Genomic DNA, 57671 nt, shown 5'->3' with positions numbered 1-57671 from the left:
GAGGTGGACCTGTACATTGCCATGCACCAATGCCGGGAGTGGCTGGACGCGGGCATACCCGCTGTTGAGGTGTGGCCGGAAGTGCCGGGGCCTTCGGACAATGCCTGGTTGACCAGTCGGCGCGACCGGCTCTTGCTGGAATTGGGCCGGCAGGCGGAGCGCCAGGGGGAGCGGGAACTGGCGTTAGAGGCTTTCGCCAGCAGCGGCCATCGGGAAGCGCGGCTGAAACAGCTCCGGTTGCTGGAACGGATGAAGCGTCACCAGGAAGCCTGGGTCATTGCCTCCGATTGGCAGAACCAGGAACTGAGCGATGCCGAGGCCCAGGGCCTGGCACGAATTCTGAAAAGGCTTGCGGGCCGGCTTGGCCAGATACCGCCACCGCCTCCGGCGCAGCCGCCCATCCGGGAGATGACCCTGACCCTGCCGAAACCAGCGGTCGGGTCGGTCGAATACGCGGTTCGGGACCACCTGCACCGGGAAGAGGCGCCCGTGCTTTATGTGGAGAACACCCTTATCAACGGCCTGTTCGGCCTGCTCTGCTGGCAAACCATTTTTGCGCCGGTGCCGGGGGCCTTTTTCCATCCGTTCCATGTGGGCCCGGCGGATCTTACCCGGGAAGACTTCGTCAGCCGTCGGAAGGCATCGTTCGAGCAATGCTTTGCGCGGCTGGCGGATGGCAGCTACCGGCAGCGGATCCTGGAGAATTACCGGGCCAAACAGGGCACCACCAATCCGTTTGTGATCTGGCCGGTACTCGACGAAGAGCTGCTGAGCCTGGCGCTGGATTGTCTGCCATCGGAGAATCTGGAACGGCTGTTCCGTCGCCTGCTTTTGAATATTCGTGAGCATCGCAGCGGCTTCCCGGACCTGATCCGGTTTTTTCCCGATGCTGCTGACCCTGATAATCGCTATGAAATGATCGAAGTGAAGGGCCCGGGCGATCGCCTGCAGGACCACCAGATTCGTTGGCTCGAGTTTTTTGCGGTTGAAGGCATCCCCGCCAGTGTCTGTTACGTGCGCTGGCAGGACAGCGAGGCGATGGAATGACGGTGAAGGTTGCCGTCCGTACCCTGTGCGAATTTGCCGCCCGTAAGGGCGATCTGGACTTCCGCTATACCCCGGCACCCAGTGCCGAGGAAGGCATTGCTGGCCATCAGGCGATACAATCCCGGCGCGGTTATGGTTATAAAAGCGAGTATTTACTAACCGGTGAATGCCTGGGACTGTTGCTTTCCGGGCGCGCTGATATCTATAACCCGCACCGAGGCAGGCTGGAGGAAATCAAGACCCATCGGGGTGACCTGGCCCGAATCCGCGAGCATCAGCGGGCGCTTCACCGTGCCCAGCTGCGAGCCTACGGCGCGCTTTTGTGCCGGCAGGAAAATCGAAAAACCCTGGAGCTGGCGCTGATCTATTACGACACCGGCAAGGACAAGGAAACGCCGGTGGTGGAGACCGCCCGTGCCGAGGAGCTCTGGCTGGAGCTGGAAATCCTTTGTGATCAATACAAGGCCTGGGCCGAACAGGAAGAGCACCACCGAGAGCAGCGAAATGCCCTGCTCGCTGGCCTCAAGTTTCCTTTCCCCGAATTTCGACCCAGGCAGCGCCAGCTGGCGGAGACGGTGTACAAGAACACGATTAAGTCCGGCACCCTGCTGCTGGAAGCTCCCACTGGCCTGGGCAAGACCCTCGGCACTCTGTTTCCGGCGTTGATGGCGATGCCATCGGCCGGGCAGGACCGGCTGTTCTACCTCACCTGTCGCAATACTGCCCGTCAGCTGGCCATGGACGCGGTGGCCCGCCTGCGTTCGGCTCAAGCCGCGCCGCATTGGCCACTGCGAACCCTGGAGCTGGTGTCAAAAGACGACGCCTGCGAGCACCCGGACAAGGCCTGTCATGGCGATTCCTGCCCGCTGGCCAAAGGGTTTTTTGACCGGCTGCCGGATGCGCGGGCGGAAGCGGCCCAGACCCAAGGGACGCTGGATCAGCACAACCTGGCGAAGATCGCTGCCGGTCATAATATTTGCCCGTATTTTCTCGCCCAGGAAATGGCCCGCTGGAGCGATGTGGTGATCGGTGATGTGAATCGGCTGTTCGATCAATCCGCCCTGCTCCACGGTTTGATTCGCCAGAATAACTGGAAGGCCGGTTTACTGGTGGACGAAGCCCATAACCTGGTGGACCGTGGCCGGGGTATGTATTCGGTTCGGCTGGATCAGCAGCGGTTGCTGAGGATCAAAAAAACCGCGCCGAAGCCGCTGAAATCCGCCATCGACCGGACAGCCCGCGCCTGGCAGAGCCTGATCCGGGATCACCAGACTGATACAGAGAGCCCGGAGTTTCTGGAAACACTGCCGACGCAATTGCTTGGGGCCTTGCAGGCGATGGTTTCCAACCTGACGGATTACCTGGCCGACAATCCGCCGGATCTGGCCCTGCAGGAACTGCTGTTTGAAAGCGTTTCCTTCATGAAGCTGGCGGACTCCTTTGGTGATCATTCCCTGTGCGAATTTCAGCGCGCCGGTCGGGGGCGGGCCAGTCTGACCATCCAGAACCTGATCCCGGCGGATTTCCTGCGCGAGCGGTTTGAAGCCGCGCACTCGGTCCTGCTGTTCTCCGCTACCCTGAGTCCCGGTGTTTACTACCGGGACCTGCTGGGATTGCCCGAGGATTCCCGTTTTACCTCGTTGCCCAGCCCGTTCAGCGCGGACCAGCTGCAGGTGCACTTCACTCCTGACATCAGCACCCGCCAGGCCCACAGGGAGGCGTCGCTCGCGCCGATTGCCGAGCTGATTGCCCGGCAGTTCCGGGAAAGGCCCGGGCACTACCTGGCGTTTTTCAGCAGCTTCAAATATGCGAGGCAGGCCAGCAACGCGCTGGCGAAGCAGGCGCCGGATATACCCCAGCGCATCCAACAGCCGAGCATGTCGCCTCAGGAGCGAGCAGACTTTCTGGCAGGTTTCCGGAAACCGGAAGGCAGTGTGGCGTTTGCGGTGTTGGGTGGGGTGTTCAGTGAAGGCATTGATCTGCCGGGTGATCAGTTAATCGGCGCCTTTGTGGCCACCCTGGGCCTGCCGCCGTTTGATGCCTGGCATGAAATCCTGAAGGCTCGCCTGGAGCAACGATTTGGCGCCGGCTATGACTACACGTATTTGATTCCCGGTTTGCAGAAAGTGGCCCAGGCGGCCGGGCGGGTTATTCGTACTCCGGAAGACCGGGGCGTAATCTGGTTGATTGACGATCGATTTATGCGGCCGGCGATCAATCAGCTATTGCCGCGATGGTGGTTTGAGTAGAACAGGGTATGTAGTCGACAGTGGCGTAGGTTCGACGCTGCTTCAGGTTTCGGGGTGTTGGCGCAGGGACGATTCCAGGTTTTTGGTCTCGGTGATATCCACCAGCGTGATGACCACCCCGTCAATCATATTGTCCAGCCTGCGGTAGGGTATGATTCGGACCGAGAACCAGCGGTCATCCTCAGTGGTAATCTGTTTTTCGCAAACCGCCAGGGTATTGAGGGTTTCCCGGGCGTCCTGCTGTAGCTCGGAATAACGGAGGCTGCTGGTCAGGTCGCTGAGCGGCCGTCCGATGTCGTTTTCGCGCAAACTGATAATGGTTGCTGCCCGTTCAGTATAACGCCGCACATTCAGGTCCTGATCGAGGAAAAGAACCGCAATTTCAATACTGTTGAGCACATTTTGCATGTCACTCTGTGCAAGAGCCAGGTCATCCAGCTTGGTTTGCAACTCCGTATTGATAGTTTGCAATTCCTCGTTCATCGACTGCATTTCTTCTTTTGATGTTGTCAGCTCCTCATTGGCAGACTGCAACTCTTCGTTGGTGGACTGAAGTTCTTCGTTGGATGCCTGCAGTTCTTCCCGTGTCATTTTTGCCTGCTGGCGCAGGCTTTCGATTTCCTGTTGATACTGTTGGATTTCTTCAGAGTGCTCCGCCTTCTTGTCTGAAGCGGTTGTGTGCCGCTTTGGGGGTGATGGCGCATCGCGGAAAACTACGAGGGTCATACCTTTCAGGGCATCGGGTGTATGCAGGGCCTGAACCGTCAGATTCACGGGCTGTGTGCCAGAGCCTGTTTGCACCAAGACTCCCGTCAGCTCAACCGGCTCATCCTGAGCTGATGCTTGTTTCAAGGCGCTATAGAGGGGTTCGCGTAGACCGTCCCTGGCCATGGCGTGGATGTTCCAGTCGGCTTTGCCTGCAGCGGGTTCAAGATACTTACCCGTCCGTCCACTGATGTATACGATGTCAGCATCGCCGTTGAGCACCACAGCAGCCGGCGCATAGACTTGCAGCAAAATATTGTCTGCGGCCGACTGCAGAGAGTGGGTCGTCTCCTGCGTGGAAACCTTGGTGGGCGACACGGACTGCTCCTTGGGCAATGTGGACATTGGTGGAAACGATTTTAGCAGGAACTCGGAGTGCCGGGTGGATTCGAAAGGTTTGCGTCGGTAAAGGCGCATTTTAGGCTTAATCGGTGCAAACAGATGATTCAGGCGACCGATCGTTTCCGAACTTCCGAGCATCAATAAACCGTTGGGGCGAAGGCTGTAATGCAACAGGGGCAATATCCGCCTTTGTAGCGTCAGGTCAAAGTAAATGAGCAGGTTGCGGCAGGCAATCATGTCGAGTTTAGTGAAGGGCGGATCCAGAATGATGTCGTGCTGGGCAAACAGGACTTTGTCCCGTATTGATGGGCTTATCTGGTAATAGCCATCGTGTTTGGTAAAAAAGCGTGCCAGCCTTGCTTGGGAGACGGTGTTTTCAATAGTGAGGGAATACTGGCCTCTCCTGGCAACAGTGATGGCTTCTGGATTTATGTCAGAGGCGAAAATCTTAAGGTCCAGGTCTCGTTTAGGCTCCATTTTTTCCATGGCTTCGCTGAATGCAATCGCCAGCGAATAGACTTCTTCTCCCGTTGAACAACCGACCACCCAGGCCCGCAGGGTATGTTCCGCTGGTAGATTTGCGATCAGCTCCGGCAGGCCCGTTTCGACCAGGTAATCCCAGCTTTCAGGATCACGGAAAAACTTGGTAACCCCGATCAGAAGTTCCCGGAATAAAAGCTGAGCTTCCTGATCGTTCTCGGCGACAAAACGGGTGTACTGGGCAAGATCCGAGATCCCGTGGATAACCATACGCCGCTCTATGCGGCGGTTTAGCGTGGTGGGCTTATAAAGGGAAAAGTCGTGTCGGGTGTGTTGCTGGAGCAAGTTCAGAAGTGGAGCCAGCTGGCTACCCGGCATGACTTCGCGCCTGGTGGGGTGACGGTGTTCACCCGACTCTGGGACGCGCCGGATATACTCCAGAATACGAGCTGGCAATTCGTCTGCTGGTGCCACAATATCGGCACACCCTTTTTCGATTGCGCTTTTTGGCATGGCATCGAACTGGGCTGACTCTGGACTCTCTGCCAGAGTCAGCCCACCGGTGGCCTTGACAGTCTGCAGGCCCAGAGTGCCGTCGGACCCCATGCCGGAGAGTACAACGGCAATGGCCCGCTCGTTTTGCGCACTGGCCAGCGATGAAAACAGCACATTGATCGGGAGACGCAGCCCCCGGGCTTCTGCTGGTTCCTTCAATTTCAAGGTTCCATTGGTAACCCGCAGCTCCCGGTTTGGCGGGATAACGTAAATTGAATCGGCACGGACTGGCATGTCCTGCTTTGCCTCGAAAACGGGCATTTCAGAGTAGCGTTGGAGAAGTTCCGGCAACAGGGCCTTCTGAGTCGGGTCGAGGTGCTGTACCACGAGGAATGCCATGCCGGTATCGCAAGGGGTATTGCGGAAAAAGTTTTCTAACGATGCCAGACCACCAGCCGAGGCTCCGATACCAACAATGTGCATCAGAGCTTTGCGGAAAGCGTCGTTGCTTCGGTCAATATCATGAGAATGCTGTTCCCTGCAGCTGTGGACTTTGCGCTGATTTTTACCCGTTTACGGTCCGCCAGTTCAAACGATGCATGCGTATTTTTCTCTATCTGGCAATTCCTGAGTAGTGTGTCGACCGCGACGTTTTCACCCGGCGATAGAAATGCGCCCAGAGGCCTGCCAGAAAGTTCCGGGGCATTTTGGCCCAGAAGCACGCCTGCAGCATGGTTGCCTTCAATGATCTCACCGTCGTTGGCAACAATCAGATAGGCGACCGGCGCATACTCATAAAGCGCTTTGTAGTGAGCCAGTTCCTCGTTGATTTCGTGTTCGTTGGCCCGAAGCTGCTCATAAAGAAGATCAAGTTCGACCTGATAGGTCTGAAGCTCATGGAGCAGTTTGAGGGCGTCGGCTGCAGATTCCGGTGTGCTGGCGCGCTCATAAAGCAGCTTCAGAGCATCGACGCCAAGATTGCCGCCCCGGCTGGACGGTGCAACTCCGTGGTCGATCAGATCTTTGGCACTGCGCCGCAGCTTGTCATAGCTCTCGGCATCCGGGTATCCGTCCTGGTTTTTCATAGGCCCTCCGATATGCGCCTCCCGAGATCTGACTCTGAGCTACCTCGTTTGAGTTTACTCCGATGTCGGGGATCAGGACAGCGCGGAGGGCTGCTTCGGTACCGGAGAGCCTTCTATGTGCGTTAGCGAACGGAAGCTTCCGAAGGGCCGGTTTAGGGTGAATTATAGGTAATGTTGAAAGAGCACCTGCGCGCGATATCGCGGCGGCACTTCAACCGGTCGCCAGCAGAATCGCCGGATTGAGGTTGCGATCGAAACCGGAGATGGACAGCATGCTGAGATATCGAGATTTTTTCCCCCTGGCGGCGGACCATCGTTCAAGCACGGGCCCGGGCAAAGGTATTCCGTTCAGTGATGCCTTGCCATTGGGCATATTGATTACGGATCGAAATGGCAAATGCCTGTACAGCAATACCGCGTATCAAAAACTCTGTGGCTGGAGCGCCGAGGAGCTGATCGGATCGCATTGGAGCTCTGTTATTCACCCACAGGATCATGAAAAGACACTTCAGCACTGGGAAAAGGCGGTTCTCGGCCATCGACCTTTCCTCTGTGAAGCCCGATTGAAGTGCGCTAACGGCCACGTTATCTGGACCCGTCGCAACGCTGCCCTGCTGACAGATGGCGTGCCGGGGCACGGATACGTGCATACGGTCGAGGATATCAGTACCTATAAAGCCCATGAGAAAGCCCGGAAGAAAGCCGAGGAGCAGCTGTTCGATGAGAAAGAGCGGGCGCAGGTGACTCTCGACTCGATTGGTGACGCTGTATTGAGTACGGATATCGACGGTCGTGTGTCTTACATGAATATGGTGGCGGAAACGCTGACCGGTTTCAGTCGACAGGAAGCCATTGGTCGCCCCCTGCGTGAGATTTTTCACGTAGTGGACGCAAAGACGCACAAAACCACGCCCGATCCTGCAAGGCGGGCAATCCTGTCGGACAGTATTGTTGCTCTGGAGGCAAACGCTCTGCTGGTAGCCAGGAATGGTGTGGAGTTGGCGATTGAAGACTCGGCAGCGCCCATCCACAACCGCCATGGAGAGGTGGTTGGCGCCGTGATTGTATTTCATGACGCCCGCTTTTCCCGGGCAACCACTGCCCGAATGGAGCACCTTGCACAACATGATGAACTGACGGGGCTGCACAATCGCAGGGCGTTTTATGAGCGCTTTGATCAATCGCTGTCACTGGCCCTGCGACACGGTGCCCAGATGGCGGTCTTGTTCATTGATCTGGATAATTTCAAGAGTATCAATGACGCTCTAGGTCACGACAGTGGTGACATAATTCTGACGGCCATGGCTGAAAAACTGAAAAGTTGCGTGAGGGCAGCGGATACCGTGTGTCGGTATGGCGGGGATGAGTTTGTGGTGCTGTTGGCCGAAATCGCCCAGCCGGATCATGCTGCTGCCGTTGCCGATAAAATACGTGAAGCCGCAGGCGTTCCAGTCGTAATCGGCGGTCATGAAGTGTCACTTCAGCTCAGTATCGGTGTGAGTGTTTATCCTGATAACGGAGAGACCGCTGATTCTCTTCTGAAAACCGCCGACAGTGCCATGTACCGGGTGAAGACGCTCAATCGGCGCCCGATGGATGGAAGCCCGAAGATCGTGCCGCTCCTGCTCTAGACTGGCGGACCGCTGGCGGCAAGGCGGTCTGTCTCCCGCTTGACCACTCTGTAACATTCACAGGAGTGTGCTTCGAGTTGTGGTCTGTCCAGGACGGTAATGTGTCCTCGTTGGTACTCGATAATACCCAGTTTCTGAAGTTTGCCAGCGGCTTCGGTAACTCCCTCACGACGGACTCCCAGCATGTTGGCAATGAGTTCCTGGGTCATGTTCAGCCGACTGCAGGGCAACCGGTCAAGTGACAACAGAAGCCAGCGGCAGAGTTGTTGGTCAATCGTATGGTGGCGATTACACACCGCCGTTTGGGACATCTGGGTGATCAGCGCCTGAGTATAGCGCAGGGTCAACACCCTGACTTCGGAGCTGTTGTTGAACTCAGTCTTGAGTTCAGCGGCGGGCATTCGGTAGGCGAAGCCCTCGCTTTGAACAATCGTTCGGTTGGGGGTGCTTTCGCCACCCATGAACACGGCGATACCGGCCATACCCTCATTTCCCACCACCGAGATTTCGGCGGAAGAGCCGTCGATCATGACATTCAACAAGGAAATGATGCAGTTGGTCGGAAAATAGACGAACTCAATGGGCTGACCCGATTCGTAAATCACGTCTCCCAGCTTCAGCTCAACCAGTTTGAGTCGCGGGAATATCCTGGTTTTTGCAGGTTCAGACAGGGCTGCCAGAAGTTGGTTTTGTTCCGGTTTGGTTGATGCCTCAGACATAATCACCTCCTCTGTGACGCCAGGGTCGGAGACGCTATCACTCTAGCCCAGCGGACCAGTGCAGCCCCAGAGCTTGTAAAACGGCCCCTTTCAAGGGCCGTTTGCGATTAACCGAAAACAAAAAACGCCAGCTTGTTGCCGTCCGGGTCCTTCACGTAAGCACCGTAGAACTGGTCCGGAATTCGCTGACCGGGCTCGCCGTCGCAGGTGGCACCGAGATCAATGGCCTTCTTGTACATGGCATTCACGCTCTCTTTCGAACCGGCAGGCAGAGCGACCATGTTACCGTTGCCGGGATGGTTGGGCTCTTCATTGAAGGGAACGCAAACTGCCAGCATAGGGGCGCCCATGCTCTTGCCAATGAATGCGATGCGGCCCATATCCAGAAGTACCTTGGCCCCCTGGTCGCTCAACAAGTCCGCATAGAATGTTTTTGCTCTTTCCATATCACTGACGCCAAGGGTGACGTATCCGATCATGTTTATTCTCCGTTGCTGATTGTCGTGGGCGTAATGAATACGTTGAATGTTGCCCCGGGATCATTCTCCGTTGCCATCGGCCACGACCCGGTTCCGCCCCGCTCTCTTGGCGGTATACATTGACTGGTCGCAGGCCGAGAGTAAATCCCGCACAGATGTGGTCTGGGACTCTGAGCCGGATCCGGACCAGTTAACCACACCCGCACTGAAGGTAATGCCAAACGTTTCGCCTTCGTCACTGACAAAGCTTTCTGTCTGCAGGGCAATGCGCAGGGATTCCGCCACCTGCCCGGCTTCGGACAGCCCGGTGTTGGGCATGAAGATAATGAACTCTTCGCCCCCTGTACGCGCCACGATATCGGATTTTCGGGTCCTGGATTCGATAATATCGGCGAACCGTTGCAGCACCGCGTCGCCAGTGGGGTGCCCGTAGGAGTCATTGATGGTTTTGAAGAAATCGATGTCCAGAGAGATTAGCGAGAAGGTATCCCCGTACCGCTCACCCTGCGCCACGGATTCGTCCAATTTCCGTAACATATAACGCCGGTTGTACAATCCGGTCAGCTCATCGGTAATCGAGAGTTGCTCCAGCTCGAGCTCCAGGTTCTTCTCGGTGTCGATATTAATGGTCATTCCATGCCAGCTGATTCTGCCATCCGGGTCTTTCTCGGGCTGCGACACACCTTTAAGCCAGTATGTGCCGCGACTGGTCTGAACGCGGTATTCGCAGACCCACTCGTCCAGGGTCTCGGCAGAAACGGCGATGCTCTCATGCACCCTCGGGAGATCATGCGGATGGATCAGGTTAAAGATTTTGTCGGGGTCATCCAGACATTCTTCGTTGGTCAGCCCATAAAAATCCCAGGTCTTTTCGCTCAGATAGGAAAAGTAGTAGCGACCGCCTGGTTCAAGTACAAAGGTATAGATGATGCCTGGCAGGGATTTGGCGAGCTGCTCCATCTGGTGCTGGCTTAGTTTCTCCCGAGTGACATCCAGATGGGTTCCCATTAACCAGCGGGTATCCAGTCCCCGTTTATCACTAAGCAGCATGCCGCGGGTGTGGATGTAGCGCCAGCCACCATCTTTGTGAAGCATCCTCACCACGCACTCAAACTGGGGGGCTTCACCGCTCAGGTAAGCGTTCAGCGCGTCGTTTGCCGACTCTATATCGGTTGGGTGACTGAGTTTTTCCCAGGTTTCGAACGACAACGGCGCAAGTTCTTCCAGGGTGTAACCCAGCATGGTGGCCCAGCGTTCATTAAAAATGATTTCGCCGGTGTCCAGGTTGTATTCCCAGGTGCCTGCCCCGGTGCCGTCAAGAATGGCATTGAGCCTGGTTTCTGCAGTCAGGTGCATGTGATCCCTCACACAAAGGCCGCTTGTTCGCGGCTAGTTGTGGCCCGAATGGTAACGAGCCCAATTGAAATTATTGGCCCAGTCGAGCGCTTCTGCCAGTGGCAGAGGTGGACTGTACCGGTAGCCCTGACCGACATCACAGCCAAGTTCGAGGAGACGTTGTTCTTGCTCGGCCGTCTCCACCCCTTCCGCCACAGCGCGCCTCTGAAAACTCTGGGACAGGCGTAAAATAGCTTCTACGATCATCGAGTTATCCTGGTTCCCTATCAGATCACCCACAAAGGTTCGATCAATCTTCACTTCCTGGGCCGGCAATGTCCGGAAGTAATTCAGTGACGAATAACCGGTTCCGAAATCATCCAGGGAGATGCAAAGACCGGTATTGCGACAGACACTGAGATTCTTCATGACGGTAGTGGTATCGTCCAATGCGGTCGTTTCCAGGATTTCAATGATCAGCCGGTCACGCACCTCGTGAGGGCACTCGTTCAGCATGCCCGTTATATCGTCGGGGAAGTGTTCACTCAGGAAGTGGGAGGGGCTGAGATTGATACTGACCGTATACGGCAGCCCCAGGCTCATGAACTCACAGATCACGCCAACGGCGCTTTCCATCACGAACAGTCCAACTTCTCTGGCGTAGTCGGTAAACTCCAGGTGCTCCAGGAAGCGGGCCGGGGAAAGAAGCCCTTCTTCGGGATGGTTCCAGCGGATGAGGGCTTCAAAGCCCTCTACCGACCCAGTCCGGAAGTTGATTTTCGGTTGGTAATAAAGCTCGAACTGTTTTTTTGCCAGCGCCTCGTCAACCTGCTCAAGAACACGCACGCGTTCCTTTCGAGTGAAGTGAGAGGCCAGATCAAACAGGCTATAGTTGTCCTTTCCCGCGTCTTTCGCCGCATACATTGCCTGATCGGCATGCCGAAGCAGAGTATCCGGGTCTTCGGCGTCATCGGGATAAACGGTTACCCCCATACTGGCCGAAAGTTTCATGACGGCATTCTGGTAGCTGATGGGGCGGCGGATAGCTTCCAGAATCCGGCTGTAGACCGTTGAGTCTTCGACATCCCTGAGAACGGCGACGAATTCATCGCCCCCCAGCCTGCCGATGGCATCGTGTTGCCGGATAGTGGCTTTCAGACGTTCGGAAATGATCTTCAGAACAGCGTCGCCCAAAGCATGGCCATGGTGATCGTTGATGGCTTTGAAGCCGTCCAGATCAATGAAACAGAGCGCGACTGTGCCATGGCGAAGGTTGGCTTCATGGAGCTCCTGGGTGAAGATTTCCGTGAGCCTCCGACGGTTGGGCAACCCCGTTAGGGCATCGTAATTAGCGGCCTTTTCAAGGCGTTCCTGATGCTGTTGTTTTTCGTGATGCAGGCGCTTCCGTTCAATCAGGTTCCCGAGGGTTTGTAGCAGTGGCTCCAACTCTTCGGCTAGCCTGACCTTATATCCCCCGAGGCGATTGGCCAGCCCTACGAGCCCCACCTGTTGATCGCCCGAGAAGACCGGAATCCCGATATAGGCGTCGATGTTTGGGTGCCCTTCCGGCAAACCTCCGCGGCGGGGGTCGGTTGTCACATCTTGGGAGATCACCACCTCTCCCGTGGTCATCGGAAGGGCAATCAGGGTATCAAGGCGGTCGAAAACCAGCCCCCGCCTTTCCACCTGCTGGTAAAGCGCCTGTGTTTTCGGGTTCCAGGCAATGTTGGTGATCGCGCCGATTTTCAGATAGCGGTCGCCGTTAGCCCGGAACAGCGTTTCGCCGATGAAACCGAACTGGCTGCCGGTGAGAGAGAGTATATCGTTCAGCATCTGCTCGAAGGCGGCGTGCTGGTTGTCACTGGTCAGAAAGACGTTCAGGGCACGCTGGATCGACCGGTTCAGGTGGGACACTTCCACAAATTCATGGTTTTCGATCGAGAGATAGGTTCGCTCGAGTTCGTCCTCAATCATCGTGGCCAGGTTGCGAAGGATATCGAGATCCAATTCCCCAAAATCCCTGGGCTTATCGTCGATGATGCAGATCGTGCCTATTTTGAATCCGGTTGGCTCCCGCACCGGCATGCCGGCATAGAATCGAATATGGGGGAAGCCGGTTACGAGGGGATTTTGCGAAAAGCGTGGATCCTTCGTGGCATCCGACACGATAAACGCTTTGTCCTGCTGGATTGCGTAATCGCAAAAAGCAACGGAGCGGGGGGTTTCGCTGGTTTCAAGGCCCTGGCGAGATTTAAACCACTGGCGCTCATGATCAATAATCGAAAATAGCGCGGTTTTCACGCGATAGTACTGGCGGGCAATCCGGGTGAGTCTTTCGAACCGATCTTCCGGTGGCGTATCCAGGATGCCCAGGCGCTCAAGTGCGGTGAGCCGACGTTTCTCCAGGGTACTGCTGTCCATGGTTCTGACTCACTTTGTTTGGCCAGACGGCTGCTGGGAAAAGAGTTCAATGGCTTCTTCAACAGGTAGTGGCTTCGACAGTAGATAGCCCTGGCACAGATGACAACCCATTTCACGTAACAGTTCGAACTGCTGAACAGTTTCCACGCCCTCTGCGATAACCTGAATATCGTGAGCGACGGCGATATCAATAATGGATTTGACGATCACTGCTCCTTTTTCCGTCAGTACCTCATCAACAAAGGTTTTGTCGATTTTCAGGTCATCAATACCAAGGTATCGCAAATAGTTCAGTGAAGAGTAACCAGTGCCGAAATCATCAATAGCGGTACGAACACCCTGGGTGCGAAGCGCATCAAGGTTCTGATGGGCTTCTTCCGACCTTTCCATGACTGCACCCTCGGTAATTTCGAGTTCGATGCTTTCAATCGGAATTTGCGCCTCTGCGATGCCTGCCAATACCCACTTGTGGAAATCCGTTTGTGAAAAGTGTGCCGGTGTTATGTTGATGGCGACCGGTGGAAAGCCTGGAGTCGTGTCTCGAGCGGTTGAGACGATTGCAAAAACCTGACCCAGAACATAGCGATCCAGCTCCAGACCGAGCGATGACTTTTCCGCTATCGGAACGAACTCGCCCGGAGAGATAAAGCCTTCAATTGGGTGATGCCAGCGAACCAGGGCTTCATAGCCGGCGATAGTCCGATCAGAGCAGTAGTATTTTGGTTGGAGATAGACCGACAGTAATTGGTTCTCAATAGCATCCTTGAGCCCCTGCTCAATCTCTATTTGCCGGTGGAGAACCTTGTGATGTTCGGAATCAAAGACGCCGATACGCTGGTTGCGTCGCCGTGCAGACCCTTTGGCGGACTCCGCCAATTCCGGTAGTATCTCAACAACCCCGGAATCCGCAGGGTACATCGCAATCCCGATGGTTGCCCTCACATTCAACTGGTTTTCCCGAAGTTTAAAAGGCTTCGAAACGTAGTCGACAATGCGTTCAGCAATGGCCTCTGCGTCTGCACGGCTGCTGACATGCAGTGCGACAATGAACGTATCCGCTCCTGCGCGCGCGCAATGATTGGCTCGCTGAATAGCGCGACCGATACGATTGGCAAGCTTGATAAGAACTGCATCGCCAATCTCGTAACCATAACTCTGATTGATAAGGCTGAAATGCTCAATATCGATGAAGAGCAGCGCCCCGGGACTGGCGCTTTTGAACCAGACCTTACAATCTTCAACGAGTGTTTGTTTGTTAAGCAAGCCAGTTAAAGGATCGTGGGTTCTGAGATAGTGTGCCTGCTGGAGCGCCCGCTCCTGTTCAGATACGTCGATGCCAAAGCCCTGCAGCTCGGCATCGTCGCTTCCGGGCGCCGACGTCCTTCTAAAGTTCCATTCGACCAACGTTTGCGCGCCGTCTTTTCCAATCATGGTTACTTTGACGGCAATCTCGTCAGACGCATCCTTATCATTGAACAGTGAAGCCAGTCTTTGACGGAGTCGGTGGCCTGGTTCGTTAAAGAAGACCGTGATGGGGGCACCGATAATATCGGTGTTCTCTGTTCCGAGTGCCCTGGTAAATGAGGCATTAGCAAAGGTAATGCGGAAATCGCTGTCGAGGCGAAGGATAAACTGTTTCTGCGCCTGGACGATTTCCCGATAACGCTCCTCGGCTGCGGCAAGTTTGTCGAGTGCATTTTTATAACTGCTGAGGTCATGGCAGATGCCGACAAACAGATGTTGGTCAGCAAGTCTGGTCTCGCCTACCGATAGGTGCATTGGGAAGGTTTGACCGTTCTTCCGCTGGCCCCTGACATCACGACCGATGCCAATAATCTTCCCAACGCCGCTGCTTTTGTAGTTTTCGATGTATTGGTCATGATGCCGGGCGTCGGGCTCAGGCATGAGCATGGACACGTTCTTACCCAATACTTCCTCAGGAGCATAGCCGAAAAGCACTGTCGCAGACTCGGAGAACTGCTGAATGATTCCTTTGTCATCAATAACGATAATGGCATCAACCGCCGCATCCATCAGCGCCGACGCCAGACCTTGTTTAATCATTGTCGTCGTGCCACCTGGAATAATCCGTCACTTGAACCTTACGACGAGTTCGTGCAAATCATTCGCAATCTGTTCAATGTTTTTCACGCATTGGGTGGACTCCTCACCTTTGGCCAGGTTGTTGGACGCCAGATCGGAGATTTTCTCCACTTGTTCGTTGATCTGGTCCGATACCTGAGCCTGTTCCTCTACGGCTGCCGCCATTTGCAGCGCCATTTCAGCAATGTTGGTGACGGACTCGGCGATATCATTCAGAGTGCTCTCGGCCGAGAGCATTTTTTCCATGCCTTCGTCTGCTGAAAGTTTGCCTTCGTCGGCCTTTTGATTGGCCTCCTCAGAGCGAGAAATCAATTCGTTTACGATGCCATGGATTTCACTCGTCGAGTTGCGGGTGCGGGAGGCCAGACCTCGCACCTCCTCGGCTACCACAGCGAAACCGCGACCATGTTCCCCGGCCCTGGCTGCTTCTATGGCGGCATTCAGTGCCAGCAGGTTGGTCTGTTCGGCGATTTCCTCGATAATCTTTGCAGCGGAGGCTATTTGTTGAGTCTGTTGCGCCAATTCCCCGACGGAATCGCTGATGCCATGGACGGAACCCTTAAGGGTCTCAATCGCCTCCCGAGTGCCGCGAACAACAGAGCGACCCTCATTGGCAAATTCCTTGGCACTGTCTGCTCGCTCTGCGGTTGATTGAACATTTGATGAGACTTCAGCAATCGTTTGAGACATCTCGTGCACGGCCGCTGCGACCTGTTCGGTCTCGGACTGCTGCTGCTTCAGGGCCTCCTGTGCTTCGAAACTGACCTCCCGACCTTTAACAGAGTGCAGCCTCATCTCATCGGCAGAATCTTCAAGTCTGGTAAGTACCGCATCCAGGTGTGCTTGTTGGGCTTTCACTGCAACTTTGATGCGCCCAAGTGGCAGGTCGTCATCGGTGTAGCTCTTTGCAGCGAGATCATCCGTAAAGCTGTGTTCAAGTAGCTTCGTGACCGACCCCATTAGTTGCTTACGGGCCAGATGCATCCAGCCGGCATAAGCAATGACGCCACCGGCCAGAACCAGTTCCGAGAAGGTTTGCTGACCGGCCAGAAACAGGGCGCCTGCGACGATGAATACGAGGGCAAGAAAGATGGTGGGAGGTTGCACCCTGTGCCACAGAGGGATGCCGGACTTTCCTGCACGGATGGAGGCATACAGTTTTTCCGCCCGCTTCACGTCTTCTCTGTCCGGGCAGGATCTGACGGACTCGTACCCGACCACGTTACCGTTCTGGGTTACGGGCGTAACGTAGGCACTGACCCAATAGTAGTCACCGTTCTTACACCGATTTTTTACCAGACCCATCCAGGGCTGACCGGCTTTAAGATGGGACCACATGTTTTCGTAGGCGGCCGACGGCATATCCGGATGCCGGACGATGTTGTGAGGCTGGCCGACCAGCTCATCACGACTGAAACCACTGACCTCGACAAACGCGGAGTTACAGTGGCGAATCTTCCCCTTCAGATCAGTGGAAGAAATCAGTTTCTGGTTGGGCGAGAAGGTTTTCTCGTTATCCGTGACCGGTAGATTCTTTCGCATTACAAAGCCTGGTTTGAATGGGAACAAGAATATTCACCATTTCAAACTAGGACAAATATTGCAAAAAACTATAGGGGATACGACTTAAGGAGCTAGGGGAATTCCTGATTGCAAACGCGAATTTGCCAAGAATTCAGCGCTAAAACTCCTTGTTCCAGAGTTGTTTTCATGTGTCACAGAACGTTTGGGTGCGTTTCACCCTTGCCGGTTCGGAAACTTATCTTTTGGCCGGTTTCGCGAGCCATTCATGCCCCTTCAACATACCATGCCAGTACAGGGCGGGCAGTTGCTTTGCCTTCAGCCACCAGGCGGCCCGGGTGGCCTTGGTGCCATCGTTGATCCATTTCGGGAAACTGGGTTGGAGAACCCCACCATAGCCGAACTCGGCCAGTACGATCTTGCCGTTTTCTACAGTAAGGGGGCATGAGCCATAGCCGAGGTAGGCGGCCTCGAGCTGATGGTTTTTCAGTGTAGCGACCAGATTTTCGGCGACTACCGGTGCCTGTTTGCGCACCGCAGCAGCGGTTTTGGCGTTGCCGGTTCCGCTTACGTCGCCAAGGCCGAAGATGTTGGCGTAGGTCTTGTGGCGGAGGGTGTCGTCTTCAAGATCCAGCCAACCGCCCTCATTGGCCAGTGCGGATTCCCGGATAAGCTTCGGTGCCCGCTGTGGCGGCACAGCGTGGAGCATTTCGAAGCCTATCTCGCGGTCCTGACTCTTGCCCTCGCCATCGGTCGAGCGGAAAACTGCTGTTTGCGCCGGCCCATTCACTGCAACCAGTGTGCTTTGGAACTTCAGGTCGATCCCGTATTTTTCAATGTACGCTTCCAGGGCCGGGACGTAATCGGCCACGCCGAACAGCACGGCGCCGGCGTTATGGAACTGAATATCCACATTGTTCAGGACGCCGTGCTTGAGCCAGTAGTCGGCAGACAGGTACATGGCTTTCTGGGGCGCACCGGCACACTTGATCGGCATTGGCGGCTGGCTGAACAGGGCCCGGCCTTTCTTGAGGCTCTGCACCATGTCCCAGGTGTAGCTGGCCATACCTTCCCGGTAATTGGACGTGACCCCATTGGAGCCCAGAGCTTCCTCAAGGCCTTCAATGCCGGCCCAGTTCAGCTCCAGGCCTGGAGCGAGTACCAGGGCCTTGTATTCCAGGGAAGAGCCGTCACCCAGAGAAACCTGGTTGTTGTCCTGGTCGATGGCGGTTACCGGTTGCTGGTACCAGGATACGAATTTTGGCATCACTTCTGACATGGGCTTGGAGGTGACTTCTGGCCGGAAAACCCCACCACCCACCATGGTCCAGCCCGGCTGGTAGTGGTGCCGGGTAGCTGGCTCAATAATGGCGATGTCGATATTGCCATCCCGTTTGTGGATGCTTGATGCCACCGATATACCGGCCGCTCCGCCGCCCACGATTACGACGGTATGGGTTTTGACGCTGCCCGTGGTGGTTGTGTTGCTGATCATGCCTCGAACCTCTTGTCTTTGTTTGCTGTGCGCGAGTGGTGCTTGAGATATATCAAAGCGTACCAAACTTAAGGTTCTATCGTTAGACTAAATAGAAATATGCAAGGTTGGTCAGCTTTGCCACAGGCATAGCGTTGAAAGTGACTTTGTCACTGAAGGCTCGATCTTGGCCAGATACATTGGTTTCGAAGTCTTTCGATCAACCAAAAAGGAGCTTTTCCCATGATCAAGTCAATCAAAGCCATCGCCGCGGCTGCGCTGATTGCAGCCGTACCTATCGGCGTTCATGCCGACAGTCATAAAGGTGGTGTTGAAGAAGTGCTGGTGATCCTGTCCAGCGATTCGCTGCAGACACAGGGCATGGCGATGGTGCTTTCGAACACGATGGCCCAGCAGGGAGCCAAGGTAAACGTGCTGCTGTGCGACAAAGCCGGTGACCTGGCAATTAAGTCCTACAAAGCCCCCGCGCTCAAACCCAAAGATGTGACTCCGGGGCAGATGCTGCGCGGTCTGTTGAAAAACGGTGGTGAGGCGAAGGTCTGTGCGTTGTATCTTCCGAACAGCGACTACGCCAAGGACGATCTGATTGACGGCGTTGGCGTTGCCATGCCTCCGGAAATGGCCGGCCAAATGCTCAACCCGAAGATGCGTACGTTCACCTTCTGAGTTTGAAAGCCCGGTGTCCATTGACCCCGGGCGTTTACATCCGACTCAAGGACGATAGATCTTCTCGGCGTCTAGCGTCATGGACCACGGCAGGCCTTCATTCTGCCAGCCATTTACAATTCTCATGCCTTTCTTCTTGCCTTCTTTGGCGCCACTTCCCTGAAAGCCGTGGTCAATGTACTTCACATTGGTGAAACCCCGTTCCAACAGGTATTCCGCGCTTGGCTTGCCACGGCTGGACCCGGAGCGGCACATGGTTATGACCAGGTCATCCTTGGTGAGACCTTTCTCCTGAAGCGCCTTTTCCACCTCCGCTGCGAACTCCGGATTGTTATTCATGGCAAACCGGCCTTTGTCCTCCAGGAAATTCGAGCGATCGGCGAGTTTGAACGGGATATTCTTGTCGACCACATCGGTGAAGCCGATAAACATGATTTCAACCGGATCCCGGACATCCACAAACAGCAGTTGATCCCCCTGCTCCTGAACCATGTCATAGGTTTCCTGCGGGGTCAGGGAAAGTGCTTTTTCCGCCTGGGCGCTGAAGGCAATGGTGATAGTGACGAGCAGGGCTGTCAGTATCTGCTTCATGGTGGTTTCCTCCTGCATTGGGGAGGCCCGCCGAATGGCGGGCCCCTTATTTATCCGCGAACCGGATTAAAGCTTGGTGGTGCGGAGGTAAGGACGGATTTCATTCCAGCCCTGCGGGAACAGACCCTTGGCTTCCTCGTTGGAAATGGAGGGCGGAATGATCACGTCGTCTCCTTTACGCCAATCTGCCGGCAGGGCAACTTTGTTGGCATCACCGGTTTGCAGGGCATCGATGACCCGGAGGATCTCGTCGAAGTTACGGCCTACCGCCATCGGGTAAGTCATGGTCAGACGAATCTTTTTGTTCGGGTCGATGATGAAGACGCTGCGCACGGCTGCAGTTTCGCTCTCGCCGGCGTGGATCATTTCATACAGCTCGGCCACTTTGTGGTCAGCGTCGGCAACGATCGGGAACTGGAGGTCACAGTTCTGGGTGTCGTTGACGTCTTCAATCCACTTTACGTGCTCTTCCACGGTATCGGTGGACAGACCCAGGGGCTTCACGTTGCGGGCTTCGAATTCTTTCGCGAGCTGCGCGGTGCGGCCCATTTCGGTGGTGCAAACCGGAGTAAAATCAGCGGGGTGGCTGAAGAAGAATACCCAGGAATCACCTGCCCAGTCGTGGAAGTTGATCTGGCCGGCGGTGCTGTCGATGGTGAAGTTCGGGGCGGTAGAGCCAAGCAATAAACTCATGATGAATCTCCTGTCGGGTTTTGCTGATGGAGGCGGGTTGCCTCTTGATGTCGAAATAACAATAACCCGTCAGGAGGCTCTTAGCCAATACAGTTATATCTATAGAACAAATAGGCTTAAAGAATTAAGGACGGGCCTTTTTCAATAGATCGCTCTTCCGTGAGGGTTACTTCTCTGTCCTGATAAAGCGTTTACTCTGTGGCATGCTTTAGATTGTGCCCATAGCCGTAGGCCCCCTTTGAAAATGACCGAAAGCCGAACTTTCGCCCCTCTTGCACTCCTACTGCTCACAGGTCTTCTGGCGGGTTGTGCATTGCCCTCCCTGAAAGACCGGTCACAGTCTGTCGCATTCGTTCAGGAGCAGACGGCAGATACGCGCCTTGGCCACGCAGTTGGCAGAGAGATTGAAACCCACCCTGATCTCAGTGGTATTACAACGCTGGAGCATCCACTCGACGCTTTTGTTGCCCGCGCTTTGCTCGCTGAGGCCAGCGAGAGATCCCTGGATGTTCAGTACTACATCTGGCGGGACGATATTACCGGCAAGCTGCTTCTGTACTCGCTTTATCGCGCGGCCGAACGCGGCGTTCGGGTTCGGCTGCTTCTGGACGACAACGGCATCGCGGGCATGGACGATTTCCTGGCGGCGTTAAATCATCACGACAACGTCGAGGTTCGGCTGTTCAATCCGTTTGTGATCCGTAGTTCCCGGACTTTGGGCTTTCTGACTGACTTTGGTCGCCTGAACCACCGGATGCACAACAAGTCATTCACGGCCGACAACCAGGCCTCCATCGTTGGCGGCCGCAACATTGCCGATGAGTATTTCGGTGTGGGTGACGGTGCCCTTTTCGCGGATCTGGATGTTCTGGCGATCGGGCCCGTCGTGGAGCGTGTGTCCAGGGATTTTGATCGCTACTGGGCGAGTCAGTCCGCGTACCCGGCGGATCGATTGCTGGCAGGCGCCGATGATGAGGATCTGGAGGCCATGGCAGCAAGTCTTGCTTCCGTTGAACAGGATACTGAGGCCCGGCGCTTCGTGGCTGCTTTGCAGAACTCGGATTTTCTCAGGGAATTGCTGGACCGGGAGGTCTCTTTTGTCTGGGCGCCGGTAGAGATGGTAAGCGACGATCCTGCCAAGGCCCAGGGGCTCGAAAAAGAGCAGGGTCGATTGAGCCAACAGTTGGCCCTGGCGTTGGGTGAACCAGAAAAAACAGTGACCCTGGTTTCGCCCTACTTCGTTCCCGGTAATCGTGGCGTCGAGCTGTTTCGCGAGCTGGAAAGCGCCGGTGTGCAGGTACGGATCCTCACCAACTCCCTGGAAGCCAACGACGTCGCCCTGGTGCATTCAGGCTATGCGAAATACCGGGAGGCTTTATTAAAGGCGGGTGTTGAGTTGTTCGAGCTGCGTAGATTCAGGTCGGAGGATGAAGACAGAAAGCCGAGTCCTGGCGGCATTGCCGGCAGCTCGGCCGCCAGCCTCCACGCCAAAACCTTTGCCGTAGATGGTCGCACGCTTTTTGTGGGTTCCTTCAATTTCGACCCCCGTTCAGCGAACCTGAACACCGAGCTGGGTTTTCTGATCAAGAGCCCGGAGCTGGCGACCGCACTGGAATCCGCCTTTCCCGAGAAAGTCAGGCTGGCGGCTTATGAGGTTAGGCTGGATGAAGACGGTGATCTCCGATGGCTGGAATTCACAGGAACAAATACGATTGAGCACCGCCATGAGCCCAATACCGGCCCTTTCAAACGGGCATTGGTGTATCTATTCTCTTTGTTGCCCTTGGAGCCGTTGCTGTAATCCGGCATGCCCGATTACTCTCATGAATCTATCAGCGAATCCTTGAGTCCTCGTTGCTCACGTACTCTCGTGACGACGCGGTGCTCTGCGTATTGAGTAACAAGTCGTTGCAGCTTCTCCATTCGCAGCGGCTTGGTGCAGTAGTCATCCATGCCGGCCTCGAGACACTGGAGTCGATAGCTTTCACTCGCGTTGGCGGTAACCGCGATAATGGGTGTGTCCAGATTGGCTGCGGCTTTCAATCTGATCTCACGGGTGGCCTCAATGCCGTCCATGACTGGCATCTGGCAATCCATAATAACCATATCCCAAGGTTCGTTCATGGCGGCTTTTACGGCTTCCAGGCCGTTTTGTACCCCCTCTGAAATTACCCCCATTTTCTCCAGCTGTTTACGAAGGATCATCCGGTTGCCGGCATCGTCTTCTACCACAAGAACGCGCGGTACCTGAGTGGGGGCTCCGGGGTTTAACAGGTCCGAATCATGGGGCTCTGGCTGGTGAACGTCGCCATAGGGCACTGTGACTTCCAGCGTGGTGCCATGATCCGATGTCTCAAGAACTCTCATCTGGCCGCCAAGGGCATTTGCCAGAGAACTGGCAAGGGGTAATCCCAGGCCCACACCACCGTAACGCCGTGTGAGGCCAGCTTCTCCCTGCCTGAAGGCCTGGAATACTTTCTCCCTCTGTGCATCCGGGATGCCAGGCCCCGTGTCTGATACCAGAATCCGCAAAACGGAATCGTCTGTCAGTCTGCTCCCCCGAACCAGCACCTCGCCCCCTGCAGGTGTGAACTTCACGGCATTGTCGATGAGCTGGTACAGGACCTTTTCAAGCATCAAACCATCCATGAAGACCTTGCCAGGTACTGAGTCTTCCATGCCGAAGGCAAGGGAAAACGGTTTCGCTCTTGCGGCTTCCCGGAACTCGTATTCGAGGAGGTCAAACAGGGATTGAGGCTCGAACACCTGGGGTGAGCTGAGCAGGTTTTCTTCCTGGGCATCAACGAAGTCCAGAATGCCACCGACTTGCCGGGTCATTCGCAGATTGGCGTACTCGATCAGACGGAATGCGTCGTTCTGCTCCCGGTTAAGCGGTGCCTCCCGAAGCAGATCCAGCTGGCCCTGGATGGTATGCAGGGGCGTGCGCAGTTCATGGCTGACCGCGTTCAGGAAGTCATCCTTGATACGGTTGCTGCGTTCGAGGGCCTTTCGGGCTTTTTCGCTGACCTGGATCTGCTGGGCCTGCAGGGTGTCCCGTTCGTCGCGGAGGATTTTTATGCGGGATGCTAGGGCAAGTGAGAACAGGGCCATTTCCCACGCTAATGCAACGGGTACGAAGTAAGACACCCAATTGGTCGGTTCTATAAGAGAGGCGTATTCGACGCCTGTCAGGATGACTGCAACAAGATAGGGAACCCAACCGACGATAAAGTATCGTGCGGGATGATATCCGCTTTTTGCTAGCTGGGACGCAATAAAAAGTGCCCCAAAATAAACCGGATAGCCAAGTACCATCCAACCTAATACAAGGACATCATAAGTAAGGAGAGGCGATAGAATGAGCCATATAAAGCCAGTTGCAGCAATACCACTCGCAAGCTTGTGGATGCGAGGATATTTATTCTCGGTATCCAGCAGCCGTTGAAAGAGGAGCACATGAAAGATGAAAGTTACTAACCCAGCCAGGAATCCTTGTTTGGGATTCAGGCTCGAAGCATCCACAAAATAAACTGCGATATTTGTGAGCAAACAAGAATAAGCCAAGGCGGAAAGAGATGCCGCTACGTAGATAAGGTATACGGAATCTCGGACACTGAAATAAAGAAGGAGATTATAAATCGCCATGATTGCGATCATGGCCAGCAATGCAAATGCCAGAGCCGTGTGAAAGGTCAGTTCCTTCACCAGCTCAAGGTCATTCAGCAGATAGAAGAATGTATTGATGTGAAAAAGCGGCTCGACCCTGATGTGGATCGTGTGGTTCTGCGCTGATGGATTCAGATCCACGGTGTTTAGGGGGATTGCGATGAAGTGGTGCGGTAGTGGTCGGTCGTCAGGATTGCTCCAGAAATGCACCGGTTCAGCGGTTGTAGCTTTTCCGTCAACAAATGCTGTTACTTTCTGAATATAGGGATGGAGTAAAAGCCAGGGCTTTGTCGTGAGCTCAGTTTTGCTTATCTCCGCGCGTAACCAGACAAATTCTCTTCTATCATCGGCCCTGAAAGACGTTTCACTAAGAGGTGTCCACCCCTTTGCCGATGAATCGGGACGATCGGCTTTATCCCAATCGCCCTGAAACACTTCGATTCGGGGTTCCAGATCAAGAAAGCCCCCTGGCTTGTTTTCGTCAGCCAGCAAAACGAAAGAAGCAAAAAAACAGAAAAAAAGAGTGATAATTTGAGTTTTGCAGGCATCCCTTCCGATTCGATACATCCAGCTTTCCCGCCTTGGCCAAACACCTGAGTTATTCAATTTACAACTTTTGACACAGTCACGTGGAGCGATGTGCCGTTGAAATCTATACTTCGGAGCCTACTCAAAAGGATGCTGTATGTATAGTTCAAGGTCAGGTTTTGTAAAGGAATTTCGTTCAGTTCTCCTCGTAACTGTATTTACTCCATTGGTCGCTTCTGCGGGCGGTCTGTCCAATAGTGATCAAAGTGCCAGTACTTCCGCAGTCAGCAACGCAGGCAGTGTCGCCAACCCGGAAAATGCTTCTACGATCTTTTTCAACCCCGCCGGAATGAGCGGACTTTCCGGGACCAACCTGTCTTTCGGAGCAATCCTGTTCGAGATCGACGCCGTCGGTCGGGATTCGCAAACATCAGCCACCCGTGCTAACGGTGACCTGGTGGTCGGTGATGGTGGTGGTGATCACGTTGAAACGTTTGCAGTACCCAATGCATACCTTACCCATGAAGTGAACGACTGGCTGGATGTCGGGCTGGGGCTCTACGTTCCCTATGGCCTTGGCTTCGATTACGGCGATGCTTTTGCAGGGCGGTATATTGGTGATGAAATTGAACTGGTGTCCTACGGCGTGAACCCTTCCTTTTCGGTGAACAGTGGTGAGGGATTCTCACTGGGTGGCAGCATCAATGTACTCTGTGCCGATGCCGAGCAGCGTAATCCAGTTGATTTCAGTGGAATCGAATCACGTTTTTCACTTCCTCGCGGCACCCTGAACGATGGCTACGCGACATTGGAGGGCGACGATGTTGCATTGGAGTTCACCGTCGGCGTGCTCTGGCAGGCGACTCCCGAAACGTCACTTGGACTCGCGGCCCGTACGGGCACCGAATTCAATCTGAAGGGTACCGGCACGATCAACCAGTTTCCCACTTTGTCAGCCAATGGGCTGACTCAAACCACTGTCTCTGAGCAGATAGAAGTCCCGATCACGATTCCTCAAAGCCTGAGTGTCGGTCTTGCTCACCAGTGGAGTGACACACTTAAACTGCTTGCAGGCGCAACCTGGGCGAAATGGAGTGATGCCTCTGCCCTGTCCGTAGTGTCCCGAGAGACGTTGCCAGTTGCTTTTCCCGGCGAGCAGCCATCCGAGGAGCAGGTTCAGAGTTGGAAAGACACCTGGCAGTGGCGGGTTGGCGCAGTCTGGCAGGTGGCACCGACATGGTCACTAAAGGCCGGCTACTTGTTTGATGAATCGCCCGTTACCATCAAGACGCGTTCACCGCTGACTCCATTTGATGATTACCACCAGGTTTCTCTGGGTGCACAGATTCGTGATCTGGCAGGCGACTGGACGGTAGACATGTTTGTCGCAAGAGTCTTTTATGAGGGCGATATTTCCATCGATTATAAGACGACAGATCCTCTGCAGGGGCAGACTTCATTTAAAAGCGAGTATGACGTGGTGCCGTGGACAGCTGGCTTGCAGTTAAGCAGGGAGTTTTAACACAGGAAGGAGTCAAAGCGGGAAAATGGTCGGCGTGGCAGGATTCGAACCTGCGACCCCTTCGTCCCGAACGAAGTGCGCTACCAAGCTGCGCCACACGCCGATCAACGGCCGGTATTATACGGATTCGCTTTGGTTTTACCAGCCCTCGGCGGATAAAAGGGCATCCGTAAATTTGCTGAGATTATCGTAGATACTGACATCGGCGCCGGGTATGGGTCTGGCGTCCAGATGGCGTTCGGTGTCCAGTCCATTACCGGTTCGCACAAGCACCGGACGACACCCTTCGGCGTGGCCGGCTTCCAGGTCCTTGCGGCTGTCTCCCACCATGATGACCCCTTCAAGGCTGGCGAGATGAAAATGCTCGCGGATCTGCTCCAGCAGGCCGGTGAGTGGCTTGCGGCAGCAGCACTGGTCGTCGGGGTGGTGAGGGCAGTAGGCAATGAAGTCGATGCAGCCACCCTGGGCTTCCACCAGCTGCTCGAGCTTCTCGTGCATGGCATCCAGCTCATCGGTGTCGTAGTAGCCGCGGCCGATGCCTGACTGGTTAGTGGCGATGGCAATGCGATGGCCGGCAAGACAGAGCCGGGCCACCGCCTCAACGCTGCCGGGAATGGGGTGCCATTCATCCGCCGAGCAGATGTAGTTGCCATCGTACTCGTTGATGACCCCGTCCCGGTCGAGAATGATCAACATCGTTGTGCGCCTGCCCCTTGGTCCGGTCTCAGCCTGCTGTGGGCAGCAGGGAGATATCCGCAACGCGCAGGAACAGGTTGCGCAGGCGGTTCAGCAGCGCCAGCCGATTGTTCCTTACTGCCTCGTCGTCGGCCATGACCATCACTTCATCAAAGAAGTTGTCCACCGGTGCCCGCAGGCTTGCCAGTGAGCTCAGGGCACTGGCGTAGTCGCCGTTCTCGAACAGCGGCAGAACCTTGGCGGCCTGTTGGTCGACCTGCTCGGCGAGGGCCTTTTCGGCGCTGTCCTGCAGCAGGCTGGCTTCGACCGTTTCACCGATGCTGTCGCCACCCTGTTTGGTCAGGATGTTCGAAACCCGCTTGTTGGCGCCGGCCAGGGCCTGCGCTTCAGGCAACTGCCGGAAGGCTTCCACCGCTTTTACCCGGCGGTCGAAATCCAGCGGGCGGGTCGGACGGCGGGCGTGAACGGCCAGATAGACCTCGGCGCCAATGCCCTGCTCGTCGTAGTGGGCGCGGAAGCGCTCCAGCATGTAGTCCACCACGGTGCTGGCGGTGTTCTGCTCGGTCAGCACGGTGAAGTTCTCTTCGGCCCACTCGCAGCAGGTTTGCAGGTCCAGCGGCAGTTCGCGCTCGATGATAATGCGCAGCACCCCCAGGGAGGCCCGGCGCAGGGCGAACGGGTCCCGTGTGCCGGATGGCGGCTGGTTGATGCCGAACAGGCCCACCAGGGAGTCCAGGCGGTCCGCGATGGCAATGGCACAGCCGGTCAGGGTTGTTGGCAAATCGTCGCCGGCGAAACGGGGCATGTACTGCTCGTTCAGCGCCTTGGCCACGTCTTCCGGTTCGCCGTCATTAGCGGCGTAGTATTGGCCCATGATGCCCTGCAGGTCGGTGAACTCCAGGACCATTTCGGTGACCAGGTCAGTCTTCGCCAGCATGGCGGCGCGCTCGGCCAGTGCCGGATCGCTGCCGATGGCGTCGGCGATTTTCTTGGCCAGCGCTGCAACGCGCACAGACTTGTCGTAGATGCTGCCCAGTTTTTCCTGGAACACGATGGGCTTGAGGGCGTCGATGCGATCCTCGAGCTTGGTCTTCCGGTCGGTTTCATAGAAGAACGCGGCATCGGAGAGCCGGGGCCGGATCACTTTCTCGTTACCGGAAACAACCTGTGACGGGTCCTTGCTTTCGATGTTCGCCACGGTGATAAACAGCGGCAGCATTTCCCCGTCGGCGGCCACCACGTGGAAGTACTTCTGGTGTTCCTTCATGGAGGAAATCAGGGCCTCCGCCGGAACCTCGAGGAACCGTTCCTCGAAGCGACCCATCAACGGCACTGGCCACTCGTTGAGTGCGGTGACTTCGTCCAGCAGGTCCTCATCGATGACTGCCTTGCCACCGGCTTCCTCCTCGGCCAGCTCGGTGACGCCGGCACGGATCTGTTCCCGGCGCTCGGCGAAATCGGCAATCACATAGCCTTCCTGCTTGAGGACGACTTCGTAATCGTTCGGCGTGGGCACGATCAGGGATTTCGGGCAATGGAAGCGGTGACCGCGGGTCTTGTTGCCCGGAGTCAGGCCCATGATGGGCGCCTCGATCACCTTGTTGCCGAACAGCATTACTACCCAGTGGACCGGGCGCACGAACTCGGTGCGGTGGGCACCCCAGCGCATGCGCTTGGGAATCGGCAGGCCGGCCAGGGATTGCTCTACCAGTTCCGGCATCAGCTCTACGGTGGGCTTGCCCTGCTCGACCGTGCGGTAGACCACCCAGGCACCCTTGTCGGTTTCCAGGGTGTCGAGCTGGTCCGGGGTCACGCCCAGAGAGGTGGCAAAGCCGGTCAGCGCGCGGGTCGGATTGCCAGCGTCGTCGAATGCCGCCTTGACGGCAGGGCCCCGTTTTTCAACCGACTTGTCCGGCTGGGAGTCAGCCAGATCCCGGATGCGCACGGCCAGACGGCGCGGAGCGGCAAAGGCTTCAACCTTGCCGAATTCGATCCCCGCTTCTTCCAGGCCCCGGGCAATGCCCTGGGTAAAGGCGTCAGACAGCGGCTTGAGGGCCTTGGGGGGCAGCTCTTCGGTACCCAGTTCGACCAGAAAATCCTGTGTAGCCATGATTATGCGTTCCCCTGTTCCTGCTGTGCCTTCTTCGCTTTCTTGCCCTTCTTGCTTTTCGCCTTGTCGTCGGCGGCCTCAGCGGCGGCAAGGACTTCCTTGCGCAACGCCTCGGGGGCGAGCGGGAAGCCAAGCGAGCGACGGCTGTCGAAGTACGCCTGGGCAACGGCACGAGCCAGGGTACGAACCCTCAGGATGAAGCGCTGACGCTCGGTAACCGAGATGGCGTGGCGGGCGTCCAGCAGGTTAAAAGTATGGGAGGCCTTGAGAACCTGTTCATAGGCTGGCAGGGCCAGGCCGGCTTCGATCAGCCTTGCGCTTTCCCGCTCGTGAACGTCGAAGCTGTGGAACAGGAATTCGGTGTCGGCGTGCTCGAAATTGTAGGTGGACATCTCCACTTCCTGCTGGTGGAACACGTCACCGTAGGTGACCACACCGTCCGGGCCTTCAGTCCAGACCAGGTCGTACACGCTGTCGACGCCCTGCAGGTACATGGCGATCCGCTCAAGCCCGTAGGTGAGTTCGCCGGTCACCGGGAAGCACTCCAGGCCGCCAACCTGCTGGAAGTAGGTGAACTGGGTCACTTCCATGCCGTTCAGCCAGATTTCCCAGCCCAAACCCCAGGCGCCCAGCGTCGGGGACTCCCAGTTGTCTTCTACAAACCGGATGTCGTGAACGAGCGGGTCCAGACCCAGCGCCCGCAGGGAATCCAGGTACAGTTCCTGGATGTTGTCCGGTGACGGCTTCAGAACCACCTGGAACTGGTAGTAGTGCTGCAGGCGGTTGGGGTTCTCACCGTAACGGCCGTCGGTGGGACGGCGGCTGGGCTGAACGTAGGCGGCGTTCCAGGTTTCCGGCCCGATGGCACGCAGGAAGGTGGCCGGGTGGAACGTGCCGGCACCCACTTCCATGTCCAGTGGCTGGAGGACCACGCAGCCGTGCTGCGCCCAGAAATTCTGCAGAGCCAGGATAAGGCCTTGAAAGGTCCCGATATCCGGAGTTTTCTGTTTTGTTGCCTTGTCTGTCACGACGGTTGCCTGCTGATCAGTCTGTGTGTGGCGCCCCGGTTGTCCTTCGGGGCACTCCGAAAAAAGAAAGGCGCATTATACGCGTGCTGGCTGTGTATTTCTAAGTCAGAAGAAGGTAAGACCCACCTGGAAGAGTTTTTCCACATCCCGGATGCGGGTTTTATCCACCAGGAACAGGATAACGTGGTCGTCCGGCTGGATCCGGAGGTGATCGTGGGCGATCAGAACTTCATTGCGACGCACGATGGCGCCGATGGTGGTGCCTTCTGGCAGGTTGATTTCATCAAGCCGTTTACCGACCACTTTCGAAGACCGGTGATCCCCGTGGGCAATCGCTTCAATTGCCTCTGCCGCGCCCCTGCGGAGTGAGTGAACGTTCACAACATCACCCCGGCGAACGTGGGTCAGAAGGCTGCCAATAGTGGTCTGCTGGGGTGAGATGGCCACGTCGATGTCGCCACCCTGAATCAGGTCCACGTAGTCCGGATTGTTGATCAGGGTCAGTACCTTCCGGGCGCCCAGGCGCTTGGCCAGCAGTGAAGCCATGATGTTGGCTTCATCATCGTTGGTCACTGCGCAGAACACATCGGTATTCTCGATGTTTTCTTCCAGCAGGATGTCCTTGTTGGCGGCGTTCCCCTCCAGCACCACGGTTTTTCGCAGCTTCTCGGAGAGCATCACGCAGCGTTCGTGGTCCCGCTCCAGCAGCTTGACCTGGTAGCGGTTTTCCAGGGTATGGGCCAGCCGTTGGCCGATGTTGCCGCCACCGCAAATAAAGATTCGCTTGTAGGGTTTTATCAGCGGTTGCAGTTCACTCATCACCGACTTGATGTGATCGCCTGCGGCGATAAAGAACACCTCATCACCGTCTTCAATTACAGTGTCGCCCTCGGGCATGATCGCCCGGTCTTTGCGGAAGATGGCCGCAACCCGGGTATCGATCTTGGGCATATGGGTTCGCAGGTAAGACAGCTCATGGCCAACCAGCGGCCCACCCTTGGTGGCGCGGATAGCCACAAGGCGGGTCAGGCCCTTGGAGAACTCCAGTACCTGAAGGGCGCCAGGGTTCTCGATCAGCCGGGTGATGTGTTTGGTCACCAGGTGTTCCGGGCTGATCAGAACGTCAATGGGGAAACCCCGCAGGCTGTCGAGATCCTTGGTCTGGTCGCGCTGATAGAAAAGCTCGGATTTCGCCAGGTAGGCGTTGGCGCGCACCCGGCAGATGGTGGTCGGGGTCTTGTACAGCAGTTTGGCCACCTGGCAGGCGACCATATTGGTCTCGTCGCTGTTGGTGACGGCAATCAGCATGTCGGCGTCTTCCGCCCCGGCCTGTCGCAGTGCCGTGGGATAAGACGCCGCGCCCTGAACGGTGCGGATGTCGAGCCGGTCCTGCAACTCGCGCAATCGGGCACCATCGCTGTCGATGATGGTGATGTCGTTGGCTTCGTTGGCAAGGTTTTCGGCAAGTGTACCGCCGACCTGGCCGGCACCGAGGATCAGGATTTTCATGGTTCGGGTTTCTCCAGCACGGCATAAAAGAAGCCGTCATGGCTGTCCGGATCCGGGAGCAGTTGCCGCCCCGCACCCATATCGCGCCCCCACTGAGCATCCGGCTCAACGAGAATGGCATCGGTCTGCTGCTTGCAAAACCGCTGAATTATACGGTGGTTTTCCTGCGGGAACACCGAGCAGGTGGCATACACCAGCCGGCCTCCGGGTTTCAGGATAGACCACATCGCGTCCAGCAACCCGAGCTGTATGGCCGCGAGCGGGGTGATGTCGGATTCACGGCGTAATAACTTGATATCGGGGTGGCGGCGAATCACGCCGCTGGCGCTGCAGGGCACGTCCAGCAGAATGCGATCGAATGCCTCGCCGTCCCACCATTGTTCGGTCGCGGCTGCATCCGCCTGCTTCAGGGTGGCGTTGAGATCAAGGCGATCCAGATTCTCCTGTACCCTGGGCAGGCGATCAGCGGATTCGTCAATGGCGACCACTTCCGCCAGCTCGCCACAGCTCTCCAGAATTGCGCAGGTTTTGCCGCCGGGGGCAGCACAGGCATCCAGAACCCGCTGGCCAGGCGCCAGGTCCATCAGGGTGGTGCACAATTGCGCGGCTTCGTCCTGAACGCTGACAGCGCCATCGGCGAACCAGGGCAGCCGGTCGACAGAAACAGGGTTGGCCAGCTGAATGCCGTGGGGCGCGAAGCGCGTCGCGTTTGCTTCGATACCGGCCTCAGCCAGCAGGCCAAGATACTCATCCCGACCGAAGCGCAGGGCGTTTACCCGCAGGGTCATGGGCGCCTGGGCATTGTTGCCGTCGAGAATGTGCTGCCAGTCTTCCGGCCAGTTGTGACGGAGCTTTTCCACCATCCACCCCGGATGGCTGAACCTGGCGTCGTCGTCTGCAGGTTCCGGAGCGCCTTCCCGCTCTGCGGCCCTGAGGACACCATTCACTAGCCCGGTCAAATGGGGCTTGTCCAGGGCCCGACAGGCTTCAACGGTTTCGTTGAGAACGGCGTAATTGGCCTGTTGGCTGAAGCGCAATTGGAACAGGGCAACCAGCATGAGGTGATGGATGATGCGGTCGGGCTTGCGCAGAGGTTTTTTCAGCCGGCTGTTGAGCTCGCCGTCGAGGCGGTGAAACCAGCGGCAGGTGCCGTAACAGAGCGCCTGTAGCTCCGGGCGTTCATTGGCGGGCAGGCGGTTCAGTGCGGGCGGCAGGCATTGGGACAGGGACTGACCATTCTCCACGGAAAGCATCACACCCGCGGCGATGGCGCGCATGGGGTGTTGTCGGTCGCCCATCTCAGCGCAGCTCCTGGCCGGGCATGAGCAGTTCCTTGCCGCCATTGATCAGGTCGTTCACGCTCTGGGCGCGAGAGCCCGGCAGCTGGAGACGGGTAATGCGCAGGGTGCCGTTGCCGCAGGCAATGTCGATCCCGTCCCGGTCCCGTTGCACCACAGTGCCGGGGAAAGCGTCGCTGGCGGTAACCATGGCCCGGGCCTCGTGAATGCGGATTCGTTGGTCGCCAAGATCGGTGTAGGTGCCAGGCCAGGGGGTGAAGGCACGAACCAGCCGTTCAATCGCCGAGGCATCTGCGGACCAGTCAATATGGCCTTCGGTTTTGCTCAGTTTGCTGGCGTAGCAGGCCTGCCCGTCATTCTGCGGTTCGCCACCGAGTTCGCCCTTCTGAAGAAGCTCCAGGGCCTTGATGATGGCCTTGCCGCCCAGGTCTGCGAGCCGGTCGTGGAGACTGCCTCCAGTGTCGTTATCCTCAATGGTGGTCAGGGATTTCAACAGCATGGCGCCGGTATCCAGGCCCTCATCCATCTGCATGATGGTGATGCCGGTTTCCACATCGCCTGCCGCTATGGCCCTCTGAATAGGTGCGGCTCCGCGCCAGCGTGGCAGTAGAGAGGCGTGGATGTTCAAGCAGCCTTGGGTTGGAATGTCCAGGACCGCCTTCGGCAGGATCAGACCATAGGCCGCGACAATCATCACGTCCGGATTCAGGTCGGCCAATTGCTTCTGGGCGTCGGGCGTTTTGAGTGTTTCGGGTTGGAAAACCGGGATCTTGTGATCCAGGGCCACCCGCTTGACCGGGCTGGGCAGCAGTTTTCGGCCACGTCCGGCGGGACGGTCCGGCTGGGAATAAACGCCAACAATAGTGTGGCCGGCTGCAATCAGGGCTTTGAGCGCGGTTGCCGCGAAATCCGGTGTGCCAGCAAAAACAAGTCGCACGGTGATGTGGTCTCTGTTCCGTTGTATACGAAAAGACCGGGTCATGACCCGGTCCGGAATAGTGTCTGGTTTTGGGCTAGGCCAAAGCCTGATCAGGCACTCTTCTTGTGCTCCTTCTCCAGCTTTTTGCGAATGCGGTTGCGCTTGAGAGAGCTGAGATAGTCAACGAACAACCTGCCGTTCAGGTGATCCATCTCATGCTGGATACAGACAGCCAACAGGCCTTTTGCTTCCAGTTCAAACGGCTTGCCGTCACGATCCAGCGCGCGAATCATGCAGTGTTCGATCCGTTCAACATCTTCGTAGAAACCGGGTACAGACAGGCAGCCTTCCTGCATGGCTTCCCTTTCGCCGTCCAGCACTTCGACCTCGGGATTGATGAACACCCGCGGCTCGCTCTTGTCCTCGGACAGATCCATAACGATGATCTGTTTGTGAACATTCACCTGGGTGGCCGCAAGGCCAATGCCGGGCGCATCGTACATGGTCTCAAACATGTCGTCGATCAGCTTGCGGTCGGCGTCTGTCACCTCTTCTACCGTTTTGGCAATGGTGCGTAGACGGGGATCCGGGTATTCGAGAATCTCTAGTATCATAGGTCAGTCTTTTCGGCTGTGTGTCGGGATGCCCGCAGTGTTGTGCCGGTATCCCTTTTGACTTTGCTGCTCTTTGTAACAGTGTGAAACTGATCTCCGAAATGCGACAGCGTACTGCGCAAATTTTCGCCCTGCCTCTACTATTATCGGGGCAAGGCCCCAGCTTTCAACGGCTGGAGGGGTTATCAAGCTTTACACGACCATTATCCAACAATTCGTCGATTGAGTACAAACTGATCAGTTAATAGTTAAAATCTTTCAGCGACGGGATAGAATTTACTGGAAGAACAAAAGATAACATCACAATTTGCGAGACTTCTTCTATAGTAACTGGAATAACAACGTAATAAGCTGCAGGTAACTGACTGCATCCCAACAGAATGCAAAGAATCAAGGCACGCGATCAAGGACTTACACAATGAGGAAACTGCTGTACGCTCTGGCAGCAACTACGCTGCTTATAACCTCCTGGGCCCATGCTGCACCGGAGCTGCGGTCCGATCATCCCGAGCGTTACACCGTAGTTAAGGGTGACACCCTCTGGGATATTTCGGCCCGTTTTCTGAATAACCCCTGGTATTGGCCGGAAATATGGCATGTAAACCCGCAGGTCGCCAACCCTCACCTGATTTATCCCGGTGATCGCCTTGCCTTGGTTTATATTGACGGAAAGCCTCGTATTACCAAGGTTGCCAGCAACGATGTCGTAAAGCTGTCGCCCAAGGTACGTTCCGAGCCCATCGATACGCCAATCCCGGCGATCCCGCTTGATGCCATTGGCAGTTTCCTGACGGATACTCGTATTGTCAGCCCGGAAGAGATCAACGGTGCTCCGTATGTTCTCGAAGGTGAAGACGGCCGGATTATCACCGGTGCCGGCGACAAGCTTTATGCTCGCGGGGAAAAGCCTGCAGACAAGGTGGGTGTATTCCGTCGCAGCAAGGAGTTCCGCGATCCGGACACTGGCGAGTTCCTCGGTCTTGAGGCGCGCAGTATTGCCCGTGGTGATGTCGCCCGGGAGAACGGCGATGTGTTGACCGTAAACCTGACCAGCTCCAGCGAAGAAGTTCGCATTGGCGATCGGCTTATGGTGAGCGAAGACCGCCGCTTGACTACCAGCTTCGTGCCCAGCGCTCCCAGCGAAAACATTGAAGGGCAGATGATCTCTGTTGATGGCGGTGTGAGCCAGATTGGTCAGTTCGATGTGGTTGCCATTAACCGTGGCACCCGGGAAGGACTGGAAGCCGGCAACGTGATGGCCGTTCTGAAAAGCGGCAATCTGGTTCGCGATCCGGTCACCGGAGAGACCATCGAGCTGCCCTCCGAGCGTGCCGGGCTGCTGATGGTATTCCAGGCTTATGAAAAGATGAGCTATGGGCTGGTGCTGCAGGCCAACCGCGTGTTGACGGTGGGTGACAAGGTTACCAACCCCTGATTGACTGACTACCGATAGACGCAATGGCCGGACCAGGAAGGTCCGGCCTCGCTGTTTTCAAGGACGATGCCGTGTTTTCCTCTTCCGCAGCCCAATGGCTGTTTCTGACTTGCCTGCCAAACGTTGGTCGCACCCGTCGACGTGAACTGCTGACTGAATTCCCTGACCTGCCCCAGCTGCTCTCCATGAACGCTGCAACTTTGCGAGCCATGGGCATGACTGCAGACGCCATAGCCGCAATTCAGGCCTGGCAAAAGCAGGATGATGCTCATCCTGCAGTGCATGAGGTACGGACCATAATGCATGATTGCCAAAAGCATGGCATCGGTATTCTGACCTGGCCGGATACCCATTACCCGGAGCAGCTCCGCCACATTCACGATGCGCCCCTGGTGCTTTATACCCGCGGTGATACGGCGCTTCTTGCCCGAGATCAGATCGGCATCATCGGTAGCCGCAAGGCTACGCCCGCCGGTCTGGATCATGCCCGGCGTTTTGCCGCCGAACTCAGTGCCCGCGAGCTGATGGTGACCAGCGGTCTGGCGCTGGGGGTAGATGGCGCTGCCCATGCGGGGGCGCTGGATGCGGGGTGTTCCACCATAGCGGTGATTGGCTGTGGCCTGGACCGCATCTACCCTCATCAGCATCGCCGCCTGGGTGAGCGGGTCATTGCTAACGGGCTGATGATTTCCGAGTATCCACCTGGCACGCCGGCAAGGGCAGCGCACTTTCCCCAACGCAACCGGATCATCAGTGGCCTGAGCCGTGGGGTGCTGGTGGTCGAGGCGGGTCTGCGCAGTGGCTCCCTGATTACCGCGAGGATGGCGCTGGAACAGGGGCGGGAAGTCTTCGCCATTCCCGGCTCGGTGCACAGCCCGGTTGCCCGGGGCTGTCACCACCTGATCAAGCAGGGTGCCCGCCTGGTGGAAACAGTGGACGATATTCTGGAGGAACTCGGTGCCTGGTGGTCCCCGCCACTGGCAACCGAAGCGGCTGGCACCCCGGAGCCGAAGCCCGGAGGCAAGGGACCGCTGGCCGGCCTCGACCGCCGCGAAATCGCGGTGTTTGAGGCTTTAGGGTATGATCCACAGTCAACCGATGCACTGAGTTCAGCAACCGGCCTTCCTGCCGATCAGCTTATGCAGTCCCTGTTGCTTCTGGAGTTGCAGGGGCTGGTCAGCTCGGCACCGGGAGGCTTCCAGAAAATCGCCTGAACCCCGTGTGACCATCTACCCGGATCAACGTCTGGCACAAGCAGTATGGCCCATTCCCACCCCCTATCTGACTGGCAATTGCACTGCGCTCGCCGCACGGTTCTCGGAGGCGGCGTTATTGCCTATCCCACCGAGGCTGTCTGGGGGCTGGGTTGTGATCCCTGGGACCAGGAAGCGGTGGAGAAAGTTCTGGAGCTGAAGCAGCGCCCGGTCGAGAAAGGCGTGATTCTGGTGGCTTCTTCCCTTGACCAGGTCCGCTTCCTGCTGGATCCCCTTCCCCCTCTGCTCCGGGCCGAGGCCGAGCGTCACTGGCCCGGCCCCGTGACCTGTCTGCTGCCAGACCCAGAGCGACAGGTGCCGGAATGGGTGCGCGGAAAGCACAGTTCCATCGCGGTTCGGGTCAGCGAGCACCCGGTGGTGCGGGCGCTCTGTGAAGCGACGGGCATGCCCCTGGTCTCCACGTCCTGTAATCCGGCCGGGCGACAGCCCGCCCGCCATATTTGGCAGGTGCGCGGGTATTTTGGCGATCAGTTGGACTGGATCGTTCCGGGAGCACTGGGCGGTAATCGCAAACCCAGCCGTATTATTGATATTGTCAGCGGTCAGCAACTTCGTTAGGAGCGTTTATGGCACAGCAACCCGACAGCCAGGCGGTCAAGCAGTATCTGCTGGGCCTGCAGGAGTCCATCTGCAACCGTTTGGAGGCCCTCGATGATGGCGCATCGTTCATCAAGGATGCCTGGGACCGGCCCGAAGGTGGTGGTGGCGTAAGCCGGGTGATCACCGAAGGCCGGGTGTTCGAGAAAGGTGGTGTTAATTTCTCCCATGTCATGGGCGATACCATGCCGCCCTCGGCCACGGCCCATCGTCCGCACTTGGCGGGAGCGCCCTGGCAGGCCATGGGTGTGTCGCTGGTTATCCATCCCAACAACCCCTACGTGCCGACCTCCCACGCCAACGTGCGGTTTTTCATTGCCACGCCGGAGAACAGTGAGCCGGTGTACTGGTTTGGTGGCGGCTTCGACCTGACGCCTTATTATGGTTTTGAGGAAGACTGTGTGCATTGGCACCGGACAGCCAGCGATGCCTGCGAGCCGTTCGGAGAGGGCACCTACAAGCGCTTCAAGGAATGGTGCGATGATTACTTTTATCTGAAACACCGGGATGAACCCCGGGGTGTTGGTGGTCTGTTTTTTGATGACCACAACACCGGCGACTTCGAGCAGGATTTCGGCCTGATGAAAGCGGTGGGCGATAGCTACATAGACGCCTACGAGCCTATCGTCCGGCGCAGAATGGATCATCCGTTTGGTGACCGTGAGCGGGATTTCCAGCTCTACCGCCGGGGGCGCTATGTGGAATTCAACCTGGTCTATGACCGCGGCACCCTGTTTGGGCTGCAATCCGGCGGTCGCACGGAATCCATACTGATGTCCCTGCCGCCGCTGGTGCGCTGGGACTATAACCGGAGTGCCGAGCCCGGTTCGGAAGAAGCCCGGCTGACAGACTATTTCCTGACCGGGCGGAACTGGCTGGAGACCCAACATGACTAACGAGCTCTACGCGGTAGTTGGCAACCCCATCAGCCACAGCAAATCGCCGAGGATCCACAGCCTGTTTGCCAGCGAAACCGGTGAGCCGGTTGAGTATACGGCCATCCAGGCCCCGCTGGATGATTTTGCCGGCACGGTGAGGCAATTCTTTGAACGGGGTGGCAAGGGCCTGAACGTAACCGTGCCCTTCAAGGAGGAAGCCTGGAAGCTGGCGGACCGCCGTACCGAGCGGGCCGAGAATGCCGGGGCCGCCAATACCCTGTATCTCGATGATGAGGGCCGGCTCACCGCTGACAACACTGACGGGTGCGGTATTGTGCGAGATCTGGTTGTAAACCACGGTGTCGTCCTCGGGCAGGCACGCATCCTGGTGCTGGGGGCCGGTGGCGCGGTTCGTGGTGTTCTGGGGCCGATCCTGGCGGAGCATCCTGCCGCCATTACCATTGCCAACCGGACGGTTGCCAAGGCTGACGCGCTGGTTAACCTGTTTAAACCCGTGGCGGGCGAGACCGCGCTTTCTGCCTGCGGATTCGAACAGCCCCGGGAGCCTTTTGACGTGATCATCAACGGTACCAGTGCCAGCCTTCAGGGCGATTTGCCACCGCTGTCAGCTGACGTGCTCGGAGAGCAAACGGTGGTCTACGACATGATGTATTCTCTGCAAACCACGACGTTCAATCAGTGGGCGCTGGAACAGGGTGCACAGAACGTTCATGACGGGCTTGGTATGCTGGTGGAGCAGGCGGCGGAATCCTTCCGTATCTGGCGCGGCGTGAACCCTGCCACCGGCCCCGTCATTGAGGAATTGCGTAACGACTGAGCCGCTGCCCCCGGATTGGGCTATGCTCAGGGTCAACTTCCGTAGGGATTTTCGATGGATATTCTTACCCTTGTAGGGCTTGTGGCAGGTGTCCTGATCGTCATCATGGCGATGCTCGCCAATGCCTCTTTCCTGACGTTCCTGAACCTTCCGGGGCTTGCCATTGTGCTGGGCGGAACCTTCGCCGTTACCCTGATCAAATTCCGAATGGCGTCAGTCATGAGCGCCTTCCGCCTGGCCATGTCGGCGGCGTTCACCGACCGTATGGCACGGCCGACGGAGTTGATCCGGGAAGTGGGTTCGCTGGCCATGGTGGTGCGTAAGGAGGGCATTCTGGGCCTGGAAAACCACCAGACCGACAACGAATTCCTCCAGAAGGCCATCAATCTGTGTGTCGACGGCCACCCGCCGGAACTCGTGGAGGAGGCGCTGGCCCAGGAAACCCAGCAAACCGCCGAGCGGTACGAAGTGGCCGAGCGGGTGTTCCGGGGTATCGGCGAATCGGCTCCTGCCATTGGCATGCTGGGCACCCTGGTAGGCCTGGTGCAGATGCTCAACACCCTCGACGATCCGTCCTCCATTGGCCCGGCCATGGCGATCGCCCTGCTTACCACCTTGTACGGTGCGTTTATTGCCCAACTGATTGCCCTGCCCCTGGCCGACAAGCTGCAGCTGAAAGCCGAGGATGAGGCCCGGAACCAGGTGCTGATCATCACGTCCATCAAGAACATCATGCGCGGTGAGAATCCCCGGGTAATGACCGAACTACTGTCGTCGTTTGTTCACCCGGAGCAGCGCACCGGCCTGGCGCCGGAGCGGGAGGCCTGAGGGTTTGGAACTGGTCCATAAGAAAAACAGGAAGCGTTTACAGAACCAGACGCCGGCCTGGATCGTCACATTTGCCGATCTGGCCACCCTGCTGCTGACCTTTTTCATACTCCTGCTGTCGTTTGCCGAGATGGACGTGGAGAAGTACCGGGCCATGGCCAATTCCATGGCGGTCGCTTTTGGCTCCAGTAATGTCCTGGCCGATGATATCGGTGGTTCCCCGCTGACCATGATTGAATCCGAGACGGTATCCCTTCCCGAGCCAACGGAATCCCAGACCAGGGAGCCCGAATTCATTGATGAGCGCGCCGAGGGTGTCGCGCCCACCCAGATCCCCGGTGGCGTGATTGATCTGGCCAGCCGGATGATCCGGGAGCTGGAAGCGGAAGTGGCGTCGGAGGCCCTGAGTGTCAATTACGACCAGAACCAGGTGGTGATCCGCTTTTCCGAGGAAGCCACCTTCCGCTCCGGTGACGCGGCCATCAAGCCGGAGATGATTCCGATCATCGAACGGGTGGTCAATGTGCTGTCCGCCTGTACCGGCGATGTTCTGGTGTCCGGCTACACCGATGACCGGCCCATCTCCAGTGATCGCTACCGTTCGAACTGGGATCTTTCGGCGGCCCGAGCCGTATCCGTGGTGCACGAGCTGGTGATGAATCGCCAGGTACCCGCTGACCGCGTGGTGGCGGCCGGTCGTGCCGAGACCAATCCTCTGGCACCCAATGATTCGCCGGAGAACCGGGCCCTTAACCGCCGGGTGGAGATCGCGATTCGTAATCCCGAATGCAACGATGACGTCCCGACCGGCGACCTGCCGGTCGAAATCATGCCCTGAGTCTTATATCCGGCGTGCAGCTTCTCATTCGTAATCCATATAACTGTCGTGCTTTCAGGGCTTTATACTGTCCGCCGATTATTGACTGGCATAGCGGAGCGAGAGAGCAACCATGAGTGGACCGGACAAGCCAAAAGTGATTGGCGAAGAATGGAGTGATGAACGGGTCAGGAGTTTTCTGGCTATCCAGCCCTGGGATGCTGCCGAGAACGCCGACTTCAACGCCCTTTTGAAAGCCTATCAGGCCATGCGGGCCGAAGATTTCGAGCGCTTTATCGGCTTTTTTGTTGCGGAGGGTCGGGACCTGAATGCTGCAGGCCCAGACGGGGAAACCATTCTGGACCTGATTTCCCGTCATCGCCGCAGTGTCGATTATGCCAGGGCGCTGGAGAAAGCCGGTGCCAAAAAAACGACCACGGCCGGGGATTGATCGGGCTTCAGAGTTCCCCGAAATGGCGGTGTAAAAACGGGCGGAATCGGCTCATGGTGGCGCCCGCCGTCTCCGGATCTGGCCGGATACCGGGTTGAAATCCCGGAAGCTCGCCAGACAGGAAAGGTTCCACCAGCGATGGGTCGGCACTGATGACATGAACCACCACATCCCGGCTGGCATCCTCGCCGGTGATCAGTGGCGCCGGCTGATGGTCACCCAGAATGATCATCAGGGCGTCCTGGCGCAGGTAGTGGGCGGCGAAGCCTCCGGCAACCTCCAGGGCATAGGCAATCGCCTGACCGTAATGTTCCCGGACCCGGTCCGGATCCCGCCACAGCGAAACCGGCGTCTCGCCGGCACCCTCCCAGCGCCGGAACACTTCACCGTTGCCGATGCTTTGCCAGTCATCGAGCACCGGCAGGATCGGAACCCAGGGAGCGTGGCTGCTGATCAGCGCCAGCTCGGCAAACAGCGGCCCCTCATTCGCATCGCGGATGTCCTGAAACCGGTGCCAGGTGTACTGATCGGGCATGGTGACCCAGTTGAATGGTGGCCCCTGGTAATCCAGGTCATCGTGATCGTAAATCCGGTCGTACCGGAACAGCCGGCCCTCGGGCCAGGCCTGGGTGATAGCAGGCATCACGGCGACAGTGCTGTGCCCGGTACTGCGGAAGTCATCGATCAGGGTGGCATAGCCGGAGCTGAGGAGGGTTTCGTAGGCAAGCTGGTTGTGGATCCACTGGCCACTCAACACGGATAGGTGGCCGAGCCAGGACTGGCCACCCTGGATGGGTGATTGCAGTCTGCCAGTCACCACCGTTAGCCCGGCAGCGTCGAGCGACCGGCCCATGGCCTCAAGGCCCGGGCTGACGAGTGACCGGTAGCGCTCGTCGGTGACCGTCGACACCCCGTAGGACTCGATAAAACCCAGAATGACATCGGTATGTGCCAGCCTTGGCAGGGGCGATGCCCGGCCTTCCCGCCCTGGCCGCGCACTCAATTCGTTGGCAAAGTTTTGGCTTGTCTGGTGAGTATGAGTGATCAGCGAGGCCTGATTGGCAACGAAGGCCAGCGCCGGGCTGCCAATCCAGGGTGTGACGGCCCCGGCCAGAAACAGGCCGGCCACAAACCAGAGCGGTTTGCCCAGGTGCGCCGGCGAGTGATGTGCCAGTCGCTCCAGGCCATGGTGAAACAGCCAGCCCACGCCTGCAAGCAAACCCAGCAGAGCGGCCAGGGCCGCAACCGCCAGAACCGCACCCAGGTTCGTGTTGAGCAGATTCCAGGCCGCATCCAACAGGCCAACTTCAAGATACAGGTTCAGGCCGCGGCCAAGACTCTCCCGAATCAGGGCATCTGCCAGAACAAGCAGGAACAGAAACGCGTAGGCGACAGCCAGCAAACGAGCGACGCGGTATCTCCGCTCGGGTTCCCTGAGCCCGCAAATGATGGCCCAAAGGATCAGGGCTTCCAGAGAAAGCCAGGGGGTGTTACCCGGCAATGCCAGGGACGGAAACAGGAACAGCCCGTTCAGCAGCAAAAGCCAGACCAGTATCACGAAGCGACCTCAACCCAGGCGATCTGTTCTTGCCGCCGGGGCAGGGGCACCGGTACCGGCGACCCCCCTTCAACCGATTGCGCCATACGGGTCAGTGCTTCCCGCCAGGGTGATTCGTGGGAGGCATGCCAGGCGCGCCAATGCAGGGCGGCTAGCGCCTCCGGGTGGTTGCAGATCAGGCTGAGCTCCCGGTGAGTCAGGCCCCGCTTGCCTTCCGTGGCGCAGCGATCTACCAGAGACGCCAGGGCACGTGCTTTCTTGCCCCGTACTGGCGAGGCACCGGGCCTGTTCTCCCGGGCAGAGGCGGGAGACAGAACCATCTGTTCGAACCAGCCCAGGCTGCCCGGTTTCCGGTGACCCAGAGGTGTGGGACCGGCAAGATCAATCACCGTCGTTGTCCGGTAATCTTCGGGCACCGCCAACCATTGCCCTTCGCCCGGTTTTCGGCTCAGCCACCACGCCAGAGCAGGTGATAACAATACCGGTGCCAATACGGGCAGCGCCCAGGGTGTCAGCGACGGCGCGTGCCATTGAATCAGGCTGAGCGCCGCAACGGCGGAAGCCAGCAGGAGGGCAAAGTGCCGGAGGCTGAGCCCCGGCTTGGCACCGCCGGACCGGTTCTGTCCCTGCCAGCCAACTTTAATATTCGATAACGCGCAAACAACATGGAAGGTGTGAACCAGCATCCGGATGGGGGCGAGCGCCAGTGCTGCGAGCGTCTCCATCAGCGTGTTCGCCGAGAGCCTGAGCAGCCCGCCAAACCGGGTAGTCCGCTTTGCCATTGCGTGGTCCGTTATTGCAAGAAGCCGGGGGCCGAAAAGCAGCACCGCGGTGACTGACACCAGCAGAAAGCCCGGGGCCGAGCCCGTGTCTGTGGAGGCCATCACGCCCGGCAGCGCCGGTTCGGGTGTCGGATCGGCCAGCGCCACATAGCCTGACAAGCCCAGGAAAATCAGCCAGAGCGGAGAGGCCAGGTACGAGAAAATTCCGGTCAACAGGGCCATCCGGTGGGCGAGCCGGATCTTCCCCAGGGTTGCCAGTAGCCAAAGATGCTGGAGGTTACCACGGCACCAGCGCCGGTCTCGGATCAGGTCATCCTCGAGGGTTGGCGGTGATTCTTCAAAACTGCCGGCGATGGCAGGTTCCAGCCAGACCTCGTAGTCGGCCCGGCCCATCAGTGCCGCCTCGATAAAATCATGGCTGAGTACAGGCCCCCGGAACAGACCGGGCCCGCGAAGCTTGCGAAGACCACAGTGGGCCATGAACGGCGCCACCCGGATGATCGCATTGTGGCCCCAGTAGGTGGCCTCTCCCAGCTGAATGGCGGCCAGTCCGGCTCCGTAAAGCCTGCCATAACAGCGGTTGGCGAATTGTTGCAGACGCGCAAACCGGGTTTCTGCCCGGGCAAGGCGGGGTGTGGTCTGGATAATCCCTGCTTCGGGCCGGGCCTCCATGAGCTGTATCAGGCGGGTAATGCAGTTGGCACTGAGCAGACTGTCGGCATCCAGAACCACCATGTAGCAATAGCGCCGGCCCCATCGACGCAGGAAATCGGCGATGTTGCCGCTCTTGTAGTTCAGATTGATGTTGCGTCGCCGGTAGAACAATTGCTGACCGGGCGCCAGCTCTGTGCGTATCCGGTCGCAGGTGGCCTGTTCCTCGAGCCAGATTTCCGGGTCCCGGCTGTCCGAGAGCACATAGAAATCAACGGATTCCTGTTGTCCCGTTCGTTCGAGATCCCGGATGATCGCTTTCAGACCGCCGAGGGTGCGCTGCACCGGTTCATTGCAGACAGGCATCACGACGGCTGTAGGCGCGACCGTTGTTTCTCCGCGCGTAGGCTGCTGAACGCGGCTGGACAGACTCCAGGGGTCGCCGCCAAAGCGAAGCGCAAAAAAGCCAAAAACGGCGGTCCAGAAGCCCACGCCGATCCACGCAAAAAGGAGCCCGAAGACGGCCAGCAACATGGCAGTTGTTCCGCCATTCGCCTGCTCCGGCACCGTCTGGGCAAACAAATAGACGCCGGCCAGGGTTTGAGCGGCCACCAGGAAAACAAGCAGAAGGCGTCGCCGGAACGCGACCGGGCGCCAGCACGCGGCGCTATTCACGAGGGTAACCGATACTGGCCCGGGTAATGGGTGGCAGAGGGCGCCCCTGGCATGGCCCGGGCAGGGTAAACCACTCCGGCATCCGCGCCAGCAATTGCCCGTTGCTCAACGCCGGGTTTTCAGCTGCGTGCACCTGCAGCATGCTGTGCAACCGCTTCCGGGTTTCAGGACCGGTATCGTGGCCTGCCGCGCGCAGGTAGAGCAGTGCTCGATCAAACGGTTGGTCTGGTGTGTCCACAGTGGTCTCCGGGATGTGAGGTTACCCCGAAAGATACGGCCACGGCGGTGACTTCAGACCACTGGCTTACTGATCGTTAAGATACTCATCCTTGAGGCGGACATAGTTGGCGGCGGTATATTTGAAGAACCCGCGCTCCTTCTCCGTCAGCGCCCGGGCTTTTTTGCAGGGCGACCCCACATAGAGGTGCCCGGATTCGAGTGTCTTGCCGGGCGGAACCAGACAGCCTGCGGCGACAATCACCTCATCCTCCACCACGGCGCCATCCATGATAATACAGCCCATGCCGACCAGAACCCGGCTGCCAATGCTGCAGCCATGCAGCAGCGCCTTGTGGCCTACCGTTACATCATCGCCAAGCGTGAGCGGATAACCACCGGGGTTGTAGTCACTGGCGTGGGTGATGTGCAGAACCGACCCATCCTGGATGCTGCACCTGTGTCCTATGCGGATTTCGTGCATATCGCCACGAACCACGGTCATCGGCCAGATGGAAACATCATCGCCGGTTTCCACATCGCCAATTACCACGGCACTTGGATCGACCCATGCCCGTTCCCCAAAATGTGGCGTGATACCCTTGTGTGAACGTATATTCGTCATTACATAGTACCTGTTCTATTGAAATTGCACGCGTATACCCGGAGGCCCGGGGCGCCTGTGGGAGAGGTCCTTCCAAAACTGTCTGTCGCCATGGATGGCGACAGTCAAGCGTCACATGGACGTGCCGCCAGGAGCGTGTTTTGGAAGGACCTCTCCCACAGGTGCCAGCCCCAGAGAATTAAGAAACCAAACTACCCAAGATTCGACGAACTGAGAAGGGGACCTATGAATAACCCGTTACTGACTGACGACCTGTTGCCGAAGTTTGACCATGTCCGCACCGAACACATGGAAACGGCAATCGACCAGATTCTCAGTGAAAACCGGATGAAAATCAGCCAAATCGCAGAGCAGGACGATCCCACCTGGGAAACCCTGGCGCAGCCGATGCAGGCGCTGGATGACAAGCTGAGCAACGCCTGGTCGGTGATTTCACACCTCAATGGTGTGATGAACAACGACGAGCTGCGAAAGGTGTACAAGAACTGCCTGGAGAAGCTCACCGAGTACAGCACCGAGGTGAGCCAGAACTCAGCCCTGTGTGACGCCTACAAGAAGCTGGCTGATCGGGACGATTTCAAGAACCTGAACGAGGCCCAGCGCAAGTCCGTGCAGAACACGCTCCGGGACTTTCACTTGGGTGGTGTGGACCTGCCGGAAGACAAGAAAAAGCAGTACGCCGAGTTGTCCCGGGAGCTGTCCGAACTGTCCAACAAGTTCAGCGATAACGTGCTGGATGCTACCCAGCACTGGTTCAAGCATATCACCGACGTCGATGAACTCGCAGGCGTCCCCGAGACTGCGATTGAAAGCGCCAAACAGGCCGCTCGCCAGAAAGACCTGGACGGCTATGTCATTACCCTGGATTTTCCCAGTTTCTTCCCGGTCATGACCTACGGTGATAACCGGGATCTGCGCCGGGAGGTTTATGAGGCCTTTGTGACCCGCGCTTCCGACCAGGGCCCGGATGCCGGCCAGTGGGACAATACCCCGGTGATGGCGGAAATCCTCAAGCGCCGTCACGCCCAGGCCAAGCTGCTCGGCTTTGACAACTACGCCGAGCGCTCCCTGGCCACCAAGATGGCCCGCAGCAGCGACGAAGTGCTGGGCTTCCTGAACCAACTGGCGGCCAAGTCCAAGCCCCAGGCCGAGAAAGAATTTGCCGAGCTCAAGGCGTTCGCGAAAGACGAGTTCGGCGCCGAGGAACTGCAAGCCTGGGATATCGGCTATTACAGCGAAAAGCTTCGCCAGAAGCGCTACGACATCTCTCCGGAAACCCTGCGTCCCTGGTTCCCGGTGAACAAGGTAGTGCCCGGGCTTTTCCGTGTGGCTGAGAAGCTGTTCGACGTCCAGATTGAAGCGAAGCCGGAAGTGGAAACCTGGCACGAAGATGCCACGGCGTATTGCATCAGCCGCAACGGCGAGCCCCTGGCCTGGTTTTATCTCGACCTCTATGCCCGCCAGGGCAAACGTGGCGGTGCCTGGATGGCCGATTGCCGGGTGCGCTGGCGCAACCTGCGTGGCACGCTTCAGCTCCCGGTGGCTTTCCTGACCTGCAACTTTACACCGCCGGTCAACGGCAAGCCGTCGCTGCTGACCCACGACGAGGTTACCACCCTGTTCCACGAATTCGGCCATGGGCTGCACCACATGCTGACCCAGGTCGATGTCCTCGACGTGTCCGGTATTAACGGTGTCGCCTGGGACGCAGTCGAGCTGCCGAGCCAGTTCCTGGAAAACTGGTGCTGGAATCCGGAATCGTTGGGGTTGATCGCCTCGCATCACGAGACCGGTGAACCGCTTCCGGAGGATCTGCTGCAGAAATTGCTGGCGGCCAAGAACTTCCAGTCCGGCATGGGCATGGTACGCCAGCTAGAATTCTCCCTGTTCGACTTCCGCCTGCACGCGGAATTCACCGACGAAGCGCCCACAAATCCGCTGGATATGCATCGCAAGGTGCGCAGCGAGATTGCGGTGGTGGAAGCCCCGGAATTCAACCGCTTCCCCAACTCTTTCTCGCACATCTTTGCCGGTGGCTATGCGGCTGGCTACTACAGCTACAAGTGGGCGGAAGTGCTGGCGGCCGATGCCTTCTCCCTGTTTGAGGAGAAAGGCATCTTCGACCCCGAAACCGGCAATGCCTTCCTCCACAATATCCTGGAGAAAGGCGGCTCACAGGAGCCCATGGAACTGTTCAAGGCTTTCCGGGGTCGTGAACCGCAAGTGGATGCGTTGCTGAAACAAACCGGCATCGCTGACGAAGCTGCCTGAGACCATGGTGTCGGATTACGCTTTGCTAATCCGACCTACGTGATATCGGTGGCAAGACAGAGCTGATCAATGTAGGTCGGGTTAGGCTGAAGGCCGTAACCCGACAACCACTGCCCAAATTTACGGGAGTTTTAAAATGGCGAGTCCAAAACGTTTTATCGCCGGCGCCGTCTGTCCCCGCTGCGCGGAGATGGACAAGATCATGATGTTCACCACCGACGACGATGATCAGGTTCGCGAGTGCGTGGCCTGCGGCTTCACAGATGCAGTGTCTGACGCCGAACAGCCGTCCAACCCCGAGCTCGAGACGCGGGTGAACAAGCGCAAGAACGAGGACGATCACACGGTCAAGCAGGTCGTGTTCTTCAAATCTTCTGCCGACGACGAGTAAGCTGTTCTTCCTAGCCTGCAGGTTTGCGGGCGGAGAGGCCATGGGAATGCTTTTCTTCTGGGGAAAAGCAACTCGCTTCGCTCAGACATCTTTTCCCCGCCAGAAAAGCACACCCACACCCTCTCTACCTGACTCAAAAGATATTTCTTCAGAACAAGATCTTTTCAGCGATATCCGTGAGTTCTTATGTGAGGGGGCCGGATTATTTTTCCCGCCGGAAATTGATGTCTGAGCGCAGCGAGTTGCCATTTCCAAGGGAAAAATAATCCGGCCCCCTCGCAATTCCCCTCAACACGAAGGCTACGAGGGACGGCAAACTCCAAGCTCAGAGAACCATAGCCGCCAACCACCCAAAGCCAAGCAACGGCAAATTGTAGTGCAGGAACGTCGGCACCACGGTATCCCAGATGTGGTTGTGCTGGCCGTCGGCGTTCAGGCCGGCGGTGGGGCCGAGGGTGGAATCGGAGGCCGGGGAGCCGGCATCCCCAAGGGCGCCGGCGGTGCCGACCAGGGCCACGATCGCCAGCGGACTGAAACCCAGCTGCAGGGCCAGGGGCACGTAAAGGGCCGCGATGATGGGGATGGTGGAGAAGGACGAGCCGATACCCATGGTGATCAGCAGGCCCACCACCAGCATCAGCAATGCGGCCATGGCCTTGTTCTCGCCGATCACGCCCACGGAGCTGTCCACGAGGCTGGCGATTTCACCGGTTTCCCGCATCACTTCGGCAAAACCCGACGCGGCGATCATGATGAAGCCGATCATGGCCAGCATCTTCATGCCCTCGGTGAACAGATCATCTGCCTCCTTCCAGCGCACCACACCGGACAGGTTGAAGAGCACGAAACCGGCGAGGGCGCCCAGGATCATGGAGCCCAGCCAGAGCTGCACCACGAAGGCGGTGACGATGGCCAACAGGGCCATAACCAGGGTGCGCGGGCTGTAACTGGTGTTTACCCGTTCGGCTTTGGTAATGGTTTCCAGGTTATAGGTGCGACCACTGCGGTAGCTGAAAAAGACCGCAATCAGCAAGCCACACAGCATGCCCAGTGCCGGCAGCGCCATGGCTTTCATGACGCTCAGGCCGGAGGCATCGACGCCGTTGGCGTTGATCTTGGCGATCAGGATTTCGTTCAGGTAGATGCCGCCGAAGCCGACGGGCAGGAACATGTATGGGGTGATCAGGCCGAAAGTCAGCACACAGGCAACCAGGCGGCGGTCCATGTTCAGTTTTGCCATCACGTAGAGCAGCGGCGGAACCACCAGGGGGATGAAGGCGATGTGGATCGGCAGGATGTTCTGGGACGAGATGGCAATGGCCAGCAGCAGGCCGATGATCAGAAAGCGGATGCCGTTTACGGCGGTGCCTTCTTCCTGGCGGCCCACCAGAGCCAGGGCCCTGTCCGCCAGCGCGTGAGCGAGACCGGACTTTCCGATGGCAACGGCGAAGGCACCGAGCGTGGCGTAGGACAGTGCCACGGTGGCACCGCCGCCGAGGCCGCTATTGAAGGCTTCGATGGTGGCTTCCAGGGACATTCCTGCAATCAGGCCACCGGATACGGCGCCGATGATCAGGGCAACAACAACGTGGATGCGGCACAAACTCAGGACGAGCATAATCGCGACCGCGGCAACGACGGCATTCATGGCAAAACTCCGGGTAGGAATTAACGGTTGTTCCGGCCCCTTGTGGGGGCCGGCATCATGAAAAGCGCGGTAATGTGCAGGAAATGGTCGCGGTAGTCAAAGCGGTTGTGTAACGGTCAGGCTTCATCGAGGCGGGCAAACCGGGGCACCTGTTCGCCGGCAACTTCCACGGTTTCCCGGAACATGGTCAGAGGACGCACCCAGAGGCTGTAGTCACCGTAAAGGCAGCGGTAGACCACCATCTTCTCCTCGGTCTCGCTGTGCCGGGCAACGCCGATCACTTCATAATCCTTGCCCTTGTAGTGTCGGTATTTACCCGGACGTATCTCGTTCTTGCGCTCGGTCATTATTGGCCTCAATGGATTCGGGCTATGCTGGCCCTATCGTTGCGGAGGACGTAGCACGCGCAACCGTCTAAACTGAAAACAATTGCAGGGATGCGTACGACTCAGTCAGGGCCTGAAAGTGTAGATTACCCGGACGGGCCCGGAAACCGGAAACAGCTATGATGCGGCAGTTAACCTGCATCCTTCTCGTTTTATTGTCGCTGGCGTGTCTGGTCAGCACGCCTGTTCAGGCTGCTCCCGTCGCATTTGACTGGCTGGAAGCGCCCGTGGATGAGTTGGCGCTGGAAGACGTTCGCGCCCTGCCCCCGAGCGACTGGCAGACATCGGGCTCCAGTGAGGTGTTCAACCGTGGCTTCAGCGATGGCAGTTTCTGGCTGAAAGTCGAGATTCCGCCTGACCCGGCGAACCGGGTGATGGAAATTGGGTATCCGTTGCTGGATGAGGTCTCTGTGCACTGGGTCCTCAACGGTGAGCTGATCCAGACCCACCACACCGGCGATACGCTGCCCTTCAGCAGTCGCCCGATTCACCATCGTAATTTTGTTTTTCTGGTACCCTCGAATACCGAGCCGGTCACCGCCTTCGTGCGAGTAAAAACCCTGGGTTCCGTGCAGATTCCTCTGGAAGTTATTCCGTCTGCGGAATTCCTCGCCAATGAGCAGTTGTCCTACGGTTGGCAGACGATGTTTCTGGGCATCATCGTGGCCATGGCGCTGTATAATCTCTTCCTGTTCGTTATCGTGCGCCATTCCACCTACCTCTGGTATGTGCTGACGGTTGTGTTTACCGGGCTGGTTCAGCTCAATTTCAATGGCCTGCTGTTTCAGTGGCTGTGGCCGGATGCTCCCGGTATCAACCGATATTTCACCATTCCGGTTATCTGCTTCGCCCTTTTCTCCGCCATTATTTTCGCAATCCGCTTCCTGCACATTCGGCACTACAGTCTGAAAAGCTATCGGTTCCTGCAGTGGGTTCTGACCGCTATTTTCGCCTGCTTCTTGTTCGGTCTTTTTGGCAGTTATCAGACCGGCATTGTGCTGGTTAGCGGTATTGCGGCAGTGGTTACTCTGGCAGCCTGGTTCATCGGTTTTCTGGTGTGGCGCAGGGGCCAGGTGCTGGGTGGTTTTTACGTGCTGGCCTGGACGCCCCTGCTAATTGGCCACTTGATTCTGGCCGTCAGCAAGCTCGGTATGATGCCGCGCAGTTTCCTTACCGAGTTCATGCCCCAGATTGGCGTGGCGCTTGAGGTGGTTCTGCTGTCCTTTGCCCTCGCTTACCGGATCAATCTGGAGCGTCGCAAACGCCACGAGGCCCAGGAGCAGGCGCTGGCGATCCAGCAGCAGGCCAACGTGACCCTGGAGATGCGGGTTCAGGAGCGCACCGACGAACTGGAGCGCGCCAATGAACAGCTCAGGGCGATCAGCCTCACCGATGGGCTGACCCACGTCGCTAACCGGCGCCGGTTCGATGAGAAACTGCAGGATGAGTGGAGGCGGGCTCAGCGACAAGGTCATCCGTTGAGCCTGTTGATGCTGGATATCGATCATTTCAAGCGGGTAAACGACGAGCTGGGCCATCTGGTGGGCGACGACTGTCTGACCGAAGTGGCTGCCTTATGCGCGGCAGAAGTCCAGCGATCCGGGGATTTGTTGGCCCGCTATGGCGGTGAGGAGTTCAGTATCCTGCTACCGGCAACACCGGAAGAGGGGGCGCTTCGGGTAGCCGAAAAGGTACGCCAGGCGGTGGCCCGTTCGCCGGTCTATTTCGGCGAACGGGTGGCCCCGGTCAGTCTCACCATCAGTGTGGGCGTTGCCTGCGTGGTTCCAGGCCCGGATATGGAACCCCAGGAACTGATCCGTCAGGCCGATGAAGCCCTCTACGCGGCCAAGGAATCCGGCCGAAACCGCGTCATGCTCGCCGATGATTTCAGGGCCGCGAACGCGCCCGTCGCCTGAGTCGCCAGTCAGTTCTTCAGCTTGTAACGCCCCGGCCCCAGGAAAATGACCGCCACGGCCGTAAACAGGAAGAAACCCTGCAGTTCCAGCGCCCAGCCGCCACTGCGGCCAAGGCTCAGAAGCTCGTTGCCGTGAACCAGGATAATGGCAAACAGCATGTTGAAAATGATCAGCAGGGCGCCGATCCGGGTCTGATAGCCCAGGACCACCATCAGAGGTGCGATGATTTCGCCTATAAATACTCCGTAGGCAAGAAAGGTAGGCAGGCCGTGGCTGGCCAGTTCGCCTTCGATAAAACCAACACCGTTAAGCAGTTTGGCAATGCCATGGAACAGCATCAGCCCGCCCAGGGTCAGGCGGATAATCAGTTTTCCCAGATCAGCGTTTTCGAGCAAGGTTCGGGTCTCCGTTCTATAGGTTGCGAATGTCAGGATACAGCGGAAGAAGCTGTTTGATCAGCCGGTTCTGGGCGCCCGTGGGAATATCGTTCTTCTCCATCGCCAGGATCAGGTTTTCCGCCAGGGCATTGAACTGGGTGTCGGTGATGGCCATGTCGGAATGCAGTTCGCGCATCTCCCGCCCGGTGTAGGTGCAGGGTCCGCCACTGAGCTCGCACAGCTGATCCGTGAGATTGTGGTGGAACTGGGCGACATCCATGCCTTTGAACTGTCGGTTGATGCGCTCATCCTCGACGATCAGGTAAAGCAGGTCCTCCACCACGTTTGCGATGCCTTCCCGTTCACCGAGCTGCTGATACAGGGTTTCATCAGGTTGACTGTTCAGACTCTGGCAGCCAGCCAGAACCACGGTTGTCCCGAACAGCAGAGCGGCGATCAGAAGCTTGAGGTTCGGTTTTGCCATAATCAGAAACTCCCCTGCAGCGACAGATACAGACCTTGCTGGTCTTCCAGTGTGGCAACGTCACCCAGGTTGACCAGAGCGCCTGTGACCGCCAGGCGACGGTCCGGAACCCAGGCGACAAAAAGGTCCCACCAGTCGTCTTCGGTGGCAAAGCTCAAGTTGTCCGGCTTTTGCCGGTATTCGGCACCTACCAGCCACTGACGATTCAGGAAAAGCCCGACGATGCCCTCCATCATCAGTTCGTGGCTGTTGTTACGGTCCCCGCCAAAACCCAGCAGTCCGCCCTGGTTGGCTCGCGTCCCCCGCGCGGTCAGATTTACCAGCAGGTTGCGCTCCATCAAGGCGGCAAAGAACAGCTTGCTGCCACTGACATACACATCGGTGCCACTGTCATCCCGGGCACCGATCGCCGACGGCACTGTGAAATCACGCTGGCGCTTGTACTGCAAACCCGCAGACCACTGGCCCCAGGGGCTGTACAACACATCACCGGCAAGCCGAACCTTGGCGCCGAAAATATCCTGGTTCAGCTCGTCCTGTTCCAGGCCGAAGCCGTCTTTGAGGGTAAACGCCAGGCTGTCCAGATCCAGGATCTGCCGCGCCACGGTGAGCTCCAGCCGGTTATTCCAGTTCAGGCCGGCACCGGTCACCGAGAGCGAGTAATCGTCCACTTCGGCCCGGCTGAGTGCCAGGGTGCCGCCCCACTCCTCGTCGCTGGCGTAGCTTCCAAGCAGTGCCCAGGGCACCAGGCCGCCGCCGGCACTGCCCTCAATGGTGGTAACGCCCCCGGTCGCCCAGATCCGGCTGCCAATATCGGCGCCGGCCACCGGTGCGATCAGTAGTGCCATGGCCATTGTCACCAGGCATCTTGCTGTCATTCTGAATACTCCGGGTTGGTATGGGTCAATTCCTCCCGGCGTTCAGCCAGGGCGCGGGCTGTTTCAGGCAGGTCCTCCGGTGCGACCGGACGGCTCAGGTAGAAGCCTTGGGCCAGGTTGCAGCCCCAATGCTGCAGAAGGCGCCAGGCCTCCAGGTTCTCGATGCCTTCGGCCACGACTTTCAGTCCGAGGCCATGGGCCATATCAATGGTGGAACGCACAATCAGCTGGTCCTGGGGCTCGGTATCCAGCTTGAGCACGAACGACTTGTCGATTTTCAGCTCCTGTACCGGGAGCTTGCGCAACTGGGACAGCGAGGAATAACCGGTACCGAAGTCGTCTACCGACAGGGTTACGCCGAGCTCCCGGAGCCGGTTCAGTGTCGCCATCGCCTCTTCCGGGTCTTCCATCAGGGCGCTTTCGGTGACTTCCAGGGTGACCCGCTCCAGATCGTGATGCCAGCCATGGAAGGTGTCACCAATGTGTTGGATAAGGGCGGGCCACGTCAGGTCCATGGCGGACAGGTTGATGGCGACGCCTGCATCTACACCCTGTTCGTGCCACCGCCGGGCATCGCTGGCGACCCGTTGAAGGATATGGGCGGTCAGATCGTGGATTTGTCCTGACTGCTCGGCAAGAAAGATGAACTCCTCCGGGGATATGAAACCCAGCTCCGGGTGAATCCAGCGTACCAGGGCCTCCACCTGAACCAGCTCGCCGGTCTGGCTGTTCAGTTTTGGCTGATAGTTCATGTGCAACCCGTTATTCAGGATTGCGGCGTGCAGATCGGTAACCAGTTTCAGTTCCCGGAGATGACTTTCATCCTGTCCGGGCTTGTAGCGGGTGAAGGCTTCGGGATGGGCCTCGGCCTGCTCGAAGGTGAGATTGAGCCGGCGACGCAGGGCATCGGTATCCGAGGCATCTTCCGGCAGTTCCATGGTGACGATGGTGACCCTGAGGGAGAAGGGGGTCTGGTCTACCTGCAAGGGAGATTCGATGAGCGCGTGCAGTTGCCGGATTCTGTCACTGCCTTGCTCCGGGGGCAGTGAAGGAATCAGGGCCAGGAATTCGCCGCCGCCGGTGCGGGCAAGGATGCGGGCGTCCGGGAGTTCCTGCTGCAGGCGCTTTGCAATATCGATCAGGACCTTGTCGCCGAATTCCAGCCCCAGCGTGTCATTGATGTCGGAGAGGTCGTTGAGCCGGATCCCCACCAGTGAACCCGTGCCACGGTTTTCAAACAGTTCGGCGGCCTCCTGCATCAGAGCGTTGCGGTTTTTCAGTCCGGTGACGTCATCGTGGGTTGCCGCATAGCGGATCTGGGCTTCCCGTTCCCGAAGGCCAGACAGCATGTCCCGCAGGGCGTTCCGGAGCTGGGTCAGTTCGCCGCCGGCCCGGATTGCCGGTGCCTGGGGCGTCGTGCCCTCACCGATAGCCCGCGCGTAGCTTGCCAGCTGCAACACCGGGCGCCCGAGGTTTCGGGCAATGACCAGCGCCAGCAGAATGGCGAAAATCAGGATAGCGGTCACCAACAGGGCAATTTCCACCGCTCGTTGGTAGTAGTTCTGGAGCGTGGCATCACGGCTGATCAGGAGCACGGCCTGGACGGCGGCGGGGTCTGATTCGCCCAGGTTGATTATCCGGGTGAAATAACCGGCACTTTCGATGAAATTGGCGTTGCCGGATGCGTCTGAAAGCTCCTGTTCCAGCTTGGCATCGATGCTGGTGGTGGCGGCAAAACTGTTCAGGCTGTCGTTCTGGTTCGATCGCGCCCGGAAGATCACCGAGGTGCCACTGAGCCGGGCGATGACCTCCGCCAGGGACTGGTCCATGGCAAAGCCGCTGACCAGCGAGGCCCGAAGCCCCGGGGCTTCTATCGGGATGATGAGAATCTCGTAGCCCCTGCCATCAATGGCCCGAAGTGACCGGGTAAATCCGTTGCGGCGGGTGCTTGTCAGCTGTTCCTGGCTGACTGCAGGAAAAGAGTTTTGCAGGGTCGAGGCCAGGGGCTCTCCCTGACTGTCCAGCAAGAGCGCGAAGTCGGCACCCACCCTGCCGCTGTGGTTTTCCAGGGCACTGTCGATGGTTGCCGGGTCGCGGCTGGCAATGGCGGAGCGAAAGCCGAAATCCTGCACCACAACACTGAGCCGGGACAGTTCCAGTTCGGTTCGGCGGTCAATGACCTCGTTGGTCAGCCGCTCCCCGATAGCCAGCTGTTCCAGTGCCCTGCTTTTTTCATCCTCGAACAGGTACACCATCAGCAAGGCGACGATCACCAGACTGACCAGCGCCACCAGCGAGATCATGGCGGCAATAAGCCGGCCCCGGAATCCGAGACGAGATACCAGACCCATCAAAGTTCCCGAAAGCGTTGCTGGAGACGGTCCAGCGAGCCCTCTTCGGAAGGCTCGGGCTCAAGATTGAGGGTGACGATTGCGGGCTCGCTGTCACGTTCGATTTTGCGGGTGACCGGGCGGGTGTTATCTGGCAGGCGTGGGTGCCAGATCTCAAGTGTCACCTTGTCCCGGCGGCCCTCGCTGGCCAGAGTGTCGAGCGACAGAGTGACCCGGCCGGAGGCATCCGTCCGGCCGATGGCAGCGGTGTCGGTGACCACCACAAAGCCCTGCATGTGATCGTGAATGTTGCATCCCAGTTCAACGATGCCCGGCGTGTCGAAAACAATTGGAGCCGCCGGGCGGTCGGCGTAAAGTTCAATGTTGAAGGTTTTCGCCGGCGAGAAGGAATACACGTGGTGCTGGGTATTGTCGCGATTCGGAAAATCCACGCTGGAGCCGACTGGCACCACCAGCACGTGCGGATGGAAGGCGCGATCCTTCTGATAGATTTCGGCAGAAACCGGGGTTGCCGGACGGGTGCTGTCTACGGAAACCACAGCATTGGCCACGGGCTCGGTGCTGCCATCCAGGGTAACGGTGACGGACAGCTCATAGGCGTTGGCTGTTACTGATATGGCAGGCATTAACAGGCCCGCCAGTACTGCAATCACTGATACTCTCATTAAACCTCTGAACCTGTCAGGCCAGGCCGGAACCGAGGGAGAATCGAATGTGGTTCCTTACCAGCAGATTTTCCCAGTAATGCCGCATCCAGTCCCACGCGGCGTTGTTCACCTGCTCGACAAACGGGTCGAGGTTCAGCTCGTAATAGTCCGGCGTGCCGGCTATCTGCAATACGGTTACGGTGATGGAGTCGTCCAGCTCGTTGGCAAAGGGCTCGCCGATAAGCTGATGAGCCAGAAGATTAGCACGAGTTGCTTCCATATCCACGATTTCGCTGGCTCGGGTACATCGGTTGTTTTCGTACATTTCTTCCATCAGCCTGTGGCAAAGGTAGGCGCGGATCAGCAGGCCATCGAGACCGTCATAACGCACCAGGAGCGCTGATGGCTGGGTGAAATAGCGAATGGCGGCAGTCACAAAGGGCTCAAACAGATCGGCTTTTCCGGCTTCCCGGGCACAGGCTTCAACGCACTCGATCAGCCTTGGTGCCATTTCGATGTACTCAACCACGAACTGGAACAGGCAGGTGGCGGGCTGATAACCCTCAATAGTGACCGCAGACGGCAGCGCGGCAACCTTTTCGTGAAGCTGTCGGAGGAAGGTCCCGGAGCGGGCTTCCTTGCGCCGCGCCTGGTCAATAATCTCAAGGACTACCTGTGGTGTCATTTCAG

49 protein-coding genes and 1 tRNA gene (1 of these 50 only partly in view) are annotated in these 57671 nt (G+C 57.8%); 18 read left to right on the top strand and 32 right to left on the bottom strand.

What is annotated here, in order from left to right:
* A protein-coding gene (locus tag ACWJ62_RS08250; protein WP_449285747.1) for a VRR-NUC domain-containing protein crosses the window boundary here: on the top strand, positions 1–1047 show its 3' portion. It extends 663 nt beyond the left edge of the window; the window shows 1047 of its 1710 coding nt (coding positions 664–1710); the start codon falls outside the window, past its left edge; its stop codon occupies positions 1045–1047.
* Complete coding sequence (locus ACWJ62_RS08245; RefSeq protein WP_449285746.1) at positions 1044–3296, top strand: helicase C-terminal domain-containing protein; 2253 nt, start codon at positions 1044–1046, stop codon at positions 3294–3296. The genes ACWJ62_RS08250 and ACWJ62_RS08245 overlap by 4 nt, the downstream gene beginning before the upstream one ends.
* 42 nt (positions 3297–3338) lie before the next feature.
* On the opposite strand, the gene ACWJ62_RS08240 is transcribed toward ACWJ62_RS08245, so the two are convergent.
* Together ACWJ62_RS08240 and ACWJ62_RS08235 are read right to left on the bottom strand one after the other, a co-directional pair.
* A complete protein-coding gene (locus tag ACWJ62_RS08240) occupies positions 3339–5861 on the bottom strand; it encodes a chemotaxis protein CheB (protein ID WP_449285745.1) in 2523 nt (840 codons plus the stop codon).
* The gene (locus ACWJ62_RS08235) at positions 5861–6463 is read right to left on the bottom strand and encodes a PAS domain-containing protein (protein ID WP_449285744.1); all 603 of its coding nucleotides are present in this window, start codon (positions 6461–6463) and stop codon (positions 5861–5863) included. The genes ACWJ62_RS08240 and ACWJ62_RS08235 overlap by 1 nt, the downstream gene beginning before the upstream one ends.
* Before the next feature lie 272 nt (positions 6464–6735).
* On the opposite strand from ACWJ62_RS08235, the gene ACWJ62_RS08230 reads away from it, so the two are divergent.
* Positions 6736–8094, top strand: a complete 1359-nt coding sequence (locus ACWJ62_RS08230; protein ID WP_449285743.1) for a diguanylate cyclase domain-containing protein — start codon at positions 6736–6738, stop codon at positions 8092–8094.
* Here ACWJ62_RS08230 and ACWJ62_RS08225 read toward each other — a convergent pair.
* From ACWJ62_RS08225 to ACWJ62_RS08195, 7 genes are all read right to left on the bottom strand, one after another.
* On the bottom strand, positions 8091–8813 hold the full coding sequence (locus ACWJ62_RS08225; protein ID WP_449285742.1) for a Crp/Fnr family transcriptional regulator: 723 nt from the start codon (positions 8811–8813) through the stop codon (positions 8091–8093). The genes ACWJ62_RS08230 and ACWJ62_RS08225 overlap by 4 nt on opposite strands.
* Before the next feature lie 107 nt (positions 8814–8920).
* Positions 8921–9292, bottom strand: coding sequence for a VOC family protein (locus tag ACWJ62_RS08220; protein ID WP_449285741.1), 372 nt, complete (start codon positions 9290–9292; stop codon positions 8921–8923).
* Positions 9293–9352: 60 nt separating this feature from the next.
* The gene (locus ACWJ62_RS08215; RefSeq protein WP_449285740.1) at positions 9353–10648 is read right to left on the bottom strand and encodes a sensor domain-containing diguanylate cyclase; all 1296 of its coding nucleotides are present in this window, start codon (positions 10646–10648) and stop codon (positions 9353–9355) included.
* Between the two features lie 33 nt (positions 10649–10681).
* Positions 10682–13048: a sensor domain-containing phosphodiesterase gene (locus ACWJ62_RS08210; protein ID WP_449285739.1), complete on the bottom strand. Its 2367-nt coding sequence runs from the start codon at positions 13046–13048 to the stop codon at positions 10682–10684.
* 9 nt (positions 13049–13057) lie between these two features.
* Positions 13058–15112 (bottom strand): putative bifunctional diguanylate cyclase/phosphodiesterase, encoded by a 2055-nt coding sequence (locus ACWJ62_RS08205; RefSeq protein WP_449285738.1) that lies wholly within the window; start codon positions 15110–15112, stop codon positions 13058–13060.
* A gap of 27 nt (positions 15113–15139) precedes the next feature.
* A complete protein-coding gene (locus ACWJ62_RS08200; protein WP_449285737.1) occupies positions 15140–16693 on the bottom strand; it encodes a methyl-accepting chemotaxis protein in 1554 nt (517 codons plus the stop codon).
* Between the two features lie 217 nt (positions 16694–16910).
* The gene (locus tag ACWJ62_RS08195; RefSeq protein ID WP_449285736.1) at positions 16911–18167 is read right to left on the bottom strand and encodes an FAD-dependent oxidoreductase; all 1257 of its coding nucleotides are present in this window, start codon (positions 18165–18167) and stop codon (positions 16911–16913) included.
* A 222-nt stretch (positions 18168–18389) separates the two neighbouring features.
* On the opposite strand from ACWJ62_RS08195, the gene ACWJ62_RS08190 reads away from it, so the two are divergent.
* Positions 18390–18833: a hypothetical protein gene (locus tag ACWJ62_RS08190; RefSeq protein WP_449285735.1), complete on the top strand. Its 444-nt coding sequence runs from the start codon at positions 18390–18392 to the stop codon at positions 18831–18833.
* A gap of 45 nt (positions 18834–18878) precedes the next feature.
* On the opposite strand, the gene ACWJ62_RS08185 is transcribed toward ACWJ62_RS08190, so the two are convergent.
* Positions 18879–19424 carry a rhodanese-like domain-containing protein gene (locus ACWJ62_RS08185; protein WP_449285734.1) on the bottom strand — a complete coding sequence of 182 codons (546 nt, stop codon included), beginning with the start codon at positions 19422–19424 and terminating at the stop codon, positions 18879–18881.
* 66 nt (positions 19425–19490) lie between these two features.
* Entirely contained in the window at positions 19491–20117 is a 627-nt protein-coding gene (locus ACWJ62_RS08180; RefSeq protein WP_014578868.1) for a peroxiredoxin, read from the bottom strand.
* Between the two features lie 244 nt (positions 20118–20361).
* On the opposite strand from ACWJ62_RS08180, the gene ACWJ62_RS08175 reads away from it, so the two are divergent.
* Positions 20362–21918 (top strand): phospholipase D family protein, encoded by a 1557-nt coding sequence (locus ACWJ62_RS08175; RefSeq protein ID WP_449285733.1) that lies wholly within the window; start codon positions 20362–20364, stop codon positions 21916–21918.
* Between the two features lie 20 nt (positions 21919–21938).
* On the opposite strand, the gene ACWJ62_RS08170 is transcribed toward ACWJ62_RS08175, so the two are convergent.
* Positions 21939–24350 (bottom strand): 7TM diverse intracellular signaling domain-containing protein, encoded by a 2412-nt coding sequence (locus tag ACWJ62_RS08170; RefSeq protein ID WP_449285732.1) that lies wholly within the window; start codon positions 24348–24350, stop codon positions 21939–21941.
* Between the two features lie 118 nt (positions 24351–24468).
* Between ACWJ62_RS08170 and ACWJ62_RS08165 the strand changes: the two genes are divergently transcribed.
* The gene (locus ACWJ62_RS08165) at positions 24469–25833 is read left to right on the top strand and encodes an OmpP1/FadL family transporter (protein WP_449285731.1); all 1365 of its coding nucleotides are present in this window, start codon (positions 24469–24471) and stop codon (positions 25831–25833) included.
* A gap of 26 nt (positions 25834–25859) precedes the next feature.
* On the opposite strand, the gene ACWJ62_RS08160 is transcribed toward ACWJ62_RS08165, so the two are convergent.
* The 8 genes from ACWJ62_RS08160 to def all read right to left on the bottom strand — a co-directional run bounded on the left by ACWJ62_RS08160 (position 25860) and on the right by def (position 34007).
* Positions 25860–25936: transfer RNA gene (locus ACWJ62_RS08160), tRNA-Pro, on the bottom strand.
* Positions 25937–25971: 35 nt separating this feature from the next.
* The gene (gmhB, locus tag ACWJ62_RS08155; protein ID WP_449285730.1) at positions 25972–26529 is read right to left on the bottom strand and encodes a D-glycero-beta-D-manno-heptose 1,7-bisphosphate 7-phosphatase; all 558 of its coding nucleotides are present in this window, start codon (positions 26527–26529) and stop codon (positions 25972–25974) included.
* Between the two features lie 28 nt (positions 26530–26557).
* Positions 26558–28639: a glycine--tRNA ligase subunit beta gene (gene glyS / locus ACWJ62_RS08150; protein ID WP_449285729.1), complete on the bottom strand. Its 2082-nt coding sequence runs from the start codon at positions 28637–28639 to the stop codon at positions 26558–26560.
* A 2-nt stretch (positions 28640–28641) separates the two neighbouring features.
* On the bottom strand, positions 28642–29667 hold the full coding sequence (glyQ, locus tag ACWJ62_RS08145) for a glycine--tRNA ligase subunit alpha (RefSeq protein WP_449285728.1): 1026 nt from the start codon (positions 29665–29667) through the stop codon (positions 28642–28644).
* A 105-nt stretch (positions 29668–29772) separates the two neighbouring features.
* On the bottom strand, positions 29773–31176 hold the full coding sequence (gene trkA, locus ACWJ62_RS08140) for a Trk system potassium transporter TrkA (protein WP_449285727.1): 1404 nt from the start codon (positions 31174–31176) through the stop codon (positions 29773–29775).
* Positions 31173–32474 (bottom strand): 16S rRNA (cytosine(967)-C(5))-methyltransferase RsmB, encoded by a 1302-nt coding sequence (rsmB, locus tag ACWJ62_RS08135; protein WP_449285726.1) that lies wholly within the window; start codon positions 32472–32474, stop codon positions 31173–31175. Before rsmB ends, trkA begins: the two co-directional genes overlap by 4 nt.
* 1 nt (position 32475) lies before the next feature.
* Positions 32476–33411 (bottom strand): methionyl-tRNA formyltransferase, encoded by a 936-nt coding sequence (fmt, locus tag ACWJ62_RS08130; RefSeq protein ID WP_449285725.1) that lies wholly within the window; start codon positions 33409–33411, stop codon positions 32476–32478.
* Between the two features lie 92 nt (positions 33412–33503).
* Positions 33504–34007 (bottom strand): peptide deformylase, encoded by a 504-nt coding sequence (gene def, locus ACWJ62_RS08125; RefSeq protein WP_449285724.1) that lies wholly within the window; start codon positions 34005–34007, stop codon positions 33504–33506.
* 418 nt (positions 34008–34425) lie between these two features.
* Here def and ACWJ62_RS08120 point away from each other — a divergent pair, with 418 nt between their 5' ends.
* The 8 genes from ACWJ62_RS08120 (at position 34426) to ACWJ62_RS08085 (ending at position 41125) form a co-directional block, all read left to right on the top strand.
* Positions 34426–35442 (top strand): LysM peptidoglycan-binding domain-containing protein, encoded by a 1017-nt coding sequence (locus tag ACWJ62_RS08120; protein ID WP_449285723.1) that lies wholly within the window; start codon positions 34426–34428, stop codon positions 35440–35442.
* A gap of 71 nt (positions 35443–35513) precedes the next feature.
* Positions 35514–36656 carry a DNA-processing protein DprA gene (gene dprA / locus ACWJ62_RS08115; RefSeq protein ID WP_449285722.1) on the top strand — a complete coding sequence of 381 codons (1143 nt, stop codon included), beginning with the start codon at positions 35514–35516 and terminating at the stop codon, positions 36654–36656.
* A 45-nt stretch (positions 36657–36701) separates the two neighbouring features.
* Positions 36702–37274, top strand: coding sequence for an L-threonylcarbamoyladenylate synthase (locus tag ACWJ62_RS08110; RefSeq protein ID WP_014578877.1), 573 nt, complete (start codon positions 36702–36704; stop codon positions 37272–37274).
* 8 nt (positions 37275–37282) lie between these two features.
* Positions 37283–38209 (top strand): oxygen-dependent coproporphyrinogen oxidase, encoded by a 927-nt coding sequence (gene hemF / locus ACWJ62_RS08105; protein WP_449285721.1) that lies wholly within the window; start codon positions 37283–37285, stop codon positions 38207–38209.
* The gene (gene aroE, locus ACWJ62_RS08100; RefSeq protein WP_449285720.1) at positions 38202–39029 is read left to right on the top strand and encodes a shikimate dehydrogenase; all 828 of its coding nucleotides are present in this window, start codon (positions 38202–38204) and stop codon (positions 39027–39029) included. Before hemF ends, aroE begins: the two co-directional genes overlap by 8 nt.
* A gap of 54 nt (positions 39030–39083) precedes the next feature.
* Entirely contained in the window at positions 39084–39857 is a 774-nt protein-coding gene (locus ACWJ62_RS08095; RefSeq protein WP_449285719.1) for a motility protein A, read from the top strand.
* A gap of 4 nt (positions 39858–39861) precedes the next feature.
* Positions 39862–40695: a flagellar motor protein MotB gene (locus ACWJ62_RS08090; RefSeq protein WP_449285718.1), complete on the top strand. Its 834-nt coding sequence runs from the start codon at positions 39862–39864 to the stop codon at positions 40693–40695.
* Between the two features lie 112 nt (positions 40696–40807).
* Positions 40808–41125, top strand: coding sequence for a PA4642 family protein (locus ACWJ62_RS08085; protein WP_449285717.1), 318 nt, complete (start codon positions 40808–40810; stop codon positions 41123–41125).
* A 7-nt stretch (positions 41126–41132) separates the two neighbouring features.
* Here the strand turns inward: ACWJ62_RS08085 and ACWJ62_RS08080 are convergent, their stop codons facing one another.
* The 4 genes from ACWJ62_RS08080 to ACWJ62_RS08065 form a co-directional block, all read right to left on the bottom strand.
* Positions 41133–42683 carry a sulfatase gene (locus tag ACWJ62_RS08080; RefSeq protein WP_449285716.1) on the bottom strand — a complete coding sequence of 517 codons (1551 nt, stop codon included), beginning with the start codon at positions 42681–42683 and terminating at the stop codon, positions 41133–41135.
* Entirely contained in the window at positions 42680–44791 is a 2112-nt protein-coding gene (gene mdoH, locus ACWJ62_RS08075) for a glucans biosynthesis glucosyltransferase MdoH (RefSeq protein WP_449285715.1), read from the bottom strand. Before mdoH ends, ACWJ62_RS08080 begins: the two co-directional genes overlap by 4 nt.
* The gene (locus tag ACWJ62_RS08070) at positions 44784–45029 is read right to left on the bottom strand and encodes a hypothetical protein (RefSeq protein WP_449285714.1); all 246 of its coding nucleotides are present in this window, start codon (positions 45027–45029) and stop codon (positions 44784–44786) included. Before ACWJ62_RS08070 ends, mdoH begins: the two co-directional genes overlap by 8 nt.
* A 66-nt stretch (positions 45030–45095) precedes the next feature.
* Positions 45096–45632 carry a gamma carbonic anhydrase family protein gene (locus tag ACWJ62_RS08065; protein WP_449285713.1) on the bottom strand — a complete coding sequence of 179 codons (537 nt, stop codon included), beginning with the start codon at positions 45630–45632 and terminating at the stop codon, positions 45096–45098.
* 225 nt (positions 45633–45857) lie between these two features.
* On the opposite strand from ACWJ62_RS08065, the gene prlC reads away from it, so the two are divergent.
* The 3 genes from prlC to ACWJ62_RS08050 all read left to right on the top strand — a co-directional run bounded on the left by prlC (position 45858) and on the right by ACWJ62_RS08050 (position 48526).
* Positions 45858–47903: an oligopeptidase A gene (gene prlC / locus ACWJ62_RS08060; protein WP_449285712.1), complete on the top strand. Its 2046-nt coding sequence runs from the start codon at positions 45858–45860 to the stop codon at positions 47901–47903.
* 136 nt (positions 47904–48039) lie between these two features.
* Positions 48040–48294: a YheV family putative zinc ribbon protein gene (locus ACWJ62_RS08055; protein WP_041645867.1), complete on the top strand. Its 255-nt coding sequence runs from the start codon at positions 48040–48042 to the stop codon at positions 48292–48294.
* Between the two features lie 40 nt (positions 48295–48334).
* Positions 48335–48526, top strand: coding sequence for a hypothetical protein (locus ACWJ62_RS08050; protein WP_146162204.1), 192 nt, complete (start codon positions 48335–48337; stop codon positions 48524–48526).
* Between the two features lie 93 nt (positions 48527–48619).
* Here ACWJ62_RS08050 and ACWJ62_RS08045 read toward each other — a convergent pair whose 3' ends face one another.
* Both ACWJ62_RS08045 and ACWJ62_RS08040 read right to left on the bottom strand, forming a co-directional pair.
* The gene (locus tag ACWJ62_RS08045; RefSeq protein WP_449285711.1) at positions 48620–49942 is read right to left on the bottom strand and encodes a Na+/H+ antiporter family protein; all 1323 of its coding nucleotides are present in this window, start codon (positions 49940–49942) and stop codon (positions 48620–48622) included.
* 116 nt (positions 49943–50058) lie between these two features.
* On the bottom strand, positions 50059–50289 hold the full coding sequence (locus ACWJ62_RS08040) for a DUF1653 domain-containing protein (protein ID WP_449285710.1): 231 nt from the start codon (positions 50287–50289) through the stop codon (positions 50059–50061).
* A 158-nt stretch (positions 50290–50447) separates the two neighbouring features.
* On the opposite strand from ACWJ62_RS08040, the gene ACWJ62_RS08035 reads away from it, so the two are divergent.
* On the top strand, positions 50448–52244 hold the full coding sequence (locus ACWJ62_RS08035; protein WP_449285709.1) for a sensor domain-containing diguanylate cyclase: 1797 nt from the start codon (positions 50448–50450) through the stop codon (positions 52242–52244).
* 8 nt (positions 52245–52252) lie between these two features.
* Here ACWJ62_RS08035 and ACWJ62_RS08030 read toward each other — a convergent pair whose 3' ends face one another.
* Genes ACWJ62_RS08030 through ACWJ62_RS08005 form a run of 6 tightly spaced genes read right to left on the bottom strand, consistent with a single transcriptional unit; the run spans position 52253 to position 57666 of the window.
* The gene (locus ACWJ62_RS08030; RefSeq protein WP_449285708.1) at positions 52253–52639 is read right to left on the bottom strand and encodes a DoxX family protein; all 387 of its coding nucleotides are present in this window, start codon (positions 52637–52639) and stop codon (positions 52253–52255) included.
* Between the two features lie 16 nt (positions 52640–52655).
* On the bottom strand, positions 52656–53105 hold the full coding sequence (locus ACWJ62_RS08025) for a group I truncated hemoglobin (protein WP_449285707.1): 450 nt from the start codon (positions 53103–53105) through the stop codon (positions 52656–52658).
* A 2-nt stretch (positions 53106–53107) separates the two neighbouring features.
* The gene (locus tag ACWJ62_RS08020) at positions 53108–53983 is read right to left on the bottom strand and encodes a DUF3034 family protein (RefSeq protein ID WP_449285706.1); all 876 of its coding nucleotides are present in this window, start codon (positions 53981–53983) and stop codon (positions 53108–53110) included.
* On the bottom strand, positions 53980–56334 hold the full coding sequence (locus ACWJ62_RS08015; protein WP_449285705.1) for a putative bifunctional diguanylate cyclase/phosphodiesterase: 2355 nt from the start codon (positions 56332–56334) through the stop codon (positions 53980–53982). Before ACWJ62_RS08015 ends, ACWJ62_RS08020 begins: the two co-directional genes overlap by 4 nt.
* A complete protein-coding gene (locus ACWJ62_RS08010) occupies positions 56334–56987 on the bottom strand; it encodes a methylamine utilization protein (protein ID WP_449285704.1) in 654 nt (217 codons plus the stop codon). Before ACWJ62_RS08010 ends, ACWJ62_RS08015 begins: the two co-directional genes overlap by 1 nt.
* Before the next feature lie 28 nt (positions 56988–57015).
* Complete coding sequence (locus ACWJ62_RS08005) at positions 57016–57666, bottom strand: hypothetical protein (protein ID WP_449286160.1); 651 nt, start codon at positions 57664–57666, stop codon at positions 57016–57018.
* Between the last annotated feature and the right edge of the window lie 5 nt (positions 57667–57671).

It is taken from the genome of Marinobacter sp. PE14, assembly GCF_053566155.1.
The sequence above is the reverse complement of the archived record's forward strand: the minus strand, read 5'-3'. Positions and strand labels throughout refer to the sequence as shown.

What these genes read in the sequence shown, in the direction of transcription:
- ACWJ62_RS08245 (WP_449285746.1), top strand. Translation starts at nt 1,044, where the DNA reads ATGACGGTGAAGGTTGCCGTCCGTACCCTGTGCGAATTTGCCGCCCGT.
- ACWJ62_RS08240 (WP_449285745.1), bottom strand. Translation starts at nt 5,861, where the DNA reads ATGCACATTGTTGGTATCGGAGCCTCGGCTGGTGGTCTGGCATCGTTA.
- ACWJ62_RS08235 (WP_449285744.1), bottom strand. Translation starts at nt 6,463, where the DNA reads ATGAAAAACCAGGACGGATACCCGGATGCCGAGAGCTATGACAAGCTG.
- ACWJ62_RS08230 (WP_449285743.1), top strand. Translation starts at nt 6,736, where the DNA reads ATGCTGAGATATCGAGATTTTTTCCCCCTGGCGGCGGACCATCGTTCA.
- ACWJ62_RS08225 (WP_449285742.1), bottom strand. Translation starts at nt 8,813, where the DNA reads ATGTCTGAGGCATCAACCAAACCGGAACAAAACCAACTTCTGGCAGCC.
- ACWJ62_RS08220 (WP_449285741.1), bottom strand. Translation starts at nt 9,292, where the DNA reads ATGATCGGATACGTCACCCTTGGCGTCAGTGATATGGAAAGAGCAAAA.
- ACWJ62_RS08215 (WP_449285740.1), bottom strand. Translation starts at nt 10,648, where the DNA reads ATGCACCTGACTGCAGAAACCAGGCTCAATGCCATTCTTGACGGCACC.
- ACWJ62_RS08210 (WP_449285739.1), bottom strand. Translation starts at nt 13,048, where the DNA reads ATGGACAGCAGTACCCTGGAGAAACGTCGGCTCACCGCACTTGAGCGC.
- ACWJ62_RS08205 (WP_449285738.1), bottom strand. Translation starts at nt 15,112, where the DNA reads ATGATTAAACAAGGTCTGGCGTCGGCGCTGATGGATGCGGCGGTTGAT.
- ACWJ62_RS08200 (WP_449285737.1), bottom strand. Translation starts at nt 16,693, where the DNA reads ATGCGAAAGAATCTACCGGTCACGGATAACGAGAAAACCTTCTCGCCC.
- ACWJ62_RS08195 (WP_449285736.1), bottom strand. Translation starts at nt 18,167, where the DNA reads ATGATCAGCAACACAACCACCACGGGCAGCGTCAAAACCCATACCGTC.
- ACWJ62_RS08190 (WP_449285735.1), top strand. Translation starts at nt 18,390, where the DNA reads ATGATCAAGTCAATCAAAGCCATCGCCGCGGCTGCGCTGATTGCAGCC.
- ACWJ62_RS08185 (WP_449285734.1), bottom strand. Translation starts at nt 19,424, where the DNA reads ATGAAGCAGATACTGACAGCCCTGCTCGTCACTATCACCATTGCCTTC.
- ACWJ62_RS08180 (WP_014578868.1), bottom strand. Translation starts at nt 20,117, where the DNA reads ATGAGTTTATTGCTTGGCTCTACCGCCCCGAACTTCACCATCGACAGC.
- ACWJ62_RS08175 (WP_449285733.1), top strand. Translation starts at nt 20,362, where the DNA reads ATGACCGAAAGCCGAACTTTCGCCCCTCTTGCACTCCTACTGCTCACA.
- ACWJ62_RS08170 (WP_449285732.1), bottom strand. Translation starts at nt 24,350, where the DNA reads ATGTATCGAATCGGAAGGGATGCCTGCAAAACTCAAATTATCACTCTT.
- ACWJ62_RS08165 (WP_449285731.1), top strand. Translation starts at nt 24,469, where the DNA reads ATGTATAGTTCAAGGTCAGGTTTTGTAAAGGAATTTCGTTCAGTTCTC.
- gmhB (WP_449285730.1), bottom strand. Translation starts at nt 26,529, where the DNA reads ATGTTGATCATTCTCGACCGGGACGGGGTCATCAACGAGTACGATGGC.
- glyS (WP_449285729.1), bottom strand. Translation starts at nt 28,639, where the DNA reads ATGGCTACACAGGATTTTCTGGTCGAACTGGGTACCGAAGAGCTGCCC.
- trkA (WP_449285727.1), bottom strand. Translation starts at nt 31,176, where the DNA reads ATGAAAATCCTGATCCTCGGTGCCGGCCAGGTCGGCGGTACACTTGCC.
- rsmB (WP_449285726.1), bottom strand. Translation starts at nt 32,474, where the DNA reads ATGGGCGACCGACAACACCCCATGCGCGCCATCGCCGCGGGTGTGATG.
- def (WP_449285724.1), bottom strand. Translation starts at nt 34,007, where the DNA reads ATGATACTAGAGATTCTCGAATACCCGGATCCCCGTCTACGCACCATT.
- ACWJ62_RS08120 (WP_449285723.1), top strand. Translation starts at nt 34,426, where the DNA reads ATGAGGAAACTGCTGTACGCTCTGGCAGCAACTACGCTGCTTATAACC.
- ACWJ62_RS08110 (WP_014578877.1), top strand. Translation starts at nt 36,702, where the DNA reads ATGGCCCATTCCCACCCCCTATCTGACTGGCAATTGCACTGCGCTCGC.
- hemF (WP_449285721.1), top strand. Translation starts at nt 37,283, where the DNA reads ATGGCACAGCAACCCGACAGCCAGGCGGTCAAGCAGTATCTGCTGGGC.
- aroE (WP_449285720.1), top strand. Translation starts at nt 38,202, where the DNA reads ATGACTAACGAGCTCTACGCGGTAGTTGGCAACCCCATCAGCCACAGC.
- ACWJ62_RS08095 (WP_449285719.1), top strand. Translation starts at nt 39,084, where the DNA reads ATGGATATTCTTACCCTTGTAGGGCTTGTGGCAGGTGTCCTGATCGTC.
- ACWJ62_RS08085 (WP_449285717.1), top strand. Translation starts at nt 40,808, where the DNA reads ATGAGTGGACCGGACAAGCCAAAAGTGATTGGCGAAGAATGGAGTGAT.
- ACWJ62_RS08065 (WP_449285713.1), bottom strand. Translation starts at nt 45,632, where the DNA reads ATGACGAATATACGTTCACACAAGGGTATCACGCCACATTTTGGGGAA.
- prlC (WP_449285712.1), top strand. Translation starts at nt 45,858, where the DNA reads ATGAATAACCCGTTACTGACTGACGACCTGTTGCCGAAGTTTGACCAT.
- ACWJ62_RS08055 (WP_041645867.1), top strand. Translation starts at nt 48,040, where the DNA reads ATGGCGAGTCCAAAACGTTTTATCGCCGGCGCCGTCTGTCCCCGCTGC.
- ACWJ62_RS08050 (WP_146162204.1), top strand. Translation starts at nt 48,335, where the DNA reads ATGGGAATGCTTTTCTTCTGGGGAAAAGCAACTCGCTTCGCTCAGACA.
- ACWJ62_RS08045 (WP_449285711.1), bottom strand. Translation starts at nt 49,942, where the DNA reads ATGAATGCCGTCGTTGCCGCGGTCGCGATTATGCTCGTCCTGAGTTTG.
- ACWJ62_RS08040 (WP_449285710.1), bottom strand. Translation starts at nt 50,289, where the DNA reads ATGACCGAGCGCAAGAACGAGATACGTCCGGGTAAATACCGACACTAC.
- ACWJ62_RS08035 (WP_449285709.1), top strand. Translation starts at nt 50,448, where the DNA reads ATGATGCGGCAGTTAACCTGCATCCTTCTCGTTTTATTGTCGCTGGCG.
- ACWJ62_RS08025 (WP_449285707.1), bottom strand. Translation starts at nt 53,105, where the DNA reads ATGGCAAAACCGAACCTCAAGCTTCTGATCGCCGCTCTGCTGTTCGGG.
- ACWJ62_RS08020 (WP_449285706.1), bottom strand. Translation starts at nt 53,983, where the DNA reads ATGACAGCAAGATGCCTGGTGACAATGGCCATGGCACTACTGATCGCA.
- ACWJ62_RS08015 (WP_449285705.1), bottom strand. Translation starts at nt 56,334, where the DNA reads ATGGGTCTGGTATCTCGTCTCGGATTCCGGGGCCGGCTTATTGCCGCC.
- ACWJ62_RS08005 (WP_449286160.1), bottom strand. Translation starts at nt 57,666, where the DNA reads ATGACACCACAGGTAGTCCTTGAGATTATTGACCAGGCGCGGCGCAAG.